Raw genomic sequence first — 57,163 nt, forward strand, 5'->3', positions numbered from 1 at the left:
CCCGGAACCCGGAACCCGGAACCCGGAACCCGGAACCCGGAACCCGGAACCCGGAACCCGGAAACCTGAAACCTGAAACCTGAAACCTGAAACCTGAAACCCAGATGCATCCCCGGGCCTCCTGCGTTAGACTACGTATCTTTCTATCCCGATCAAGAGATAAATCTGTGCCATGAGATCCTACCTGTTCACTTCCGAGTCGGTGTCCGAGGGCCACCCGGACAAGATGGCCGACCAGATTTCCGACGCCATCCTCGATGCCATCCTGACGCAGGATCCGCATGCCAGAGTGGCCTGCGAGACCTTCCTCAAGACCGGGGCGGTCATCGTCGGTGGCGAGATCACCACGACCGCCTGGGTCGATCTCGAAGAGCTGATCCGCCAGGTCGTGGTCGACATCGGCTACGACTCCTCCAAAGTCGGTTTCGACGGCCACACCTGCTCGGTGATCAACATGATCGGCAAGCAGTCGCCCGACATCGCCCAGGGCGTCGACCGGGAGATTCCCGAGGACCAGGGCGCCGGCGACCAGGGCCTGATGTTCGGCTACGCCTCGAACGAAACCGAATCGCTGATGCCCGCGCCGATCTACTACGCGCACCGTCTGGTCGAGCAGCAGACCCGGCTGCGCAAGCACACGGACAATCCGCTGCCCTGGCTGCGCCCCGACGCCAAGAGCCAGGTCACGCTGCGCTACGAGGACGGCCAGCCCGTGGCCATCGACGCCGTCGTGCTTTCCACCCAGCATGACGAAGGCGTCGGCCTCGAGGAGCTGCGCGAGGGTGTGAGAAAGCACATCATCGAGCCCGTCCTTCCGGCCGACTGGCTGCACGACGACACGCGTTTCCATATCAACCCCACGGGCAAGTTCGTCATCGGCGGCCCCGTGGGCGACGCCGGCCTGACCGGCCGCAAGATCATCGTCGACACCTACGGCGGCATGGCGCGCCACGGCGGGGGCGCCTTCTCCGGCAAGGACCCGTCCAAGGTCGACCGTTCGGCCACCTACGCCGGACGCTACGTGGCCAAGAACGTCGTGGCCGCCGGGCTCGCCGACAAGTGCGAGGTTCAGGTCAGCTACGCCATCGGCGTGGCCGAGCCGACCTCCGTTTCGGTGACCACTTTCGGTACCAACAAGATCCCCGAGGAAAAGATCGAGGAATTGATTCGTCGACACTTCGATCTCAGGCCCTACGGCATCCTGAAGTCGCTCGACCTGCTCCACCCGATGTATCGCCAGACGGCCACCAACGGTCACTTCGGCCGGCAACCCCAGGAGACTTCGGCAAAGGTCATCCGCGGCGGTCACGAAACGACCGAGCACTTCACGACCTTCAGCTGGGAGCGCACTGACAAGGCCGAAGCGCTGCGCGCCGACGCCGGGATCTGAGCCCGAGCGGCGCCCTGATTGCGTGGGTCGGGGTCGCATCCCCGACGGACGGGCCCGAAACCATCGACGAATTCACTGATTGAACGAACCAAGAGGAAAGCAGCAATGAACGCCAACCCCGAAGACGTGAGAAAGGGCGTGCTCTTCGACGAGCAGCTCGCCCCGACCGACAAGGACTTCTGCATCGCCGATCCGAGCCAGGCCGAGTTCGGCCGCAAGGAAATGAAGATCGCCGAGACGGAAATGCCGGGCCTGGTGCAGACCCGTGCCGAGTACGCCGACGACCAGCCGCTCAAGGGCGCGCGCATTGCCGGCAGCCTGCACATGACCATCCAGACTGCGGTCCTCATCGAGACCCTGATCGAGCTGGGCGCGGAAGTCCGCTGGGCGTCGTGCAACATCTACTCCACGCAGGATCATGCCGCGGCCGCCATCGCCGAGCGCGGCATCCCGGTCTTCGCCTTCAAGGGCGAATCCCTGGACGAATACTGGGAATTCACCCACCGCATCTTCCAGTGGCCCGACGGCCAGACCGCCAACATGATTCTCGACGACGGCGGTGATGCCACCATGCTGCTCAACCTGGGCGCCCAGGCGGAGCAGGATCCGAGCGTGCTCGACAATCCGGGCAGCGAGGAAGAGAAGGCCCTGTTTGCCGCGATCAAGAAGCGTCTGGAATCGAACCCCGGTTGGTATTCCGAGGCTCTGTCCAACATCCAGGGCGTGACCGAGGAAACCACCACCGGCGTGAATCGTCTCTATCGCATGGAGCGCGAAGGCACGCTGAAATTCCCGGCGATCAACGTCAACGATTCGGTCACCAAGTCGAAGTTCGACAACCTCTACGGCTGCCGCGAATCGCTGGTCGACGCCATCAAGCGCGCCACCGACGTGATGGTCGCCGGCAAGACCGCCATCGTCTGCGGCTACGGCGACGTCGGCAAGGGTTCGGCGCAGTCGCTCAGAGCCCTGTCGGCCAACGTCTGGATCACCGAAGTCGATCCGATCTGCGCGCTGCAGGCCGCGATGGAAGGCTACAAGGTGGTCAACCTCGAAGACGAGGGCGTGGTCGAGGCGGCCGACATCTTCGTCACCGCCACCGGCAACTACAACGTCATCGGCCACGACCACATGCGCCGCATGAAGGACGAGGCGATCGTGTGCAACATCGGTCACTTCGACAACGAGATCGATGTGGCCAGCCTCGAGCAGTACGAGTGGGACGAGATCAAGCCGCAGGTCGATCACATTACCTTCCCGGACGGCAACAAGATCATCCTGCTCGCCCGCGGGCGCCTGGTGAACCTGGGTTGCGCCACGGGGCACCCGAGCTTCGTGATGTCGAACTCCTTCACCAACCAGACCCTGGCCCAGATCGAGCTGTTCAAGCACGGCGACCGATACGACAACCAGGTCTACGTGCTGCCCAAGCATCTCGACGAGAAGGTCGCGCGGCTGCACCTCGAGCGCATCGGTGTGCGCCTGACCGAGCTCAAGCCGGAACAGGCCGACTACATCGGCGTGCAGGTCGAAGGCCCGTACAAGCCGGAGCATTACCGGTACTGATGGACGAAAGGTTTCAGGGTTCAGGGTTCACGTTTCAGGAAGACCTGGACCGGAGCCCGCCCTGAAACCTGGTTCCTGAAACCTGAAACCTTATGAGTAAGCCGCAACTCAGCTTCGAGTTCTTTCCGCCCAAGAACGAAAAGCAGCAGGAGACCTTCGAGCGCTCGCGCGATCGTCTGGCTGCGCTCGGTCCGGAGTACATGTCGGTGACCTTCGGGGCCGGCGGCTCGACGCGCACGCGCACCTTCGAGGCCGTGCGCAACATCGCCGAGCACACCGGCGTGCCGGCGGCACCCCACATTTCCTGCATGTCCGAAGACATCGACAGCATCCGCGACCTGCTCGACGACTACCGCGACAACGGTATCGAACGGCTCGTCGTGCTCAGGGGCGATCGTCCCTCGGGCGGCGGGTCCGGCGTCTTCGACTACGCGGTCGACCTGGTTCGCTTCATTCGCGAACACTACGGCGACCGCTTCCATATCGAGGTGGCCTGTTACCCCGAACATCATCCCGAGTCGAAGACTCCGATCACGGATATCGAGCACTTCCGCGCCAAGGTCGAGGCCGGCGCCGACGGTGCGATCACGCAGTACTTCTTCAGTGCGGAGAGCTACTTCCGCTTCGTCGACGACGCGCGTTCGGCGGGTGTGGACGTGCCGATCGTGCCCGGCATCATGCCGATCACCAACTACTCGGGCCTGGCGCGCTTCTCGCGCATGTGCGGCGCGGAGATTCCGCTGTGGATTGCCAAGCGCATCGAGGCCTGGGAAGAAGCGGGCGACAAGGCCTCGCTGCGCGCGTTCGGCGAAGAGGTCGTGACGCGATTGTGCCGACAACTGCTCGACGGCGGCGCGCCGGGCATCCACTTCTACACGCTCAACCAGTCGAAGGCGCCGCTGGCCCTTTGCCGCAACCTCGGATTGGGCAAGGCCGCGGCCGGCGAACGCGATATCGCCTGAGCCGGCTACTGGTCCTCCGGCCGCACGTCCGGTGCCTCGTCCGGATTGAGCGGGAGCGCGATCTCGATCGGCCGGCAGCACACGCGGCAGTCCATCACCACGACCTGACCGCGCTCTTCGGGGTCGATGAACAGTTCGTTGGGCTCCCCGCAACAGGGGCAGGCGAAGCCGAATTCCCCGCCTTTCACCGACTCCCCGTTCACTCCGACTCGCGGTAGATGCCGATCTCGAAGCGGCCGTCCGGATGGATGGCGGCGCGGTACATGCCGGGCGTGTTGAACGGCATGCTGATGTTGCCCTTCGGGTCGATGGCGATCACGCCGCCGTCGGCGCCGGCGTCCTTGAGGGTTTCATTGATGATTCGGTCCGCGGCCTCGTCCAGGTCCAGGCCCGCCAGCCGCACCAGGGAGCAGATGCTGTGGGCGGCGACGTGCCGGATGAAGAACTCGCCGTGACCGGTGGCCGAGATAGCGCAGGCGCGATTGTCGGCGTAGGTGCCGGCGCCGATGATGGGTGAATCGCCGACCCGTCCCCAGCGCTTGTTGGCCATGCCGCCGGTCGACGTGGCCGCGGCCAGGTTGCCGTCGGCGTCGAGGGCGACCGCGCCCACCGTTGAATGCCAGCTCTCCGACAACTGCAGGCCGGCCTGCTCGTCGGCCTGGATCGCTTCGAGCTGGCGGCGCCTGAAGTCGGTGATGAACCAGGCCTCGTCCATGAACTCGAGGCCGTGGTCGCGGGCGAAGCTCATGGCGCCCTCACCGATCATCATCACGTGCGGCGAGTCATGCATGACGCGCAATGCCGCCTCGATGGGGTGGCGGATTCGTTTGATCGAAGCGACCGCACCGGCGTCGAGATTCGAGCCGTCCATGATCGAGGCGTCCATCTCCACGGTGCCGGTGTTGGTCAGCACGGCACCCCGTCCGGCGTTGAACTCGGGCGAGTCCTCGAGGACGCGGATGGCGGCGACCACCGCGTCGATTGCCGGGCGTCCCTCGGCCAGCACTTCGTGCCCGGCGTGAACGGCCTGGCGCAGTGATTGGCGGATGGCGCTTTCGCGCTCGGCGGTCATCTTCTCCGGCACGATGGTGCCGGCGCCGCCGTGGATGGCGATGGCGACCGGGGGTTCAGCCATGACGCTTCCGGCGGCCAGCAGCAGGGCCGCGAGCAGGGACAATCGAATCATCGCTTACGCTTCCGTTTCTCATGGATCGGAACCGAGTCTAGCATCGGCACTATACTGCCCGTCCGATGCTTCGAGGAGGGACAAGCGATGAGCCTCACGATCACCATGTTCTACACCGGCCTCCTGGGCCTGATGTTCCTGGCGCTCGCCTTTCGCGTCGTGCGCCTTCGCCGCAGTCTCCAGGTGGGCCTGGGCAGCGGCGGACACGAGGAACTCAACCGGGCGGTGAGGGCGCACGCCAATTTCGCCGAGTACGTGCCGCTGGCCCTGCTGCTGGTCGCGATGGTGGAGGCCGGCACCGCCGCGCCGGTCTGGGTCGTCCATCTGCTGGGGCTGGTGCTCCTCCTCGGGCGCACGATCCACGGCTTCGCCGGTCTCAACCGGCGCTCCGGATATTCGCCCGGGCGCTTCTGGGGAACCAGCCTGACCTGGCTCGTCATCGCCGTGGCCGCATTGATGGTCATCGCGACCGCCGCGGGCCGCTGGATGCTCTGAGTCCTCAGCCCCCGGGGCGGGACCAGTACAGCGCGGTGTAGATCTTGGGGTCGATAGCGAAGCCGTGGGACTGCCGCTCGGTCAGCCATTCGTCGATCCGGCCCCGACCGATCGCATGGACGACGATGTCTTCGCTGGCATCGCCGCCGCCGTCGCCCGTCTGAACCAGGTCGGTCGCGCGCACGAAGACGGCCATTTCGTCGGTCATGCCGGCCGAAGTCGGGCAGGGCATGATCTCGGCTACCTCGCCGGCGCGCCAGCCGGTCTCCTCCTCGAGTTCGCGCCGTGCGGCCTCGAGCAGCGGTTCGGACTCCCGGCCGGGCTCGTCGCCGACCAGGCCTGCCGGCAATTCCAGGGTGCGCCGGCCCAGCGGCACGCGGAACTGCTCCACCAGCAGCAACTCGTCGGCCGGCGTCCAGGCAACCAGCACGGCCACGCGGTGCCGGCGCGAGACCAGCTCCCAACCGCCACGGTCCACCAGCTGGAGGTAGCGCCCCGCGTACAATAGGGTGTCGTTTTTCGTCGTGCGGTCCATGCTTTCGGGCCCTTTTGGGGGATCACCGGAGATCGTGCCTGAACGATTGCGACCGTCGACAGTCCCATCTCCAGCGAATATTCAAATCAACAGGAAAACGGATTATGCGCATTATCGCACCGGTCTTCACCCTGGCCCTCATCGGCCTGCTCACCCAGCCGATCGCGGCCCAGTCGGCCGCCCAAAGCGAAGGCAGCACGTCAGACAGCGAAGAGACGGCTTCGACCGCTGCTGCGCAAGCGCAGGAACGGCCGGCCCCGGGGCAGCAGCTGGCTCATTGGTTCGGGAAGGCGGCCGCGGCATACGAGCGGCAGGACATCGAGGCATGGGTGGAAGCCACCGAAGAGCTTCACCGGCTGCGTCCCTATAACCAGGACTTCATGCGTCACCTCGTGGAAGGTCACGCCAGGCTGGGCAATCTGAGGCAGGCCTACGACATGATGCTCAAGATGCAGCAACAGGGCCTGTCGGAAAACTGGGACCAGATCGAGGCGGTGGAGCCGCTCAGGCAACACGAAATCTACGATCACCTCAACCGGCTCATGAGCGAAGCCGGAGAGCCCTTTGGCGATACAACCGTCTGGTCGAGGCTCGGTTCGGACTACCCCATGCCCGAGGCGATGGCCGTCGACCCCGCCAGCAATCGAGTGTTCGTGGGAACCGTGCGCGACGGGCTGATCATCACAAGCGAAGACGGGGAATCCTGGACGACCTGGGCGTCTCCCGGGGAAGTCGGCGAGTTGCAGGCCGTGTTCGACCTGGCCATCGACGCCGATCGGGATCGACTGTGGGTTGCGACGGGACGCGTTCCGCAGTTCCAGGGCCCGGAAAGGGAGGGTGATATCCGAAGTTCGCTGCTGCGATTCAACCTCGAAACCGGAGCGCTGGAGGCGGAATACCCGCTGAGTACCGGTGGCGGGCGCAACCTCCTTGGCTCACTGGCGGTTGCGCAGGACGGCACGGTTTTCGCTGCCGATACGCAGGCCCCGGTTGTTTACCGGCTGGATTCACCCGATGGGCAACTGCGACCCTTCTTCGGGCACAACAGTTTCACCAGCCTCAGGGGGCTTGCGCTGAACGAGGACGGAACGCTGCTCTACATCGCCGATTACGAGCTGGGGATCTTCGTCGTCGACGCGACCGGGGGACAGCAGGCCTGGCAACTGGGCGTTCCGGAGACGTTCAACGCTGGTGGCGTCGACGGGCTCTTCTTCTGGGACGACCACCTGATCGCCATCCAGAACGCCATCTCGCCGCAGCGCGTGGTTCGGCTCAAGCTCGGGCCCGACGGGCTCGGGGCCACCGAGGTTGCGCCGCTGGCCGCGGCCAAGAACGAATTCGACACGCCGACTTTCGGTGCAATGGACGGCAACGCGCTCTACTTCTTTGCCGCCAGCCACTGGCATCATGTCGATGCCGAAGGCAAGGCCGAGGGCGACCTCCCGGAAGTGCCCATCATGAAAATCGACGTCGACAACGCTTCGGTCAAGGTGGTGGGCGAAGAGATCATGGAACGAATCCAGCGACAACGGGAAGAGCAGCGACAGCAGCAACCCGAGTAGAACCCGGAAGACCCCGTCGGCGACGGTTGATCGGCGTGGGCTGATCGGCACGGCCCGGCGCGTTCGGCGATTCTTGCTGGTCGAGTCAGCCCGTCTCGCCCAGGCGATGCAGCCGCTCGCGAAGCGGGCGGCCGAATCCGAGTCCGTCGAGCAGGGCGTCGAGCGCATCGCCGTCAGCCCGGCGGCGCTCCAGCTCGCCGATTTCGGCCAGCTTGGGCACCTCGGTGTGCAGCCCGGTCAGGCGGCGGGCGAGGCGCGCCGCCGCTTCGTGTTGCCTGAGCTTGGTCGCCAGGGTTTTCGCGCCCCGGATTTTCAGCCAGGCGATTTCGTCGAGACGCTCGTACAGCGCGTCGAGGCTGCCGAAGTGGGCCATCAGCGCGCTGGCGGTCTTGGGGCCGACGCCGGGCACGCCGGGGATGTTGTCGACCGCATCGCCGGTCAGCGCCAGAAAGTCGGCAATCTGGTGGGGATGCACGCCGAAGTGTTCGAACACGCCGCGGCGGTCCAGTCGACGTCGTCGCGAGAAATCCCACCAGTGGTCTTCATCAATCAGTAGTTGCGCGAGGTCCTTGTCGCCGGTGACCACGCAGACCGACTGCCCCCTCGATCGGCACTGGCCCGCCAGGGTGGCGATCAGGTCGTCGGCCTCGTAGTAACTGTCGGCGCACACGGTGATGCCCAGCGCCCGGCCAAGGTCCTGGCACCAGGCGAACTGGCGCTTGAGTTCTTGCGGTGCCGGTTCCCTGTTGGCCTTGTAGTCGGGATAGATCTCGTTGCGAAACGAAGTGGTCAAAGATTCGTCGAAGGCAACCGCAACGTGCCGGGCCCGGGTCTGTTCGAGCAGCTCGCAGAGGAAGCGGGCAAATCCGTACACGGCATTGGTGGGGCGGCCTGCCGGATCGGCAAAGCGGTCGGGCATGCTGTGCCAGGCACGAAAGATGTAGACGCTGGCGTCGACGAGATAGGTCTGCCGACCACCGGCTGAGCTGGAATCCGGTGGCATCAGAATGCGGCGGTCAGTCGCTGGCGCAAGATACTGTTGCGCGGAAAATGGGCGAGCAGGAATTCCATCTGGTCGGCGAGGATGCGTCGCCCCTGCAGGTAGACGTATTCGGCGTGCGTGGGCGTGAATGGAATGGCCAGAAGCTGCATTCCCGCTTCCTCCGGCGTGCGCGAGCCCTTGTGGTTGTTGCACCGCTTGCAGGCCGTGACCACGTTGGCCCAGGTGTCGACGCCGCCCTGGGCGATCGGGTGCACGTGGTCTCTCGACAGTTCGCGATCCCGGAACTGCTCCCCGCAGTAGAGGCAGAGGTTTTCGTCACGGCGAAACAGGGCGCGGTTCGAAAGGGGCGGCGTGTAGCGATCGTAGAAGCGATGCGCGTCGGGGTGCGAGCCGTGGGTGGCGATGATGGCATTCACCGGGATCTCGGTTCGTCGCCCGCTGCTGGCATTGATGCCGCCGTGCAGGCGGTAGAGCACGCTGCCCAGTGCGTAGCAGACCTGGTCGAGTACGATGAGGCGAACCGCGGCCTGGTAGCCGATCCATTCGAGCGGCATGCCGGTGACGTCCGTTCTCAGTACTTGCTGGTCCAGGTTCAGCATATTGTGCTCTCCAGGCTTGACCGACCCAAGATGTTGGGTCGCGAAACCTGTGTTGCGCCTATATCATCCGGGTTTTGCGAGCAAATGCAACCCCGGCGAATGGCGTTGAGACCCGTAGCAAGGGCGTTTGTGCCGAATGGCGGATCGAGTGAACCCGCCGCCGTCCGGATCAGTCCAACGCGGCGTCGTTCCACTCATTCTATTGAGCCTAAAGGCGCATGATGAACAACATATTTCGCTTTTCCCTCGTCTTCATTCTGCTCCTCGCCGTCCGGAATGTGTCGGCAGCGCTGCCGGCGTCGGTCGACGGCGAGCCGCTGCCTTCTCTGGCCCCGGTGCTCGAGGAGGTCATGCCGGCGGTGGTCAACGTGCATACCCGGACCCGGGTGCAGGTGCGCACCAGTCCGTTCTTCGACGACCCGTTCTTCCGCCGTTTCTTCGACTTTCCCAGCATGCCGCGCGAGCGGGTGCAGCAAAGCCTGGGATCTGGCGTGATCGTCGACGCCGAAGACGGTTACGTGCTGACCAACAACCACGTCATCGAGGGCGCCGACGACATCGCGGTGCGGCTCGAGGACGGGCGTGAGTTCGCCGCCGAATTCGTGGGTTCCGATCGCGATACCGACCTGGCCGTCATTCGCATCGACGCCGACGACCTGGCCGAACTGCCGCTCGACGAGTCCGACCGGCTGCGGGTGGGGGATTTCGTGGTGGCCGTCGGCAACCCCTTCGGCCTCGGCCAGACAGTGACTTCCGGAATCGTTTCCGCGCTCGGCAGGAGCGGCTTGCGCGGGCTCGAGTACCAGAACTTCATCCAGACCGATGCGTCCATCAATCCCGGCAATTCCGGGGGCGCCCTGATCAACCTCAGGGGCGAGCTCGTCGGGATCAATACGGCGATCTTCACGCCCTCGGGCGGCAACGTGGGGATCGGCTTCGCCATCCCCGTGAGCACCGCCGCCCATGTCATGACGCAGCTCATCGAGTACGGCGAAGTCCGGCGCGGTTCCTTCGGGATCGAGGTTCAGGATCTCGACGAGGAACTGCGCGAAGCTCTCGGGCTGGAGACGACGCGTGGCGCGGTCATCACCCGGTTGGACGAAGGCTCGGCCCTGTTGTCGGCGGGGCTCGAGGCCGGCGACGTGATCGTCTCGGTGGACGGCCGCCCGGTCGAGAACGCCCAGGGTCTGCGCAACATCGAGAGTCTGTTGGCGGTCGGCAGCCGCGTGCGCGTTCAGTACATCCGCGATGGCGAACAGGACGCGGTTCGAATCGTCATCGAAGAGAACCTGGACGAGCGGATTTCGGGCCAGCGGCTCGACGAACGCCTGGAAGGCGCTGCCCTGGTCCGGATTCCGGAGCGAGCCCGGGCCCAAGGCGTGCTGGTCGAAAACGTGCGCCGGAATTCCTCGGCCTGGAACGCGGGCCTGCGGCCGGGCGACCTGGTCGTTGCCGTGAATCGGCAGCGGGTTCGCGACCTGGCCGGAATGCGAAGCGTCTTTCCGCTCGACGATGGCGAAGATCTTACGCTGGAGATTCGGCGGCGCGGCGGCGCCTATCGCGTGCCCTTCGACTGACTCGACAAGGCAACTGGCGCGACTTGCCCCGCTCCCGGATCGGGCGTAATGTCCAAGCTCCTGATTCCTGGAGCGGTCTGCCATGCGCTTGATCATCGGGTTCCTGTTCGGTTGCGTTCTCTTGTCTTCTGCCCCGGCGGTCGAGAAGGTTGCTTCGACCGCCGGTCTGGTCACGGCCATGCGCGCCGCAGAGCTTGGCGATGCCTTTCCCGTCGAGGGAAGGTTGTTCGGCGACTCCGTCTCCGGCACCGTGCATTTGCAGCGAATCGAGTTGCGGGCGCCGGGTGCGACCGTTCGCGTCATCGCCGAGGGTCGTGCGAGTCCGCTGGACTATCCCCGTCGCCAGGTCTTTTCGGGCCGGGTGGTCGATCGGCCGAGCGTTCGGGTTGGCCTGCTCTTCGATCCCGTCGGGCTTCGCGTCAGCGGGGCGGTCATCGGGCCGGACGGCATCCGGTCGCTGGGCCTGTCCGGTGACGACGGATTGCGCATTACCGCGACTGAACCGGCGGCGACCCTGCCGGCCGGCGTGGCGCTGGAGGCTAGTTGCGGCAATGTCGGCCTGGACCAGTCCGATCGCATGCCGGTGCTTCGCAAAGACCCCATGGCGGGCCTGTTCGGGGCGTCAGCTCGGGGCAGCCTTCGCTATGGCGTGCTGGCCATCGATACCGACGCCGAGTGGCTGAATCTTCGCTTTGGCGACGACACCGTCGCCGCTGCGGAATGGCTCGAAGACTTGCTGGTGATCACCAATACGCTCTTCGAGGCCCAGCTCTCACTGCACATGCTGCAGGGCGACACCTACCTGCGCGTGGGTACCGACCCCTACAGCGAGACCGGCTCGCCTGCGAATTTCGCGCAGCTTCAGGAATTCGGCACCTACTGGGCCAACAACTTCGGCGGCGTGCAGAGAACGCATGCCGCGCTGGTGTCGGGACAGTCGAGTTCGGAGTTCTCGGCTTCGGGCATTGCCTGGGTGGATTCCTATTGCGTAAACCAGTCTTCCGGCGGCAGCTACAGCGTCAACCAGCTTTTCCAGAATGCCGGTGTGCCGGTTGCTTCGAGCGCCCGTCTATTCGCCCACGAGTTGGGCCACAACCTCGGATCGGTTCATACCCACTGCTACGACCCGCCCGTCGACCAGTGTTATGCCCAGGAGTCCGGTTGTTACTCGGGAGCGACCAGTTGTCCTTCGGGTGGGGCGGGGACGTTGATGAGCTACTGCAACGTCAACGGCTGCGGCGAGAACCAATTGCTCCTGGCACCTGAGGTCGAGGCCGTCATGAATCAGCGAGTGGATGCCAACACGCCCGCCTGCCTCGCGGAGAGCAACGGCGATTTGCTGATCTTCAGCGATCGCTTCGAGTTCTGAGAAGGAACCGGGCCGGATGCTGCCGGCTGTGTCCAGTTGGGGCTACTGCGTCGTGCCATAATCGAGGCGAGGAATCCTTGTAGCCATTTTCTCCTGATCCAGGCTTCGTGCTGATGGTCGAATCCGCCGAGTTCGTCGTCGATGCCGTCGACAGTGACCGCTGGCTGGCCCGCGGTGACTGGCGCCTGTCGCATGCATCCGAGCTCGAGCGAACCGTCATCGATGCGAGCGGCAGCGCTCGCAGCGTCGACGCGACCGGGATCGACCATATCGATGCGGCCGGAGTGCTCCTTCTTCTTCGGGCTGCGCAAGCCTTGTCGGTGGCGCCCGAGGCCATAGCGCTTCGCGATGAACATCGCCCGCTGTTTTCCGTGATCGTCGATGCCCTCGCGGACGAGGGCGAGGGCGAAGACGAGCCGCCGCCCCTGTGGCGTGAGTGGTTGGGTGGTATCGGGCGCGTCGTGGCCGGCGCCGGGAGCAACCTGCGGCTGCTGGTGGGGTTTCTGGGGTTGGCCATCAGCCGACTCCTCGGCACGCTGTTCCGCCCCGCGCAGTGGCGCGTGACGGCCACCGTCTTCCACATGCAGCAGACCGGGCTCAATGCCCTGCCGCTGACCGCCCTGCTGGCCTTCCTCGTCGGCGCCGTCGTGGCCTACCTGGGCGCCACGGTTTTGCGCGACTTCGGGGCTGAACTGTTCGTGGTCGAGTTGATCACCTACTCGTTCCTGCGCGAATTCGGCGTGCTGCTGACCGCCATACTGCTCGCCGGGCGCACCGCCAGCGCGTTCACGGCACAGATCGGCACGATGAAGTCGCGCGAGGAAATCGACGCCATGCGCACCCTGGGCCTGGATCCCGTCGTGCTGCTGGTGCTGCCGCGCTTGCTGGCGCTGCTCGTCATGCTGCCCATCCTATCCTTGCTGGCGACCATTGCCGGATTTGCCGGCGGCCTGGCGGTTTCGGTGCTGTCGCTGGGCATCGAGCCGGAGATGTTCTTCACGCGAACGCGCGAGGCCATCTCCCTGCAGCACTACCTGGTCGGCTTGCTCAAGGCGCCCCTGTTCGCCGCCACCATCGCGCTGATCGGTTGCCTGGAAGGCTTCAAGGTCGCGGGCACGGCCCAGTCCGTGGGTGAGCGCACGACTTCGGCGGTGGTGCAGAGCATCACCCTGGTGATCATCATCGATGCATTGGCCGCGGTCTTTTTCATGGAGATCGGCTGGTGAGCGCGGGGACGAGCGAACATGAGGTGGCGGTGCGCGTGCGCGGCCTGGTCAACCGTTTCGGCACACAGACAGTTCACAACGGGCTCGACCTCGACGTGCGGCGCGGCGAGATCCTGGGCGTTGTCGGCGGGTCCGGCAGCGGCAAGTCGGTTCTGATGCGCGCCATCCTGGGGCTGCGGCCACCGCAGGCGGGCTCGATCGAGGTGCTGGGCCGAAGCGTGAGCGGTCAGGGTGAGTCGCTGCAGACGCTGCGGCGGCGCACCGGCGTTCTGTTCCAGGACGGCGCCCTGTTCTCGTCGCTGACGGTGCGCGAGAACGTCGAGGTGCCGATTCGCACCCACTACCGCGACATAGGAAGTCCGTTGCGCTGCGAGCTGGCCCGCCTGAAGATCCGGTTGACCGGGCTGAAGGTGTCGGCCGGCGGGAAGTATCCCTCGGAGTTGTCCGGCGGCATGCGCAAGCGAGCCGGCCTGGCGCGCGCCCTGGCGCTGGACCCGGAGCTTCTCTTTCTCGACGAGCCGACAGCCGGCCTCGATCCCATCGGCGCGGCGGCCTTCGACGAGCTGCTGCGCACCCTGGCGGACGCGCTCGGATTGACCGTGTTCCTGATCACCCACGATCTTGATACGCTTTATGCCATCTGCGACCGAGTCGCCGTCATCGGCGACGGGCGGGTGCTGGTCAGCGGCCCGCTCGAGGAGGTCGAGGCTTTCGATCACCCCTGGGTGCGGGATTACTTCAACGGGCCGCGCGCCAGGCAGGCGAAGGCCGCGCAGGGGCGAAGGGAGCGATAGACATGGAACCTCGGGCCAATCACGTACTGATCGGTGCCTTCACGCTCGCCGGAGCGATCCTGCTCGTGCTCGGCGGGCTGTGGTCGTCGCAGTGGGCCAGCGAAGAAGCCTGGCAGGAACTCGAGGTGCATTTCCTGCAGCCGGTCAGCGGGCTCAACGTGGGCTCGGGCGTCCAGTACAACGGCATCAGCATGGGCAGCGTTCGCGACCTGCAACTCTCGCCCGAGGATCCCGGGCGCGTCATCGCGGTCATCCGCCTCGACGCGCAGGCACCCCTGCGCGAGGACACCACCGCCCGCCTGTCGGTCTCGGGCCTGACCGGCGTTTCGACCATCCAGTTGCGCGGCGGCAGCTCCGACAGTCCGTCGCTCCAGGCCGGGCCCGGCCGCGAACGGCCCGTGATCATCGCCGAGGAGTCCGGGCTGCAGCGGCTCATCGAAACCTCCGAGGACATCGCGAGTACGGCCAGCCAGGTCATGCTTCGCCTGCTGGAATTCCTCAGCGACGAGAACGCCGACCGCGTCGCCACCACGCTCGACAACATCGATCGATTCACGCAGGCCCTCACCGGCGAGAGCGACCGGCTCGGCGAAATCGTTCAGAACCTCCACCGCGGCAGCGAGGAACTGGTGCCGCTGATTCGCGAACTGCGGGGTGCGGTCGGCGACATTTCCCGAACGCTGCAGCGCCTGGAGCCGGCGCTGCTCGAGACGTTTCCCGATGCCGCCGATGAACTGCGCCAGGCCATGTCGCGCCTTGCGCAGTCGTCCGAACGCATCGACCGCATGATCGCTCGCAACGAGGCCGCCGTGGCCGGATTCGGAGACCAGGTCATCACGCCGCTGGGGCCGGCCGTTCAGGACCTGCGCCAGCTGATCGAAGCCTTGTCGGCGCTGACCGACAAGTTCGAACGCAACCCGGCCGGTTTCCTGCTCGGTGACGAGCGCCCGGAGGAGTACGAACCGCAATGAAATCGACAGCCCTCAAGGCCGCGATCCTGCTCGCTGCCGCGACCCTGCTTTCAGCCTGCGTGCTCGGCGGCAGTGACACGCGGTATCGCCTGATTGCCCCGCAGCTCGAGTCGGACGCCGAGACCGGCGCCGACGAGCCCGACCGCACGCTTGCCGTCGCCCGCCCGCACGCCGATCGCGCGCGCGACTCCACGCGCATCCTGGTGCGGCGGGATCGCGTCCTGATGCCCTGGTCCGGGGCCGCCTGGATCGACCGGGCGCCGGATCTCGTGCAGGACCTGCTGGTCGCCCATCTCGACGGTCGCGTGGCGACGGTGGGTCGCTACGGCAGCCTGCCCGCGGAATATCGCCTGGATCTGGTGCTAAGGCGCTTCGAGCTGGTGGAGGGGGACGGTGGACTGGAGGCGGATATCGCCGTCGTCGCACGTCTGTTCGACAGCGGCGGCGGTTTGCTGTCGTCCAGGCGCGTGACCAGCCGAAAGCCCGCGGGCGGCGCGAATATCGACGCTGCGGTGTCGGCCATGGAGGCGGGCATGGAAGCGGTTTTCAACGAACTCGCGGGCTGGCTCGACGAGTGCCTGGTCGATGCCCGACCAGATCGAGCCGCTTCGGCCGATCCGGCTCAGTGAAGGTCCCTTTTCGCCCCTTCGCCCGAAGCCAGCGCGCCGCCGCGCCCCATCAGGTCGAGCAGCGGTTGCAGGCGTTCCCGGAGTGCTTCGAGGTGCGGCGTGACCTGGTCTTCCCGACCCTGATCCAGCAGGCGTAGGGCCTGCTCGATGCCCGGAACCGACGTGCTGGGCGCGCCGACCGCCGAGACGGGCGTCGCCTCGCCGGACAGTCCCTCTTCCAGGATCTGTGCGCCGTCACGACCGTTCATGGGCGGCGGCGTCTGCACGATGAACCCGGCCTTCACGGCGAGCGCCTCGTCTTCGGGGCACAGGCCGAGCTCCTCGAGATCCGGCATGAAACGTCTCTGCAGCTTTTCCGCGCCCTCGGCGTCGGTGGCGGCCAGCAGGAAGGAGAAGGTCTCCGGTTCGGTGCGGAAGGCGGTGTCCTCGCGGCGGATGCGGCGCTTGAGCGTATCGCCGATGCGCTGGAGGGCGCGCTCGGCGTGGGGTTCGCCCATTTCCTCGAGCAAGGCGGTCAGGCCGTCGAGGCGCAGGTGCATGAGCACCAGGGGTTGCTGGTGGCGATGGGCGAAGCTCATCGCCTGCATCAGGCGCTCTTCGCAGTAGCGGCGATTGCCCAGCCCCGTTTCCGGGTCGACGTGGTGTTCTTCCTCGAGCAGGCGCAGGCGCTTGGCGGACTGGCTGGTTTGCGAGTATGCACTGGCTCGCGCCAGCAGTTCGCTGGCCTGGAACGGCTTGGAGATGAAGTCGGTGGCGCCCAGCATCAGGGCATGCTTGCGGCGAGTCTCGCCGTCTTCCTCGCCCGTGATCAACACGACCGGCAGGTCGACCAGATGCGGCTGGTCGGCCTGTCGGACCTGCTGGAGCAGGTCGAAACCGCTCTTGCCGTCCATGTGCAGGTCGCTGAACAAGGCCTCGATGCTGGCGTCGTCCTGCAGCAGCTCCCAGGCCGCCTCGGCGGATTCGGCCAGCAGCAGGTCGAAGTCCTGCCCCAGGATGCGCGTGGCACAGGCCCGCATCAGGCGGCTGTCGTCGACGAACAGGATGCGGGGACGGGAAGAATTGCTACGGGTCACGGCGTTCATGTCCGTTTCGTTGCAATTCCCGGGCCACAATCGCCGGCAATTTGCCGTGGATCATCTCGGTGAGCCCGGCGCAGCGAATTCCGGGGCTCTGCGGGGCCATCGCCCGGTCGGCGGAAGTGACAAACACGGTCAGTTGACGGCACGTTGCGGCACAGTCGCGGCGTCTTGACTCGCCGGGCCCCGCGCCAGAGACTGGTTGCCATGGGATGGATCGGTCGCAAGTTCGACAATCTGGGCAGCGCCGTGGCCGGCGCCGGCGGGGGCATGGGCCTGTCGCAGGCACCTGCCTTCACCCAGGCCTACCTGCAGCGGCTCGGCGGCCACCTCGACGAAGCGCGGCGGACGCTGCAGCTGGTGGAGCAGGGCGTGCTGGTGCCGGAACTGACCGCCGCCGAGCGCGAGCAGGCGGCCGTGGGCTTCGCCGACCGCGTTGCCGAACTCGAAGCCACCTACGCATCGATCGCCGACGCTTCGCCCCTGATGCAGCCCATCCTGATGATGCGCCACGGCGACTCGGAGATCGCCCGGCGCGCCTGGGAGGCGTTCACGCCGGCGGTGCCGATCGACGCGCCCTCCCTGATCTGGACCGGTATCGGTGTGGTCGCCGCCCTGCTGGTCTACGAACTGTTCAAGTCGCCGGCGGCCGTGGTCAAGCGGCGTCGCCGGCGGCACACCGGCTGATTGCCGCCGGCGGGGCCCGGCGGCTGCGATATCCTAGGCGTCTTTCCCCATCGAAAACCGGAGTCGACATGTTCTGCGTTTCTCCCGAACAGGCCATCCCCGTTCAGTCCCTGGATGCCGAAGAGCTCGAATCCTGGAAAGCCCGGGCCGAAGCGGGCGAGCGTGACTGGATCGAGGCCAGCGGGTTCCAGGCCGCGCCCGGAAGCCTGCTTCTGGTGCCGGACGGCAAGGGCGGCGTCGGGCGGGTCCTGGTTGGTCGGGAGCCCGGCGATCGCCTGTGGGCGCTCGCGCACCTGCCCGCCTTGCTGCCCGAGGGTGACTATCGCCTGGCCAACGAATGGCCCCGGGACGAGCGCGAGCGAGCCGCCATCGGTTGGGGGCTGGGTTGCTACCGATTCGATCGTTACAAGCAGGTGGAAAAGCCTGCCGCGCGCCTGGCGCTGGACCAGGAGACCGAGCGGCGCATTCGGACCCTGGTCGAGTCGTCCGCCTTCGTGCGCGACCTGGTCAATACGCCGGCTATCGATCTCGGCCCGCAAGAGCTCGCCGAGACGGCGCGCTCGCTGGCGTCCGAACACGACGCCGACTTCCGGGTCTTCGAGGGCGAGGAGCTGGAGCGTGAGTTCCCCGCGATCCACGTCGTCGGCCAGGCGGCCAGCCGCGGTCCGCGGCTGATCCGCATGCAGTGGGGCCGCGAGGACGCGCCGCGCCTGGCGCTGGTCGGGAAGGGCGTGATCTTCGATTCCGGCGGACTCAACATCAAGCCGGGCGCGGGCATGCTGTTGATGAAAAAGGACATGGGTGGTTCCGCCCACGCGCTCGGCCTGGCGAAGATCATCATGTCCCTTGGCCTGGACGTGAACCTGCGCGTCTATATCCCGGCGGTGGAGAACGCCATTTCGGGCAACGCCTACCGGCCGTCGGACATCATCCGCACCCGAAAGGGCACGACCGTGGAGATCGGCAACACCGACGCCGAGGGGCGTGTCGTGCTCTCCGACGCCCTGACCCTGGCTTCCGAAGAAGGCGCCGAGCGGATCATCGATTTCGCCACGCTCACCGGCGCCGCCCGCATTGCGCTCGGGGAAGACCTGCCGCCTTTCTACGGGCGCGACTTGAAGGCCGCCCGCGCCATTCAGGATCTCAGCTTCGAAGCCGAGGACCCGCTCTGGCACATGCCGCTGTTCGAGCCGTATCGCCGGCAGATCGAGCCGGCGATCGCCGACATCTCCAATACGGGCACCTCGAAGTTCGCGGGCAGCGTCACCGCCGCGCTGTTCCTCGATCACTTCGTCGGCGAGGGCATCGACTGGTTCCACTTCGACATCTATGCCTGGAACCTGTCGGATCGCCCCGGTCGCCCGGCTGGCGGCGAGGCGCAGGGGCTCCGGAGCATGTGGCAGTGGCTCGAGGGAAGCTACGGCACAAGGGCCTGATCCCGACTTGCACCTGCCGGCGTTCCGGGTAATGATCGGGTTGCGCCGATGTTGGGGGCACCGCGGCGCCATCTGGTAGTGCAGGGAGCAGCCAGTGTCCGGCAAGATCGACCGGTCCGAGGAGAAGAAGGCGGACGAGGAAGTGCAAGGCGGCGGCTGCGCCGTCGAGCAGTTTCACGGCGAGTTGAAGCAGATCGCCCGGCGCGAACTCAACCGGCATCGGCGTTCGGGCACTTTCGACACGGTCGCCCTGGTCAACGAGGCCTACCTGCGTGTGCACGAAGCCGATCGCCGCTGGCAGAGCCGCGGTCACTTTCTGGCCAGCATGACCACGATCATGCGCAATGTGCTCGTCGACCATGCTCGTGAGAAGTCCGCGCAGCGACGGGGCGGAAACTGGCTGCGGGTCACCACCGGTGCGCTCGATGCCGTGACCGATGGCGGGGAGCCCGTTGACATTCTCCAACTCGACCAGGCGATGCGACAGCTCGGTGCCCTGTCCGAGCGTCTCGAGCGCGTGGTCGAGCTCAAGGTGTTCGGCGGGATGACCATCCAGGAGATCGCCGCCGTGCTCGAGATATCTCCGGCAACCGTATCGCGCGAGCTCCGCCTGGCCTCGGCCTGGCTGCGGCGGGCCATGGCCGAGACGCCGTGACCCCCGAGCAGTGGGCCGAAGTGCGTCGTCTCTTCGAGACGCTTTGCGATCTTCCCCGCGAAGAGGCGCAACGGCGTCTGGTCGAGGCCGATGCCCCCGAGGCGGTTCGCAGACAGGTAGCCGAGTTGCTGACTTTCGACGACAGCTCCGAGCTGGATCGTCTGGCCAGGGGGGTCAGCCACCTGTCGCAGGGCATGGCGGACGAAGATCTTCGCGGCGAGCGCCTGGGCGCCTGGCGGCTGCTGTCGCCGCTGGGCGAAGGCGGCATGGGAGAGGTCTACCTGGCCGAGCGCGCCGATGGCCGCTACGAAGCAAGGGTGGCCATCAAGTTTCTTGCCCTTTCCGGGCGTCGCGCCCGGCAGTTGTTCGAGCGCGAGCGCACCATCCTCGCGCGCCTGCAACATCCGGCCATCGCGCACCTGATCGACGCCGGCGAACATCCGCGCCTGGGTGCCTGGCTTGCCATGGCCTATGTCGACGGCGAGTCGCTGGGTGAGCTTGCGATTGCCGGTTCCCTGGCAATGGAGCAGGCGCTTTCCTGCATGGTCGAGGCGGCGCGTGCGGTGGCTTTTGCCCACCGCAACCTGGTTCTGCACCGGGATCTCAAACCCGAGCACCTGATGCGCGATCGTGACGGTCAGCTGAAGGTTCTCGATTTCGGCGTGGCCACGCTGTTGCAGGACGCCGCCGGTCAGGCCGAGCAGACGGGTCGGGCCAGCTTCACGCCGCGCTACGCCGCGCCGGAACAGATCCTGGGCCAGGCCACGACCACGCGAACCGACATCTACGCGCTCGGCCTGGTTCTGCATGAATTGCTCTGCGGCGGATCAGGGGCCTTCGGGGAAGAGCCCGAGCGGTTGACCGAACGCAAGCTGGCCGGCCGCCGCGAACGCATCGGGCATGTCGCAGGGCTGGGCCGCCGGCAGTGGCGCGACCTCGATGCCGTCATCGCCCGGTGTCTTGCCGTCAGCCCGGAACATCGCTACAGCAGTGCTGACGAACTGGCCGACGACCTGGCCGCGGTACTCGCTGACCGTCCCGTTCTCGCAAGGCGAGGCGGCTGGCTGGAAGTGTCGCAGCGCTGGCTGACCCGGCACCGACTGGCCGGCGCGATGATGGTGATCGCGCTGCTCGCCGTAGCCGGCGGCAGCGCGTTCTCGGCCTGGTTTGCGCTCCAGGCGCGGGCCGAACGCAACGCCGCCGTTGCCGAAGCCGCGAAAGCCAGGCAGATCACCGATTTTCTCGAGAGCATTTTCCAGACTGCCGCGCCGGGCGTCCGGCAGGGGCCAGATACCACTGTCCGTGAGTTGCTCGAGCGCGGTCGCGAGCGGATTGGCGATGAACTGGCCCGGCAGCCCGAGATCGCCGGTCATCTGGAGCGGGCCATTGCCAGCAGCTACATGTTCCTCGGCCTGCACGACGAAGCACTGCAGGTCCTCGACGAAGTGCTGCCGGGCGAGCCGCAAGAGAGCGTGGCCAGGCGCAGGCTGCTGGCGGCGCGGGTTCACCTGCTCAAGGGCCAGTATCAGGATGCGATCGACCGCCTCGATGCCGCCGCAGGTGGGTTGAGCGATCCGCTCGATCGCGCCACCGCGATGAAGGAGCGGGCAACGGCCGAGATCAATCTCGACCGGGGCGAGGCAGCGCGGCGTTCCGCGCTGGCGGTGCTCCGACTGGCTGACGATAGCGAGCAGGGCACCAAGCTGAAGCTGAGCGCGCAGAACCTGCTCGGTGTGATCGCCTACAACGCGGGTGACTATCTGCGCGCCCGGGAGGCGTTCGAAGCGTTCTATCGGCTGCGCATCCAGCGCGACGGTGCACTCAGCGATGGCGCCGCACTGGCCCTGCACAACCTCGGGGGTGTTGCCTGGATGCAGGGCGACCTGCACGCCGCCCTCGATTACTACCGGCAATCCCTCGACATCATGGAACGGTATTTCGGCGTCGACAATCAGGCGGTGGCGATGGTGCTGCGCTCGCTGGGCGGTACCTATCGGCGCCTGGGCGATCCGGCTCCCGCAGAGGCGGCACTTCGCCGCTCGCTGGCCGCCTATGAGCAGTTCGGAGGCCGGGAGCGCCACTTCTGGCGCGATGCCCTGCTGCAGCTTGGGGAAATCCTCGTCCTGACCGGTCGCGATGCGGAGGCCGTGGCGTTGCTCGCCGATCTGCCCGAGATCGACGTCTCCGGTCTGGCCCACGAGCAGCAGGTCGTGTGTCGACTCGAACTGCTCAAGCGGGCCCTGGGGATGAAGTCTGGCGAGTGCGGAGACGGGCTGGAGGGGTCGGCCGGGCTGCAGGCGATGTTGCATTATCTCAATGCCAGGGCCCTGCGATTGACGGGGGACCCGGGCTACCTGGACGAGGCCCAACAGGCCAGCGAGTTGCTGGCCTCGGCTACGCCTCCCGACCCGCTCTTGATGGCAGCGCTCGATTCACTTTGATAGGAAACGCGCGGCAATTCCGTAACCCCGATTGTGTTCAAGTCAATCACGATCGGAGTATTCGATATGCAATCGATGACAATTCGCCCGGTGCTTGCCGTGGTTCTGGCCGTTATGGCCGGCCCCGCCCTCGCCCTGGATTTCCTGGTCAACAGCAACCTCGATGTCGCCGAGGCGACCCCCGGCGACGGGCAGTGCAACCCCATCAATGCCGTGGGCAACACCTGCACCCTGCGAGCGGCGATCATGGAAGCCAACGCCAATCCGGGACCCCACAACATTTTCCTGCCCTCGGGAAGCTACAACCTCGACCTGACTGGAATCGACGAGGATGCGGCTGCCACCGGCGACCTCGACATTCTTGCGGATATCCGCATCGTCAACGGCACCGACAATCCTCCGCTGGTGCTGGGCAACTTCTCGGACCGGGTTTTCGACGTTCATGAGGGCGCCGGCCTGACCCTGGTCAACCTGGGTGTGGCCAACGGCATGGCCAATGCGCCTGGTAATGTCCACGGTGGCGGTATCCGGGTCAACGCCGGAGCCGAGCTGGAACTCGATCAGGTCACGGTCTCGACCAATATCGCCAACATCGGCGGCGGCATCTACAACGACGGCACGGTGCTGATTGCCGACAGCGAGTTCTTCCACAACGCCTTGCTCGACGACAATGCCAACAGTGACTTCACCGATGGTGCGGCGATCTTCAATCGCGGCGTCCTTTCGATCGAGCGCTCGACCTTCCGCAACAATGGTGTCTTCCCCGGAGGCTCCGGACTTCTCACGAACGAGTACGCCATTCATAGCCGGCAGGGAATCGTCAGCCAGCCACTGGTGTTGATCAGCAACTCGACCTTCTACGAAAACACCAACGGCATCTTCTCCGACGGCGTGAATACGGGCATCAGCTTCTCCACGCTGGTGGACAACAATGCTCGCGGTATCCGCTTCCTGCCCGACATTGATTCCCTCGGCGATCTCCAGTTCCAGATTCATCAGACCGTCGTCGTCGGCCACGACGGAGACTGCAATGGCATTCCGGACGACCAGCCGGAATACGACGTGACCGGCAACGCCAACGCCAGCTCCGACGAGACCTGCGGATTCAGCGGTATCGGCGACTTCCAGAACATCGCCAACCCATTCAACGGGACAGCGGGCGATCACGGCGGAAAGACGCCGACCTTCATGCCCCGGTCGAACGGCATCCTGGTCGATCCCGCCACCGGTGACTGCGGCCCGATGGGTGGCAACGAAGATCAGCGCGGCAAGGCCCGGCCGATCGACGGGGACAGCAGCGGCGGTGCGACCTGCGACATCGGCGCGGTCGAATTCGATCCGGGGACCGATCCCGAGCTCGGCGACGGGCTGTTCGGGGACCGTTTCGAGGAAGCCTGACGGGCGAACCGCCAGTCAGTGGTCCGGCTCGCCCTCTGGGCGGCCGGCACCATCCTCCGGCGCGTTCTCGTCGACGACGATGAAGTCGCCGATGCTGACGCGGGTGCGGGCCAGGGCGTCGAAGATCTGCTTCTCCTGTTGCACGACCTGGCGGAAGTCCCATTTCTCTTCGGCGAAGTAGTCGTCGCCGTTGCGTACATCTCCGGAGGAGTCCATCACCTGGAGGAATCCGACGAAGCCGACCCGTGATCCCGCCACGTGGCGGCGCTGTCGCTCCATGTATCGGGCGGTGCGCTCGACCGCCACGGCGTCGCCGTAGCGGGATTCGAGATCCTCGCGGATGGTCCGGCCTCGCCGGCGCTGATCTTCGCCCAGTTCGGCCCACACGGCGTCGGCCATCTCGACGAAGGCGGGGTAGTCGCGTTCGGCGGCCAGGTCGAACCAGGCCCAGGCGCGGGCCGGGTCGCGCTCGACGCCGTCGCCGCGGTAGTGGATGACGCCCAGGTTGTACTGGGCGAACTTGTCGGCCCACCAGGCGGCGCGTTCGAAGCGGTGCCGCGCGTCGAAGTAGCGCCCGTGCTCCCAGGACTCCTGCGCCTCGACGGCGAAGGAGTATCCGGGCGTGTGTTCGGCCACGCTGAAGGGGGAGCCGGCCGCTGCGCCGGCGGCGAAAAACAGGAAGAAGGAGAAGATTATTGCCCTTGCCGTCATTGCCAAACTCCTTGTTCGATGCCCCAATCAAAGATCTGCCCCAGAAGATCCTGCCATATCAACCGGCGTTGCTGCCGGCGTCGCGGCAAAAAGCAGGTGTCGGGCGGCGTGATTGGCGTTACGATAACGATTCCCGAATCCGAGCGCTTTACAAGCGCATTGCAGGAGGAGAACGATGCGTTATCTGATGATTCTGATGTTGATCCTGGCCCTGGCGGCCTGCCAGTCCGAGGAGGCCAGCGAGATCGAGGAGGCCGGCGACGAAGCCGCCGAGCAGGTCGAGGAAGCCGGGGAAGCGGCCGCCGAGGCCTACGACGAAGTCAAGGAAGAGGGCGAAGAGGCCCAGGAAGAGATCGAGGAATTCGTCGAGGAGGGTCCGAGCGCCGACGAGGAGGCCATGCACGAGAAGGTCTTCGAACGCGCGCGCGAACTCGCCGAGGAAGCCCGCATGAAGGCCGAGGAAGCCCTCGAGGCCGCCGAGGAAGAAGGCGGCGAGGCCTGGGAAGAAGCCCGCGATGCGGCTCGGGAAGCGCAGGAACGTGCCGCGAGCGCCTGGGAAGAAGCCAGCGAATTCGCCGGCGAGTCCTGGGAAGGCGCGAGTGCCGAGGCCCGCGACGCCTGGCAGGAAGCCAGGGACGCCTGGGATCGCCTGGCCGAGCGGATCGACGAGGAAACCGAAGGCAGCGACGAGCAGTAGGCTTCGCTCGAAGCCCCGCCCGCGCCGCCCCGACCCGGGGCGGCGCCTGTTTTGAAACCAACCAGCAGGGTCATTTTCAACGGTGTCTGACAGCTACAGCCCCGGCGAACTGGAGCCGGCCATTCGCCGCTTCTGGAAAGAACGCCGCGCCGACCGGGCCGAATCCGGCGACGGCGAGCGTTTCTACTGCCTGAGCATGTTCCCCTACCCCTCGGGCAAGTTGCACATGGGGCACATGCGCAACTACACGATCAGCGACGTCATCTCGCGCTACCAGCGCATGCAGGGCCGGCGCGTGCTCCAGCCCATGGGTTGGGATGCCTTCGGCCTGCCGGCGGAGAACGCCGCCATGGCCAACGGCGTGCCGCCGGCGAAGTGGACCCGCGACAACATCGAGCACATGCGCGGCCAGCTCAAGCAGCTCGGCTTCGCCATCGACTGGGAACGCGAACTGGCCACCTGCGATCCCGAGTACTACCGCTGGAATCAGTGGTTCTTCCTGCGCCTGCTCGAGCGCGGCATCGCCTACAAGAAAACGGGCACCGTCAACTGGGATCCGGTCGACCAGACCGTGCTGGCCAACGAGCAGGTCATCGACGGCAAGGGCTGGCGCACCGGCGCGGCCGTCGAGAAGCGCGAGATCCCGATGTACTACCTGCGCATCACCGACTACGCCGACGAGCTGCTCGAAAGCCTCGACGAACTCGAAGGCTGGCCGGAACGCGTGCGCACGATGCAGGCCAACTGGATCGGCAAGAGCGAGGGCGCCGAGATCGCCTTCGCCTGCGGGGAAGAGACCATCAAGGTCTTCACCACCCGTCCCGACACGCTGATGGGCGCGACCTTCATGGCCGTGGCCGCCGAGCATCCGCTGGCGAAGAAGGCTGCCGAGGGCAATCCCGAGCTGGCCGAGTTCATCGCCGAGTGCCAGAAGGGCGGCGTGTCGGAGGCCGACATCGCCGTGCAGGAAAAGAAGGGCATGGACACCGGCCTCAAAGCGGTGCATCCGCTTACCGGCGACGAATTGCCGGTGTGGGTGGCCAACTACGTGCTGATGGCCTACGGCGAGGGGGCCATCATGGCCGTGCCCGGCCACGACGAGCGCGATTTCGAGTTCGCCAACAAGTATGGCCTGCCGATACGACAGGTCATCAGCCTGCCCGAAGGGCGCGAGTACGACGACCGCCAGTGGCATGACGACTATGCCGCCAGGGAAGGCCGGCTGGTCAACTCCGGTGCCTACGACGGTCTCGAGTGGTCGAAGGGATTCGACGCCATCGTCGCCGATCTCGAAAAGCAGGGTGCGGGCCGCGCGCGCACGCAGTTCCGGCTGCGCGACTGGGGCATTTCGCGCCAGCGCTACTGGGGTTGTCCGATTCCGATCATCCACTGCCCCGAGTGCGGCGACGTGCCGGTGCCCGACGAGGACCTGCCGGTCGTGCTGCCCGAAGAGCTCGTGCCGGACGGCTCGGGCAACCCGCTCAACCGCCACGCCGAGTTTCTCGAAACCGCCTGCCCGAAATGCGGTGCGGCGGCGAAGCGCGAGACCGACACCATGGACACCTTCGTCGACTCGTCCTGGTACTTCCTGCGCTACACCTCGCCGGATAATCACGAGGCCATGGTCGACGAGCGCGCCGATGCCTGGATGCCGGTCGACCAGTACATCGGCGGCATCGAGCACGCCATCCTGCACCTGCTGTACGCGCGTTTCTGGACCAAGCTGATGCGCGACGAAGGCCTGATTTCGGTCGGCGAACCATTCAGGCGCCTGCTCACCCAGGGCATGGTGCTGGCCGAAACCTACTACCGCGAGGACGGCTCGGGCCGCAAGCAGTGGTTCAACCCGGCCGACGTCGAGGTCCAGCGCGACGGCAAGGGCGGAATCTTGAGCGCCGTGCTCGCCTCCGACGGGCAGCCCGTCGAGCCCGGCGGCATCGAGAAGATGGCCAAGTCCAAGAACAACGGCGTCGACCCGCAGGCCCTGGTCGACACCTACGGCGCCGACACGGTGCGCCTGTTCTCGATGTTCGCCGCCCCGCCCGAGCAGTCGCTCGAGTGGTCCGAGGCCGGCGTCGAAGGAGCCTGGCGCTTCCTCAAGCGACTTCATGCCGGCGTGCAGGCGCACGTGGCCGCAGGCGCGGCTCCCGGAAAGCGACCCGAGGGCCTGGAAGGCGCTGCGCGCGAGCTGCGCACGCGCCTGCACGAGACCATCGGCAAGGTCGGCGACGACATGGGGCGCCGCCAGACTTTCAACACCGCGATCGCGGCGATCATGGAATTCTGCAACGAGCTGCAGCGCTTCGAGGCCGACGATGAACCCGCGCGGGCGCTCGTGCAGGAGGCCTGGGAATCGGTGGTCCGCCTGATCGCGCCGGTCACGCCGCACCTCGCCGAGTCGCTCTGGCGCGACCTCGGCCACGAAGGCTCGGTATTCGAGGCCGGCTGGCCCGAGGTCGACAAGACCGCGCTCGAGCGCGCCGCCGTCACCGTGGTCGTGCAGGTCAACGGCAAGGTCCGGGGCCGTGTCGACGTGGCGCCGGGCGCGGATCAGGACAGCGTCCAGGCCGCGGCCATGGCCGACGACAACGTCGCACGCCACGTCCAGGACAAGACCGTGCGCAAGGTCATCCTGGTTCCCGACAAGCTTCTCAACATCGTGGTCGGATGATGTCTCGCACCGCCATCATCGTCCTCGCCGCCTGGCTGATCACCGCTTGCGGTTTCCAGTTGCGCGGCGAGGCGCGCCTGCCGGCCTACATGGATCGCACCTTCGTGGCCGTGGCCGACGACAGCTCGGTGTTCGTGCGTGAACTGGGCCTGCTGCTGGAAGCCAACGGCATCACCGTCGTCGACGCGCCCGACCCGGAGTCGGCCACGCTGCGCATCGACTCGCAGAACATGTGGCGCCAGCCGCTGTCGGTGACCGGGCAGGCGCGGGTGCGCGAGTTCCTGATCGTCTTCGAGGTCGACTGGCGACTCGAGAACGCCGCCGGCGAGGTCGCGCTCGAACGCGCCACGATCCGGCTCACGCGCGATTACAGCTTCGACGAGGGCGAGATTCTGGCCGCCCAGCGCGAGGAGGAATTCCTGCGCGACGATCTCGGCCGGGCCATGGCCGAGCAGCTCATCCGCCGACTGGAGGCGCTCAGCGGGGCCGGCTCGTGAAGCTGTTCCCCGAGAAGCTGCCGCAGCGACTCCGGCAGGGCCTGGACAAGGTCTACCTGGTGGCCGGACAGGAACCCCTGCTGATCGAGGAAGCCTGCGATGCGATCCGCTCGGCTGCGCGCGAAGCCGACGTGTCCGAGCGGCTGGTGCTGGAGGCCGATGCCCGCTTCGACTGGGGCCAGCTCGGCAGCGCCACCGAAACGAATTCCCTGTTCGCAACCCAGCGTCTCGTCGAGGTCCGAATGCCCTCGGGCAAGCCCGGGCGCGAGGGCGGCGCAGTCCTGCGTGAGTGGGCGCAGGCCGCCAGCGACGACATCCTGCTGGTCAAGTGCGACGCCTGGGACATGGCCAGCGAGAAGACCGCCTGGGTGAAGGCCCTCGATTCGGCCGGCGTCTACGTCCCGTGCTGGAAGGTCAAGCCCCAGCGCCTGCCGCAGTGGATCGCCCAGCGCCTGTCCAGCCGCGGGATTCGCGCCGACCAGTCCGCCTGCCGTTTCCTGGCCGAGCGCCTGGAAGGCAACCTGCTGGCGGCCGCCCAGGAAATCGAGCGCCTGGTTCTGCTGTATCCCGGTGGCCAGGTCGGGCTGGAGGAAGTCCGCGCCGCCGTGGCCGACAGCGCGCGCTTCGACAGCTTCCGCCTGATCGAACTGGTCTTCGCCGGCCAGGCCGGCGCGGCCGTGCGCTGCATCCGCGGCTTGCGCGAGGCCGAAACCCCCATGCCCCTGATCGTCGGTGCGCTGGCGCGCGAGCTCCAGACCATCGGCAACTTCCAGATGCTGGCGCGCACGCACCCGGCCGCCCAGGCCTTCAAGATGCTGGGCATCTGGAAGAGCCGGCAGCAGCCGGTGGCCGACGCCGCCCGGCGGCTTTCGCCGGAGGTGGTGCGCCGGACGCTTGCCCAACTTTCCGATCTCGACCAGCTGTCGAAGTCCAGCGGCCGCGAGATGTTCTGGCTCAGGCTCGAGCGCCTGTGCGTGGCCCTGGCCACCAACCGTCCGGAATACTGCGCGGCATGAATCGCGCGACGGTCATTTTCGGGGGGACTTTCGACCCGGTGCACTACGGGCACCTGCGCGCCGCATCCGAGGTGTCGGAGAAGCTGGCCGCCGACGACTTCCGTCTCCTGCCCGCAGGCAATCCGCCGCACCGAGACCACACCGGGGCCGAGGCCTACCATCGCCTGGCCATGCTGGAACTGGCACTGGCGCCCTATCCGGACCTGACGGTCGACGAACGGGAGGTGCGCCGCGGCGGACCCTCCTACATGGTCGAGACCCTGGCGTCGATCCGACGGGAGGTGGGCTCCCGGCCGGTGATCCTCTGCCTGGGCCAGGATGCGGCCAATCAGCTCAGCGGCTGGCACCGTTGGCGGGAGTTGCTGGAGCTGGCGCACCTGGTGGTGATGAAACGCCCGCGCAGCCGGCCGAAATACACCGGCGAGGTGGCCGAGGTGCTCGGCGAGCGGCGTGTGCGCAGGCCCAGCCAGTTGATGGAGTCCGGGGCCGGGCGCGTCTGCTACCTGGGCGTGACCCAGCTGGCCATTTCGTCGACCGACATTCGCGGCCAGCTCGCCGACGGACGCGACCCGAGATTCCTCCTGCCCTCGACCGTGCTGGCCTACATCCGAAAGCACGGCCTCTATCACTGAGATCGCGGACTCATCGAGGTCGGCGACGCATATGGTGAACTCGGCGCGGACAAGGCGTAAAATACGCCCCGTGTTCAATCATGGATGAATCGTTGAGCGAAAAGGAACTGCTCGACCCGCAGGAACTGCGGGATCTCGCCGTCGCCGTCCTGGAGGACGCCAAGGCCCAGGACATCCAGGTCATCGATCTGTCCGAGCGCAGCAGCTTTGCCGACTACATGGTGATCGCCTCGGGCACTTCGTCCCGCCAGGTCAAGGCCATGGCCGACCGGCTGGTTCAGCGCGCCAAGGCGCGCGGCATCAAGCCGCTGGGCGTGGAAGGGGCCGAGGATGCCGAGTGGGTGCTGGTCGACCTGGCCGACGTCATCGTTCACGTCATGCAGCCCCGCACGCGCGCCTTCTACAACCTCGAGAAACTCTGGTCGGCGCCGCCGGCCACGCGCGCCCAGGCCTGAGCGCGGACGGCTTGTCGTGGAACTGGTGGTCGCCGGCGTGGGTACACGCATGCCCGCCTGGGTGGCCGAAGGCTGGCAGACCTATGCCCGTCGGATGCCGCCCCACGCGCCGCTGCGTCTCGTAGAGGTGCCCGTCGCCGGCAAGGCCGGAGCCGGACGCGAGTCCGCCCTGGAGGCCGAGCGCCTGATCGGCAAGCTGCCCGAGCGCGCCCGTATCGTCGCCCTGGAGATCACCGCCCGTCCCTGGACGACGGAGAAGCTCGCTTCCCGGCTGGAAAACTGGCAACTGGAAGGCGAGCCGGTGTGGTTCCTCATCGGCGGCGCCAACGGCCTGGACCCGCAGCTGCTGGCTCGCGCCCACGAGCGCTGGTCCCTGGGGCCGGCCACGCTGCCCCACATGCTCGTGCGCGTGCTGGTGGCCGAACAACTCTACCGGGCGCACACGATCCTGTCCGGCCATCCCTACCACCGGGCCTGAACGGATTCAGGCTTCCGGTCCTGGAGGCTTCGAAGTCGTCCCGGTCCGGGAGGCTTTGCTTCAGTTCGACGCGGTGGCGAGGCCTTCAGCAAAGCCTCCCGGACCGGGACGACGGGGCGTGCAGTCGTCATCTTCCATTGCTTGCGCAATCGCGCCCCCACGGACAATCCTGCGAACCAACGAACGAATGAACGAATGAACGAACGAACCCGCCTCATCCTCGCCTCCGCCTCGCCTCGCCGCCGCGATCTCCTGTCGCTGTTCGACCTGGCCTTCGATGTCGAGCCGGCCCATATCGACGAATCGGTTCGCGCCGGCGAAGCCGCCGAGGCCTACGTGCGTCGGGTGGCGCGGGAGAAGGCGCTGGCCATCCATGCCCGGTGCGAGGGACGGTTCGTGCTCGGTTCCGACACCGCCGTGGTGCTGGGCGACGAGAGCCTCGGCAAGCCCGGGGATGACGAGCAAGCGCGCCAAATGCTCCGTCGTCTCTCGGATCGTGAGCATCACGTGCTGTCGTCGGTCGCCCTGGTGGATCCGGATGGCGCGGTCAGTGAACGGCTGAGCGTGACCCGGGTCGAATTCGCCGAGCTGCCGGCCGCCTGGATCGATCGCTATATCGCTTCCGGCGAGCCGCACGACAAGGCCGGCGCCTACGGCATCCAGGGCGCGGCCGGCATCTGGGTGCGTTCGCTGACGGGCAGCTACACCGGCGTGGTCGGGCTGCCGCTGTTCGAAACCGGCGAGCTGCTCGGCGAGGCCGGTCTGGTCGAGCGGTAGCGCGGTTCATGCCCGGGTCTTGCGCGCTCCGCCGGCACGGAGCGGGTGATACTCTTGCCGAATACTGATTCTCCCAGGCGGACTGTGCGGCCGTGAGCGACGAAATCCTGATCAATGTATCGCCGACCGAACGGCGGGTGGCGGTGGTCGAAAGCGGCCTGCTGCAGGAGCTCTACCTGGAGCGCAGCGGCGAGTCCAGCTACGTCGGCAACATCTACATGGGCCGCATCGAGCGGGTGCTGCCGGGCATGCAGGCGGCGTTCGTCAACATCGGCCTGGAGCGAACCGCCTTCCTGCACGCCGCCGATATCCTGCCGCGCCAGCCCGAGCTGGACGAAAACGGCGAGTCGCGGCCCGTTCCCTCGATCACCGAGCTCGTCAGCCAGGGGCAGAAACTCCTGGTGCAGGTGGTCAAGGATCCCCTGGGCACCAAAGGCGCACGCCTGACGACCCAGTTGAGCATTCCTTCGCGCTACCTGGTGCTCCTTCCCGGCATCAAGAGCCTGGGTGTTTCGGTTCGTATCGAACTCGATGCCGAGCGCGAGCGCCTGCGCGGCATGCTGCGCGAGCTCACCGGCGAGGAGCCGGAGCACGGGTTCATCATTCGCACCAACGCCGAGGGAATCGAGACCGACGCCCTGGCGCGCGACCTCAAGTACCTGCGCCGCCTGTGGCCGCGCATCGAGGCGGATGCCGAACAGGCGACGGCCGGGCAGCTGGTCTACGAGGATCTCTCCCTTCCGTATCGATCGCTGAGAGATCTCATGCACGCCGGTATCGAGAAGGTGCGTATCGACGAGCAGGAGACCTTTCAGCGGGCAGTGCGCTTCGCCGGAGAATTCTTCCCCGAATGGGCCGAGCGCATCGAGTTCTACGACGGCGACGGGCCGTTGTTCGATCTCTACGGCGTTGAGACCGAGATCGAGCGGGCGCTCGACCGCAGTACACCGCTGAAGTCCGGCGGCCACCTGACCATCGACCAGACCGAGGCGATGACCACCGTCGACGTCAACACGGGTTCCTACCTGGGCTACCGAAACCTCGAGGAGACGATCTTCAAGACCAACCTCGAGGCGGCCCAGGCCATCGCCCGCCAGCTCAGGCTGCGCAATCTCGGCGGGATCATCATCATCGACTTCATCGACATGACCGAGGACGATCACAAGCGCCAGGTGCTCAGGACCCTGCAGCGGGCGCTGGCCCGCGACCATGCGCGCACGACCGTCTCGGAGATCTCGCCGCTCGGCCTGGTGGAGATGACCCGCAAGCGCACCACCGAGAGTCTCGAGCATCGCCTGTGCGAATCCTGCCCGGCCTGTGACGGCCGCGGCCGGGTCAAGAGCGTCGACACGGTCTGCTCCGAGATCTTCCGCGAGATCATGCGCGCCGTTCGGCAGTTCGAAACCGGGCAGATGCGCGTCATGGCCTGCCCGCAAGTGGTCGATCGCATGCTCGAGGAACACCATCGCTCGATTGCCGAACTGACCGAGCAGCTGGGAACGAGCATCCATTTCCAGCCCGAAGACCAATACGATCAGGAACAGTTCGACGTGGTCCTGCTTTGAGCGAGAGCCGCATGGACAAGCCGGTTTCGACGCTTCGAAAGATCGCGGTGAAGACGCGCCAGTGGCTGGCCGCCATCGCCGCGGTGCTGATCATCGCCACGGCGGTGGTGGTCGGCGTCGGCCGGCTGCTCATTCCCTATGCCGACGAAATGCGCCCCTGGCTCGAGACGCAGCTCTCCGAGCGTCTGGGCCGGCCGGTATCGATCGAGCGTGTCGAGGCGCGCTGGCCGCGCCTGACCCCGCGGATCACGCTCCACGGCGTGGTGGCCGGCGCCGAGGACCGACCGCTGATCGAGGTCGACCGGGCGCGCCTGGAATTGCATCTGCCCGACCTGCTGCGCGCCGACCGCAATCCCTTCCGGCTGGTCGTGCTCGGCCTCGACCTGGTCCTGGCCGAGGACGAGGCGGGGCGCTGGGGCCTGCGCATGGAAGAGGGCGGGCAGCTTTCCGGCGAAGGCAGCGACGGCCAGGCCCTGGTGGGCGACCTGCTGGTGCGCGACGTCAGCGTGAGAATCAGCCCGCAGACCGGGCCCCGCCTGAACCTCGTCATCAGCGAGGGAGAGATCCGGCGACGCGGTGAGGCGACCGGCCTGGTCGCGCGCGCCCACCTGGCCGCCGCACCGGATGCCGAGCTGTCGCTGGCCCTGATGGGCGAGCAGCTCGACGGGCAGCTCCGCTCGGTGACGGGGCGCGTCGACCTCAGCCGCCTGCGGCTCGAGGTACCCGGTCTCGAAAACCTGCTGCCCGGTTTCCTGCGCGTGCCGCCCGATCGCCTCGACGCCCACCTGGCCTTCGACTGGCACGCCGAGTTCGGCGGCGCGGCCGACCTGGAGCTCCAGCTCACCGGCCGCGACGGCTTCGACGCAGCCCTCGCTGTTCGGTTGGAACGTCGCAACCGCCGCATCGACGCGCGGGTGACGAGCCTGAGCAGCGGGGGAGAGCGCATTCTTCGGGATGCCGTCGTGGCGCAGCAGGGCGATCGCTGGGCGGTGTCGGTACCCGAGCTGGCGCTCGCCGACCTTCACGGCCTGCTGGGACGCTGGCTCGGCGGCTGGGAGCACTGGCCGGTGTCGGTGGCCGGCAGCGTGGCCGACCTGAACCTGCTCTACCAGCATCCCGGCTCCCTGCACCGGCTCGAGGGCTCGGTCGAGAACCTGGCCTTCGACCTGCCCGGCGATCGGGTGCGGCTGTCCGGGCTCGACCTCGGCCTGGGCGTGGCCGGTGATCGCGCCGAGCTGTCGCTTTCCGGAAGCCCCGTGATCGACTGGCCGGCGAAGATGCGCCAGCCCATTCCGATCGAGGCCATTTCCGGCCGTGTGATCGTCTCGCCGCGCGCGGTGCAGCTCGACGGGATTGTCGGCCGGCGGCCCGAAGCCGAGGCGCGCGCCGACGGCTGGGTCTGGCTGGGCGGCGGCAAGCCTTTCCTGGATTTCGTCGTCGCATCCGAGCGCATCGGCGCCGTGGACCCGCGGCCCTGGCTGCCGGCCGGACAGATCCCGCCCAAGGCCCTGACCTGGCTCGATCGCGCGTTGCTGGGTGTCTCCGGGGCGGCCGGCGGGCTCAACTATCACTTCCGCATCGGCCACAAGTTTCGCGACTGGGGACCCGGCGACTTCCAGGCCTGGGTCGATTTCCGGGGCGCGGAGATCGACTTCTGGGAGGGCTGGCCGGTGGCTCGCGACCTCCGGGGGCACGTGGACTTCGTCGGCCGCGCCATGGAAGCCCGCGTCGACAGCGGGCGGCTGGGTGCGGTGCCGGTGTCTTCCGAGCGCATCGCCATCGACGACCTGACCGAGCCCGAAGTCTCGATCTCGCTGTCAGCGCGCGGCGTTGCGGCCGGCGACGTTCACGACGTCATTTCCAGCTTTCCATTCGAGGGCTGGTCGCGTTTCGTCGATCCCGTCGAGGCCGCCGGACCCGTCTCGCTCAGGACCGATCTCCTGCTGCCCGTGCGGCGCATGTCCGATTGGCGCCTGGAGGGCCGCGTCGAACTCGAGGGCACGACCCTGAACGTGCCGCCGGCCAGGCTGCGCTTCCCCGGCCTGCGGGGCACGGTGGCATTCGATCGTGAGGGCATCGCGCAGACCCGGCTGCAGCTCGACGATTTCGATTCGGCCTGGCTGGAGATCGCCGCCGGCTTCCAGCCGCACGCCTGGATCGAGGGGCAGGGCCATCTCCCCCCGGCCGGCTTGATGCCCGACCAGGCTCCGTTCCCGCTGCTGGCCGAAGCCGTCCACGGCGCCAGCCGGTGGCAGGTGCGGCTGGACGGCCACCCGGCCGGCGGGTGGCAGCTCGAAGCGCATTCCGACTTGCAGGGCACGGCGCTCGAAATGCCGTCACCCATGAGCAAGCCGGCCGGGGATGCCTTGCCGCTGGATTTGAGCCTGCGTGCCCATGAGGATGGGTTTACCGTCAGCGGTCGCCTGGGCTCGCGTCTCAACCTGACCGCGGAGGAAGCCGGCGGTCGCTGGCGCCTGGCCGCCGGCCTGGGGCAGGCGGCTCCCGCGCTTCCTGCCGGCAGTGGATTCGAAGTGGCCGGCAGCGTATCGCGGCTTGACCTCAAGGACTGGAGCGACTTGCTGTCCAGGTTGCCCGCTGCGCCCGCAGGAGATGCGCAGGCTTCCGGCGGACGGGTGCGGCTCCAGCTCGAGCGCCTGGTCTACGGCAACCTGAGCCTGCGAGAGGTCGCGCTCGATGCGCGGCGCGCCCGGGACGAATGGCGGATGAGCCTGTCGGGCGACTCGGTCGAAGGGGAGGTGATCGTTCCGCTGCCGATCGACTCCGGTCGGGTCGTGGCCGTCGACCTGCGGCGCCTGGACCTGGCCCGGAGCCTCGCGGAGCAACCGGCCGTCGAACTGGCGCAGGCGCCGGTGCCGGGTCAGACGCGCACCCACGTGCCGACCGACTTCCCGCCGATCAGCCTGCTGGTCGAGAACCTTCACTACGGCGAGTTGACGCTCGGTCGGGTGCGCATCGAAAGCCATGCGCGCCAGGACGGCATCGAGATCGAGCAGATCGATGTAACGGGCCCGCACCTGGAACTGAGCGGCTACGGCCGCTGGATCCTGGGCGAGTCGGGTCCCGTGACCGAGTTCGAAGGCCGCCTGATCAGCACCGACCTGCCGACCCTGCTGCAGGCGCTCGGGCACGAATCGCAATTCGAGGCCGCAAGAGCACAAGTGGATCTCGACGGCCGCTGGATGGGGGCGCCGCTGGACTTCTCCCTGTCGCGCCTGAGCGGGACCATGCAGCTGTTGATGGTCGACGGCAGCATTCCCGAGGCCCAGCCCGGGGCCGGCCGCCTGGTCGGCCTGATCAGTCTCAGCGCCATGCCGCGGCGCCTGATGCTCGACTTTCGCGACGTGTTCGGCCAGGGCCTGAAGTTCGATCGCATTGAAGGTGCATTCGAGCTCGCTGGGGGCGTGGCCCGAACCGACGGCTTGAAACTGGAATCGCCGGCGGCCGACATCACCGTGCGCGGGCTGACCGACCTGGGCGCGCAGACCTACAACCAGACGGTCGTCGTCGAGCCGGGCGTGGGCGGCACCCTGCCGGTGCTCGGCGGCCTTGCAGGCGGGCCGGCCGGCGCCGCCGCGGGCCTGATCCTGCGCAGCCTGCTCGAGCGACCGCTGCAGGGGATTGCCGAAGCCCGCTACCGGGTCACCGGCCCCTGGGCCGATCCGACCGTCGAGCTCGTCGGCGCCCGTTCGGCCGAGCCGGATTACCTGCTCGAAGAAGACGATGCGTCCCCCGATGATTCGGAACCGACGCCGCAGGATCAGACGAGCTCAGACCCCCCGAACGGCCTCGAACCGCCGACACCCGATTGAAACCGCTCACACTCGACCGGATATCCCTTGCATGTATGAACAAGTGCTCGATAGTCTGCTGGCCCCGGCCGGCGTAGGCGAAAAGGAACTGGAGCTGGCGCTCGGCCGGCTCGTGTCGTCGCAGATCGATTTCGGCGAACTCTACTTCCAGCGTCGCGTCAGCGAGGGCTGGATGCTGGAGGACGGCGCGGTCAAGAGCGGCAGCTTCGATTCCGACCAGGGCGTCGGGGTGCGGGCCGTCGCCGGCGCCGGCACGGGCTTCGCCTACGCCGATTCGATGGCGCTGCCCGCATTGCTCGATGCGGCCGGAAGCGCCCGCGCCATTGCCCGCACCGGCGGCAACGGCATGGTACGCGTGGGGCAGCCGCGCATTGCCCCGGCCCGTTACGGGGCGCACGACCCGGTCGGCGGCGGCCAGTCCTCCGACCGCGTGGAGCTGCTGCGCACGATCGACGCCTACGTGCGCTCGCTCGATTCGCGCGTCAGCCAGGTCAGCGTCAATCTCGCCTCCAGCCGAGAATCCATCCTGGTGGCAGCCACCGACGGCGTGCTCGCCGGCGATGTCCGTCCGCTGGTGCGCCTGGACATCCGCGTGCTCATGGAAGCCGACGGTCGGCGCGAACAGGGTATGTCCGGCGGCGGCGGACGCTGGAGCCTGGCCTCGATCACCGATCCGGAGTTCTGGCAGGAGCACGCCCGCGAAGCCGTGCGCATCGCTGCGGTCAATCTCACTGCCGAATCCGCGCCGGCCGGCTACATGACCGTGGTGCTCGGCTCGGGCTGGCCCGGCGTCCTGCTGCACGAGGCCGTGGGGCATGGCCTGGAAGGCGACTTCAACCGCAAGGGCATTTCCGCCTTCTCCGACCGGATGGGCGAGAAGGTGGCCACCGAGGAATGCACGGTCGTCGACGACGGCACCCTCGAGAACCGGCGCGGCTCGCTGAGCATCGACGACGAGGGCACGCCCTCGGCCTGCAACACCCTGATCGAGAAGGGGCGTCTCGTCGGCTACATGCAGGACCGGCTCAACGCCCGGCTGATGGGTGTCGAGCCGACCGGCAACGGCCGGCGCGAGTCTTTCGCGCACCTGCCCATGCCGCGCATGACCAACACCTACATGCTGCCCGGCAAGCACGACCCGGGCGAGATTCTCGCCTCCGTCGACGACGGTATCTACGCGGTCGGCTTCAACGGCGGCCAGGTCGATATCACCTCGGGCAAGTTCGTGTTCGCCGCCTCCGAAGCCTATCGGGTCAAGAACGGCAAGGTGGGCGCGCCGATCAAGGGCGCCACGCTGATCGGCAACGGGCCGGACGTGCTCACCCGCGTGGGCATGGTCGGCAACGATCTCGAGCTGGATTCCGGCGTGGGGGTCTGCGGCAAGGAAGGTCAGGGCGTGCCGGTGGGCGTGGGCCAGCCGACGCTGCGAATCGACGGCCTGACCGTCGGGGGGACGGGATGAGCGCGAACCGCATGATGGAAACCGACAACACCGCCCTCCTGCACGACCCCGACCGCGAAACCGAGCTGCTGGTGGGTATCGCTCAACGCGTGCTCGACCGCGCGAAGGCGGGCGGTGCCGAGCAGGCCGAAGTCTCGGTGGGTTCCAGCCTGGGCCGTGAGGCCAGCGTGCGCCTCGGCGAGATCGAGGCGCTGGAAGAGGCGCGCGACCGCAGCGTGCAGGTCACCGTCTACGTCAAGCAGTGCACCGGAAGCGCGAGCACCGGCGACCTTCGACCCGAGGCGATCGACGAAACCGTCGACCGTGCGCTGGCGATCGCCCGCAATACCCAGCCCGACCGCGCGGCGGGGCTGGCCGAAGCCGGGCAGATGGCAACCGCGTTCCCGGACCTGGATCTGTGGCATCCCGAGGACATTCCGCTCGACGACCTGGTCGCGCGGGCGCTGACGATCGAGCAGGCCGGGCGCGATGCCGACGAGCGCATCGCCAACTCCGAGGGCGCGAGCGTCACCAGCGAGGCCAACCTGGCTGTCTATGCCAACAGCCACGGCTTCATCGGCCGCCTGCGCGGCACCGCCTATTCGCAGAGTTGCGTGCTCATCGCCCGCGACGAATCGGGCATGCAGCGAGACTTCGATTTCGACAGCCAGCGCTGCTGGTCCGACCTGGCCGCACCCGAGGCGACCGGGCGGGAAGCGGCCCGGCGAACGGCCCGGCGGCTGGGGGCGGAACGCATTCCGACCGGTCGCATGCCGGTGCTCTACACGCCGGAGGTCGCGCGCGGCCTGATCGGCCACCTGGTTGCGGCCGTCTCCGGCGGCAACCTGTACCGGCGCAGCAGCTTCCTGCTCGACGCCGTGGGCGAGCGCGTCATGCCCGAGTGGGCGTCGCTCATCGAGCGACCGCACCTGCCGCGGGCGGCGCGCTCGGCGGCCTTCGACGCCGACGGCGTGGCCACGCGCGAAACGCCGCTGGTCGAGGCCGGCGTGCTGTCGCGCTATGTGCTGGGCAGTTACTCGGCTCGCCGGCTGGGGCTGGAGACCACCGCCAATGCCGGCGGTGTCCACAATCTGGAACTGGCCGGCGCGACCCACTCCTTCGACGAGCTGCTCGCGGAAATGGGCGAGGGCGTGGTGATCACCGAATTGATGGGGCAGGGCGTGAACCTGGTCACCGGCGACTACTCGCGCGGCGCGGCCGGTTTCCAGGTCGAAGGCGGTCGCCTGGGTGCGCCGGTCGAGGAAATCACTGTCGCCGGCAACCTGCGCGAGATGCTGACGGGCCTGGTCGCGGCGGGAACCGACGTCGATCCCCGCCACAACATCCGAACCGGCTCCCTGCTGGTCGGCGAGATGACCGTCGCCGGCCAGGAAGGATAGATATTGGGTTGCAGGAGTTCAGGTTTCAGGACAGCAGCCCCCGGCGGGAGCCCGGCTCGCTGATTCCTGAAACCTGAAACCTGAAACCTGAAACCTTATTCCGCTTCGTCCTGACGAACGCCCTCGATCGAGAGAATGATCTCGACTTCCTCGGCGGCCGGGCCCAGGTCGTAGTCGATGCCGAAGGCTTCCAGCGGCAGCTCGGTGCGGCCCTGGAAACCGCGGCGGAAGCCGCCCCAGGGATCCTCGCCGGCGCCGATCTGCGTGACGTCGATTTCGACCTCGCGTGTGACGCCGCGCAGGGTGAATTCGCCCTCGAGCCGATAGCGGTCGTCACCCAGGGGGACGAAATCCGTCGACACGAAAGTCGCTTCCGGATGGTTTTCGACGTCCAGGAAATCGTCACTGCGCAAGTGCTTGTCGCGCCGCTCGTGGTTGGTGTCCACGCTGGCGGTCTGGATGGTCGCTTGCACGGCGGAGTTGGCCGGGTTTTCCGGGTCGAAGGTGAACTCGCCCTCGAAATCGTTGAAGCGGCCGTAGAGCCAGGAGTAGCCCAGGTGCGAGATCTTGAACTGGACGAAGGCGTGCATGCCGCCGGTGTCGATTTCGTACTGTTCGGCGGCCTTCACGGGGAGGGTGAGGGCCAGGGCACAAAGGCCTGCGATCAGATGGGATTTCATGGTTGATGCTCCTCGGTAGGGTTCAAAGCAACAGTTGAGGCGTTTGGCCGAATGATCAACGGGCCGTCGATAAAGAACCGTGAAGACAATTCAGTCGTCGTTCATGGCTGCCGGGTACGCTAGCTTCATGATTCGCGCGCTCTTCTCGCTGGCCTTGCTGCTGCTCGCCCCCGTCCCGGCATTCGGGGCAAGCGACAGCCTCTGGTGCGGGCAACGCATCGTCAAGGTCGGCGATCCGATCTGGCAGGTCGCTCGCAGGTGTCCCCAACCCTTCTGGCAGGAAACCTACGATCAGCCGGCGGCCGTCGACCGTCGGGGCAGGGCGTACGGCCTCGATCGCATCGAGGTCTGGACGATCAATTTCGGTCCCAACCAGTTCATGCGTCGTCTCGAATTCGTCAACGGGCGGCTTTCGCGGGTTCGCAAGCTCGGCTACGGCGTGGAATACGAGCCCGGAAGCCGGCGATGCGGCCCCTACGAACTGGGCAAGGCCGGAGAGACGATTGCCGAGGTCTTTGCCCGCTGCGGCCGCCCGGATTACAGCTACGAGATTCCCGCCGAACCGGCCTACGGATACTCGGGGCTGGCGCGGCATTCCGGCGAGCGCCGTGTCTGGACCTACGATTTCGGGCCTCGCCAGCAGGCCCGGGAGCTGCTTTTCATCGACGGCAGGCTGAGCCGCATTTCGATCCCCTGATTCAGGGGCCGGCCGCGCTTTCGACGCAACATGGTCCGCAACACTTTATCCGCCTTGCCGGAAAGCAGTAGAATCTGCGTCCTTCATTGACCCCTGATGGTGGATTCATGCGCACCAAGCTGATCGCCGGCAACTGGAAAATGCACGGCAGCAAGCCCGAGATTCGCAGCCTGATCGGTGGAATCCTGGCCCGCCTCGACGCCAATCGGTCCGCCGAGGTCATGGTGCTGCCGCCCTTTCCCTACCTGCCCCTGGTCGACTCCCTGACCGACGCCACGCCGGTAATGCTGGGCGCACAGGACCTCAGCGCCCATGCCAGCGGCGCCTACACCGGGGAAGTATCGGGCGGGATGCTGGCCGACTGGAACTGCTCGCACGTCCTCGTCGGGCATTCCGAGCGCCGGTCCCTGCATGCCGAAAGCAGCGAGCTGGTGGCGAAGAAGTTCGTCGCTGCCCAGGACGCCGGTTTGCAGCCCATCCTGTGCGTCGGCGAGACGCTGGCCGAGCGCGAAGCCGGCCGCACTCGCGAAGTGGTCGGAGCGCAGTTGGCCGCCGCGATCGAAGCCGCCGGCATCCAGGCTTTTTCACGCGCCGTTCTGGCCTATGAGCCGGTCTGGGCCATCGGAACCGGCCAGACCGCCTCGCCGGATCAGGCCCAGGAAGTTCACGCTGCAATCAGGGCGCAGCTCGCCGCAGAGGATGCTACAATAGCCGGCCGAGTCAGGATCCTGTACGGCGGCAGCGTCAAACCCGACAACGCCGCTGATCTGTTTGCCTGTGAGGATATCGACGGCGGCCTGATCGGCGGCGCATCGCTGCAGGCCGAGTCCTTCATGGGAATCTATCAGGCGGCCTGAACCCAACAGTTTCGAGAAGAGATTTTAGATGTACACGGTTCTGATCGTTTTTCATGTCCTGCTGGCCGCCGCGCTGATTGCCGTGGTGCTGGTCCAACGCGGCCCCGGTGCCACGATGGGCGCCGCTTTCGGTTCCGGCGCCTCGGGAACCGTCTTCGGTTCGCGCGGGGCGGCGGGCTTCCTGACCAAGCTCACCAGCTGGCTGGGGGTCGCTTTCTTTGCCGTCAGCCTGACCATGGCCGTGATGGTCGCGCGCTCGGGCAATATCGGCGCGCAGCAGACCGAAGACGTCGGCCTGATGGGCGAGCAGCCCGCGCCGGCCGCGACCGAGCAGCCCGTCCAGGGCCAGCAAGGCGCGGGCGAAGCCGCCGACGAGTCCCAGTCGAGCGATGAAGAGTTTCTCGAAGTGCCGGTCGAAGAGGAGACGGCCGACGACGAATCACAGGAGCCGCCGAGCGTTGATTGACGTCAACGACGGCTGATCCTGGACCATTGACAATGCCGAAGTGGTGGAATTGGTAGACACGCTGTCTTGAGGGGGCAGTGGCCTAACGGCCGTGCCGGTTCGAGTCCGGCCTTCGGCACCATCTAGCAACGCCTGCGCCCCGCCACCAGGGGCGTAGCGAGTACTGCGAAGACAATCGCTGCGACGACTTGTCGCGACAATCTACGCACTGGCAGGGTAGACGGATGCTCGCTGACTATTTTTCGATTCTGCTGTTTCTGGGCATGGCCCTGGGCATGGGTGTGGTCCTGCTGCTTGCCGGCGGCATCCTCGGTCCGCGTCGGCCCTCGAGCGAGAAGCTCTCGCCCTACGAGTGCGGTTTCGAGGCCTTCGAGGACTCGCGCATGAAGTTCGACGTGCGCTTCTATCTCGTGGCCATCCTCTTCATCATCTTCGATCTGGAAATCGCCTTCCTCTTTCCCTGGGCCGTGGCGCTCGACGCCGTCGGCGTGACCGGCCTTGTGGCGATGGGCGTGTTCCTGCTGATCCTGGTGATCGGCTTCATCTACGAATGGAAGAAGGGAGCGCTGGAATGGGAATAAGCGAAATCATGCACAACCCGGTCCCGGAGGGCCAGGTTGACGACATCCTGCGTCCCGGCGGCGACAACCCCCTCCTCGAGAAGGGCTTCGTCACCACCAGCGCGGACGCCCTGATCAACTGGGCGCGAACCGGGTCGATGTGGCCGGTTACATTCGGTCTGGCCTGTTGCGCGGTGGAAATGATGCACTCGGCCGCCTCGCGCTACGACCTCGATCGCTTCGGCATGATCTTCCGGCCCAGCCCGCGCCAGTCCGACGTCATGATCGTGGCCGGCACCCTGGTCAACAAGATGGCGCCGGCGCTCAGAAAGGTCTACGACCAGATGCCAGATCCCAAGTGGGTGATCTCGATGGGTTCGTGCTCCAACGGCGGCGGCTACTATCACTATTCCTACGCGGTGACGCGCGGCTGTGACCGCATCGTCCCCGTCGACATCTATGTGCCCGGCTGCCCGCCCACCGCCGAGGCCCTGGTCTACGGTGTGCTGCAGCTGTACAAGAAGATCCGCCGCACCAATACGATCGCACGCTCATGACCCAGTTCTCCTCAAGAAACCAGGCGCTGGCGCAATCGCTCAGCGACATCCTGGGCGAGCGCATCGCCTCGATGACCGAGCATTGCGGGCAGCTGACCGTCGAGATCCCGCGCGATCACTGGCTCGATGCTGCCTGGCTGCTGCGCGATGAGCCTGAACTCGCCTTCGAGCAGGCGCTCGACCTTTGCGGTGTCGATTACCTCGGCTACGGCGACGACGAGTGGGAGACGGCCGAAGCGACCGGCACCGGTTTCTCTCGTGCTGCCGACGAACTCGGCCCGGGCCGATTTTCTTGGGCGGAGCGCCCCGAGGCAGGCGAAATCCAGAATCGCTTCGCCGCCGTCGTCCACCTGTTGTCGCTCAAGCACAATCGGCGCCTTCGCCTCCGCTGCTACGCGCCGGACAACGAGTTTCCCGTCCTGCCCTCGCTGATCGAGGTCTGGAACTCGGTCAACTGGTATGAGCGCGAGGCTTTCGACCTCTACGGCATCGTCTTCGAGGGGCATCCCGACCTGCGCCGGATCATGACCGACTATGGATTCATCGGTCATCCTTTCCGCAAGGACTTCCCGCTGATCGGCAACGTCACCGTCCGCTATGACGAAGACAAGGGCCGCGTGGTCTACGAGCCTGTCGAAATCGAACCGCGTGTGACGGTCGCACGCGTCGTGCGCCGCGACAGCCGCTACGTCGACGAAAAGCTGGAAGGAACCGGCTCATGAGCGAGATTCGCAACTTCACCATGAACTTCGGGCCGCAGCACCCTGCCGCGCACGGCGTGTTGCGACTCATCCTCGAGCTCGACGGCGAGACCGTCGTGCGCGCCGACCCGCACGTCGGCCTGCTGCACCGCGCCACCGAAAAGCTGGCCGAATCCAAGCCGTTCAACCACTCGATCGGCTACATGGATCGCCTCGACTACGTCTCGATGATGTGCAACGAGCACGCCTACGTCATGGCCATCGAGAAGCTGCTGAATATCGAAGCGCCGGAGCGGGCCCTGTGGATCCGCACCATGTTCGACGAGATCACCCGCATCCTGAACCATCTCATGTGGATCGGTTCGAACGCGCTCGATCTCGGCGCCATGGCGGTCTTTCTCTACGCCTTCCGCGAACGAGAAAACCTGATGGACGTCTACGAGACGGTCTCGGGTACGCGCATGCACGCCACCTACTATCGGCCCGGCGGCGTCTATCGCGACCTGCCCGAAGAGATGCCCAGGGTGGCCGAGTCGCGCTGGCGCAAGGGTAAGGATCTTGAGCGCATGAACGAGTGGCGCCAGGGATCGCTGCTCGATTTCATCGAGGCTTTCACCGACGACTTCTTCGACCGCGTCGACGACTACGAAACCCTGCTGACCGACAACCGCATCTGGAAGCAGCGTACCGTCGGCATCGGTGCGGTCAGTCCGGACCGGGCCCTGCAGTTGGGCTTCACCGGCCCGATGCTGCGCGGCAGCGGCGTCGAGTGGGATCTGCGCAAGAAGCAGCCCTACGCCAAGTACCGCGAGGTCGATTTCGACATTCCGGTGGGCAGCAACGGCGACTGCTACGACCGCTACCTGGTGCGCGTCGAGGAGATGCGTCAGTCGGCGAAGATCATCAAGCAGTGCATCGCCTGGCTGCGCGAGAATCCGGGCCAGGTCATCGTGCGCAACTTCAAGGTGGCCCCGCCCAAGCGCGAAGAGATGAAAGACGACATGGAAGCGCTCATTCATCACTTCAAGCTGTTCACCGAGGGTTACTGCGTGCCCGAGGGCGAAACCTATGCCTCGGTCGAAGCGCCCAAGGGTGAGTTCGGCTGCTACATGATTTCCGACGGCGCCAACAAGCCCTTCCGCGTGCACCTGCGCGCGCCGGGCTACGCGCACCTGTCGTCTATGAACGAGATGGCCAAGGGTCATATGCTGGCCGACATCGCGGCACTGATCGCGACTCAAGACATCGTGTTTGGAGAAATCGACCGATGACCGACAAAGCTACCGTCAGTGCCGTGGCCGGCAAGGCCGAACTGCTCAGCGAGGACACGCGCCGCGAGATCGACCACTGGCGCGCCAAGTTTCCCGATGGCGTCGAGGGCCGTCGCTCGGCCATCATTCAGGCGCTGGTCGCCGCCCAGCACCAGAACGGTGGCTGGGTCAGCGTCGACTTCATGGACGCGGTGGCCGACTATCTCGACGTGCCGCCCGTCTGGGTCTACGAAGTAGCCACCTTTTATTCAATGATCGAGACCGAGCCGGTCGGTCGCCACTCGATTTCGATCTGCACCAACATCTCGTGCATGCTCTGCGGCTCGGACAAGATCGTCGAGCACGTCGAGAACAAGCTGGGAACGCGTATCGGAGAAACCACGCCCGACGGGCGCATCTTCCTCAAGCGCGAGGAAGAGTGTCTGGCCGCCTGCGTCGGCGCACCGATGATGATCGTCGACGGCCACTACCACGAGAACCTCACGCCCGAGAAGGTCGACGAGATTCTCGACGGGCTGGAGTGATTGACCATGGCTGAGCACAACATCTGCTTTACGCACCTCGACGAGGACAACTGCTGGACGCTTGAGGCTTACCGCAAGCACGGCGGCTGGCAGGCCTGGGAAAAGATCCTCAAGGACAAGACGCCCCAGGAAGACGTCATCGAGACGGTCAAGAAATCGGCCCTGCGCGGTCGCGGCGGCGCCGGCTTTCCGACCGGATTGAAGTGGTCGTTCATGCCGCGCTCCGCACCGGGGCAGAAGTACCTGGTGTGCAACTCCGACGAATCCGAGCCGGGCACCTGCCACGACCGCGACATCCTGCGCTACAACCCCCATGCGCTGCTCGAGGGCATGGCGATCGCAGCGTACTCGATGGGTGCGACGGTCGCCTACAACTACCTGCGCGGCGAGTTCCACCACGAGCCTTTCGAACGGGTGGAAGCTGCCCTGAAGGAAGCCTACGAAGCCGGCTACCTGGGTAAGGACATCCAGGGCTCCGGCATCGACATGGATATTCACAACCTGCTCGGCGCCGGCGCCTACATCTGCGGTGAAGAGACCGCCCTGATGGAGTCGGTCGAAGGCAAGAAGGGCCAGCCGCGCTTCAAGCCGCCGTTTCCGGCGAACTTCGGCGTCTACGGCCGGCCGACGACGATCAACAACACCGAAACGCTCGCTTCGGTTCCGGCGATCATGCGCAACGGCGGGGAGTGGTTCCTGGAACTGGGCAAGCCCAACAACGGCGGTTCCAAGATCTTTTCGGTCTCCGGCCACGTCAACAAGCCCGGCAACTACGAAGTGCCGCTGGGGACGCCGTTCTCGGAGTTGCTGGAGATGGCCGGCGGCATGCGCAACGGCCACAAGATCAAGGGCGTGATCCCGGGCGGGTCCTCCATGCCCGTACTGCCCGGCGACGTCATGATGGACCTCACCATGGACTACGACGCGATCCAGAAGGCCGGCTCCGGCCTGGGGTCGGGCGCGGTGATCGTCATGGACGAAACCACCGACATGGTCGCGGCCTGCAAGCGCATCGCCCGTTTCTACTACGCCGAATCCTGCGGCCAGTGCACGCCGTGCCGCGAAGGCACCGGCTGGATGCACCGCATGCTGCACCGGATCATGGTCGGTCAGGGCAGCATGGAAGACATCGACACCCTGGCCTCGGTGACGACCCAGATCGAAGGACACACCATCTGCGCCTTCGGCGAAGCCGCCGCCTGGCCGGTGCAGGGCTTCCTCAAGCACTTCCGCGAGGAGTTCGAGTACTACGTCGAGCACGGCCGTTCGATGGTTGCCGACAAAGTCGGCGAAGCCGCATGACGGCAGCGATGCTGACCCCTGAATCCTGACCCCTAACTGATCATGGCAACAGCACAAGACAACCAGACCGACACCGTCACGATCGAAGTCGACGGCCAGGAACTGACCGCCCGCAAGGGCGAGATGATCATCCAGGTCACCGACCGGGCCGGGATCGACATTCCGCGTTTCTGCTATCACAGCAAGCTGTCGATCGCGGCCAACTGCCGCATGTGCCTCGTCGACGTCGAGAAAGCGCCCAAGCCCCTGCCGGCCTGTGCCACGCCTGTGGCCGACGGCATGAAGGTGTTCACCGAATCGCGCCGGACCGTCGACGCGCAGCGCGGGGTGATGGAATTTCTGCTCATCAATCACCCGCTGGACTGCCCGATCTGCGACCAGGGCGGTGAATGCGAGCTGCAGGACCTGGCCATGGGCTACGGTCGCTCGGTCTCGCGTTTCACCGAGCGCAAGCGCGTCGTTCGCGACAAGAACGTCGGCCCGCTGATCGAGACCGACATGACGCGCTGCATTCATTGCACGCGCTGCGTGCGCTTCCTCGAGGAGATCGCCGGCACCTGCGAACTCGGCGGCATGAGCCGCGGCGAGCACATGGAGATCGGCACCTTCGTCGAGCGCAACATCAACTCCGAACTCTCGGGCAATGTCATCGACCTTTGCCCGGTCGGTGCGCTGACCAACAAGCCCTTCCGCCACACCGCACGGCCTTGGGAGATGCGCGCCCGCAAGTATGTCGGCACGCACGACTGCCTGGGCTCGCACCTTCACTACCACACGCGTGGCCCGAAGATCATGCGTGCCGTCCCGCGCGACAACGAAGCCGTCAACGAATGCTGGCTTTCCGATCGCGACCGCTACAGCCACTTCGGCCTGCGCTCCGAAGATCGTCTGACCAGCCCGCAGGTCAAAGTCGACGGCCAGTGGCGCGAGGCAAGCTGGTCGGACGCGCTTGACGCGGCGGCCCGTGCGCTCAAGGGCGCCGTGGAAACGCACGGCGGCAGCGAGCTGGGCGTGCTGGTCTCGCCGCGCGCGACCACCGAGGAGCATTACCTGGCCGCGGCAATGGCGCGATCGCTCGGCAGCGAGAACGTGGATCACCGCCTGCGCCTGCTCGATTTCACGCATCCGCAGGCCGGCCGCGCGCACCTCGACGTGCCCACGGCCAAGATCGCCGAATCCGACGCCATCCTCCTGGTCGGCAGCAACATCCGCCACGAACAGCCGATCCTCGGCCATCGCGTTCGCACCGCCTGGCGTCAGGGCGGCGCGAAGATCGCCGACATCAACAGCGTGGCCTGGGACTTCCACTTCGACCTGGCCGAGCGCATGATCGTGCCGCCGCAGGCGATGGTCGACACCTTTGCCCGCGTGGCCAAGGCCGCAGCCGATCTCACCGGCGCCGCCCTGCCCGAAGGCAAGCTGGGCGAATACATCGCCGCGCGCCAGCCCGAACACGAAGCCAAGCAGGTGGCCGGCATGCTCAAGGACGCCGCCTCCGGCGTGCTGCTGCTCGGCGACCAGGCGCTCAATCATCCCGAAGCCGGATGGCTGCGCCGCCTGGCCGAGTGGCTGGCCGAAGCCCTGGAGGTCGCCCTGGTGGTTCTGCCCGGGCCGGCCAACAGCGCCGGCGCCTGGACGGCGGGCAGCGTGCCCGGCCGGGGCGGACTCAATGCCCGCAGCATGATTTCGAAAGGGCGCCAGGCCTACCTGCTGTGGGACATCGAACCGGACTTCGACCTGGCCGACCCGGCCGCGGCGCGCCGCGCGCTCGAGGGCGCCGCTTCGGTCGTTGCCGCCACGACCTTCGACAACGCCGTACTGCGCGAAACCGCTGACGTCCTGCTGCCGCTGTCGCCGGCGCCGGAAGTCGACGGCACCTGGATCAATGCCGATGGCCACCGGGACACGCTCCAGGCCGTCGGGCGTGCACCGGAACAGTCGCGGGCGGGCTGGAAAATTCTGCGCAAGCTCGGTGAACTGGCCGGCGCGGAAGGCTTCGATTTCGCCACCCTCGACGCCGTGACCCGGCAGGCCCTGGAAAACGACAGCGCCGAGGCAGCCCACGACGAAGCGGCCGCGCCCTTCGTCGCCGAGGGCGATACGCTGTGGCGCACCGGCGAGGTGCCGATCTATTCCGGCGACAACATCCTCAGACGGGCCCCGGCACTGCAGCAGACCACGCATGCCGCTGCCACCGTCTGCGCCGTCCATCCGACCACCGCGCGGCGCCATGGCCTGGAAGACGCCGAGCGCGTGCGCGTGCGGCAGGGCGAGGCCAGCGCCGAGCTCGACCTGGTGCTCGACGAACGTGTCGCGCCGGGTGCGGTCGGCCTGCCCGTGGCGACCTGCCCGGTCTCGACCCTGGGTGCCGGCGGCGGCGAGATCAGCCTGGAGGCGCTGTCATGATGGATCAGCTCCTGACCCTGCTGTGGACCATGGCCAAGATCCTGATGATCATCCTGCCGGTGACCATCGGCGTGGCCTACTACACCTATTTCGAGCGCAAGGTGCTGGGCTACATGCATGCGCGTCGCGGTCCCAACCGGATCGGGCCGCTGGGCCTGCTGCAGCCCTTCGCCGACGTGTTCAAGATGTTGTTCAAGGAACTGATCGTTCCCACGAACGCCAGCAAGTTCCTGTTCCTTCTGGCACCGCTGCTTTCCCTCGGGCCGGCGCTGGCGGCCTGGGCGGTCGTGCCCTTCGACGACTGGCTGGTGCTGGCCGACATCGACGCCGGCCTGCTGATGATCCTGGCCCTGACGTCGATGGGCGTCTACGGCATCCTGCTCGGCGGCTGGGCCTCGAACTCCAAGTACGCCCTGCTGGGCGGCCTGCGCGCGGCCGCGCAGACGGTGTCGTACGAAATCGCCATGGGCTTCGCCCTGGTCGGCGTGATCGTGCTGGCCGGGACGCTCAACCTCACCGCCATCGTCGAGGCGCAGTCGGGCAACATCTTCACCTGGTACTGGCTGCCGCTGCTGCCGCTGTTCGTGATCTATTTCGTCTCCGGCGTGGCCGAAACAAATCGCGCACCGTTCGACGTGGCCGAAGGCGAGTCCGAGATCGTGGCCGGTTTCCACGTCGAGTATTCCGGCGCCGGCTTCGCTGTGTTCTTCCTGGCCGAGTACGCCAACATGATTCTGATCTCGGCGCTGGCCTCGCTGCTGTTCATGGGCGGCTGGCTGTCGCCTTTTGCGGGCATTCCGGTCCTCGGCGATACGATCCTGGGCGAGGGCGGGGTGCACTGGTTCCTGCTCAAGACCGTCGTTTTCTGTTTCCTGTTCCTGTGGTTCCGCGCCACCTTCCCGCGCTATCGCTATGACCAGATCATGCGCCTGGGCTGGAAGGTCTTCATCCCGATCACCATCGTGTGGATCATGGTCGCCGGCGTGTTCCGCGTGATGGGCTGGTTCGGAGGCTGATCTTATGCAATCGATAACCAGATATCTTCGTTCGCTGATGCTGCTGGAACTGTTCCGCGGCATGGCGGTGACCTGGCGTTTCGGCGTGGCCCCGAAGGCGACGCTGAACTACCCCGAGGAGAAGACGCCCAAGTCGCCGCGCTACCGCGGCCTGCACGCCCTGCGTCGCTACCCCAACGGCGAGGAACGCTGCATTGCCTGCAAACTGTGCGAAGCCGTTTGCCCGGCGCTGGCGATCACCATCGAATCGCACAACCGCGAAGACAATACGCGGCGCACGACCCGATACGACATCGACCTGTTCAAGTGCATCTACTGCGGTTTCTGCGAAGAGTCCTGCCCGGTCGACTCCATCGTGCTCACCGACATCGGCGAGTACCACATGGAGAATAAATCCGAGAAGGTCGTTGACAAGCAGCAGCTGCTGGCCATCGGCGACCGGTTCGAAGAAAGCATTGCCGCCAATCGCGCGCAAGACGCTCGCTACCGCTAAGGGTCTGACTGGTATGCCAATCATCGAAATCGTCTTCTACCTGTTCAGCACCGTGCTCGTGCTCTCTGCCCTGAGCGTGATCACGGTGGGCAACCCGATTCACGCGGTGCTGTTCCTGATCCTCAGCTTCTTTTCGGCCGCCTGCATCTGGATCCTGCTGCAGGCCGAGTTTCTCGCCATCACGCTAGTGCTCGTCTACGTGGGCGCGGTCATGGTGCTGTTCCTTTTCGTGGTCATGATGCTCGACGTCAACGTCACCTCGGTGAAGGAGGGCTTCGCCCGCTACCTGCCGGCCGGCGTGCTTGTCGCGCTCGCCATGGCAGTTCAGCTGTTCCTGGTGATCTGGACGCGCGGCATGGAAACGGTGCCGCTGCCGGCGGCCGAAGAGGAAGGCTACAGCCATACCAGCATGATCGGCGAGCTGCTCTACACCGAATACCTTTACGCCTTCGAGATTGCGGCCGTGCTGTTGCTGGTCGCGATCATCGCGGCCATTTCACTCACCCATCGCCGCCGGCCGGAAACCAAGTACCAGGACCCGAGCCGTCAGGTTCGCGTCAAGCGCGACGAGCGGCTGCGGGTCATCAAGATGAAAAGCGAAGGGGAGGACGCCTGATGCTGACCCTAGCCCACTTCATCACCCTCGGCGCGGTGCTGTTTTGCATCGGTGTGGCGGGCATCTTCCTGAACCGGAAGAACGTGCTCATCCTGCTGATGTGCATCGAGCTGATGCTGCTGTCGGTGAACATGAACTTCATCGCCTTCTCGCGTTTCCTCGACGTGCTCGACGGCCAGGTTTTCGTGTTCTTCATTCTGACCGTGGCCGCGGCGGAAGCGGCCATCGGCCTGGCGTTGCTGGTGGTGCTGTTCAGAAACCGCCGCTCGATCAGCGTAGAAGACATCAGCGACCTAAGGGGCTGATTCAGTAAAACCTTTTGTCCACAGATGAACACAGATGAACACAGATGGAAAGAAGACGAAAAAGAATGAAAAAGGCCATGGCTGATTTGACCCGGGACGGAATTGATCCTTCCCGGTTTGAGTTCAGCCCCGGCGCTCTTTTGGGTTTTATCTGTGTTGATCTGTATTCATCTGTGGGCGGTTTTGGATTCAAATGGAATGACTCGCTGTGAGTATTGAGACCGTACTTTTGTTGATCCCGCTGCTGCCGCTGTTCGGCAGCGCCGTGGCCGGCTTTCTGCGCCACCAGGTCGGTCGATCGGGCGCGCACTGGATCACCATCATGGCCGTGGCCGGTTCGGCCCTTCTGTCGGCCTGGGTGGCCTGGCAGGTGTTCTTCAACGGCCTGCCGACGCTCGACTACACGGTCTACACCTGGGCGGTGACCGACGGCATCACCTTCGAGGTCGGTTTCCTGGTCGACAGCCTCACGGCGCTGATGATGACGGTCGTGACCTTCGTGTCGCTGATGGTGCACATCTACACCATCGGCTACATGCACGACGACCCGGGCTACCAGCGCTTTTTTGCCTATATCAACCTGTTCACCTTCGCCATGCTGATGCTGGTGATGGCGAACAACTTCATGCAGCTGTTCTTCGGGTGGGAGGCCGTCGGCCTCGTTTCCTACCTGCTCATCGGCTTCTGGTTCAAGAAAGACACCGCGGTCAAGGCCAACCTCAAGGCTTTTCTGGTCAATCGTGTCGGCGACTTCGGGTTCCTGCTCGGCATCGCGGCGATCCTGGTCTACATGGGGTCGCTCAACTACGCGGAAGTCTTCGATGCCGTGCCGGCCGTGGAGGGCACGACCATCAGCCTGTTCGGTGATGCGCAGTGGTCGCTGATGACGGTCATCTGCATCTGCCTGTTCATCGGCGCCATGGGCAAGTCGGCGCAGGTGCCGCTGCACGTGTGGCTGCCCGACTCCATGGAAGGCCCCACGCCCATCTCGGCCCTGATCCACGCCGCCACCATGGTGACGGCGGGCATCTTCATGGTCGCGCGCCTGTCGCCGATCTTCGAGACTTCGGATGTCGCCCTGAGCTTCATCCTGGTCATCGGCGCGATCACCGCGCTCTTCATGGGCCTGGTCGGCATCGTCCAGAACGACATCAAGCGGGTCGTGGCCTACTCGACGCTCTCGCAGTTGGGCTACATGACCGTGGCGCTGGGCGCCTCGGCCTACTCGGTGGCCATTTTCCACCTGATGACCCACGCCTTCTTCAAGGCGCTGCTGTTCCTGGGTGCCGGCTCGGTCATCATCGCGCTGCACCACAAGCAGGACATGCGCGAGATGGGCGGCCTGGCCAAGTACATGCCGATTACCGCCGCGACCGCCTGGGTGGGCTCGCTGGCGCTCATCGGCTTCCCGTTCTTCTCGGGCTTCTTCTCCAAGGACCTGATCATCGAGGCGGTGCACTATGCCGACCGGCCCGGCGCCGGGTTCGCCTACTTCGCCGTGATGGCGGGCGTCGTGATCACGGCCCTATATACCTTCCGCATGCTCTACCTGACCTTCCACGGTTCGACGCGGATGGACGAGGAAACGCGCTCGCACGCGCACGAATCCCCGGCGGTCGTAACCATCCCGCTGATCCTGCTGGCCATCCCGTCGCTGGCGATCGGCTATTTCACCGTCGAGCCGCTGCTGTTCGGTGGCGCGCTGTCGGACTCGATCTTCGTGCGCGAGGCCAACGACGTCGTCGCCAACGAACTGGCCCACAAGTTCGATCACGGCGCCCTGGCCTTCGCGCTGCACGGCTTCGTCACGCCGGTGTTCTGGCTGGCGATGCTCGGTGTCGGCATTTCGACCTACATCTACCTATTCAATCCGGGCCTGGCCGAGACGCTCAAGCGTCGCCTGCACCTGGCCTGGACCGTTCTCGACAGGAAGTACGGCTTCGACGAGCTGTGGCAGAAGGTGCTGGCCGGAACCGGGCTGAGCATCGCCTCGGGCCTGTCGAAGGGCGGCGACCGCACCGTGATCGACGGCTGGCTGGTCAACGGCTCGGCCCGCCTGGTCGGACGCATGTCGGGCGCGCTGCGCCAGCTGCAGTCCGGATTCCTGTTCCACTACGCCTTCGTCATGGTGGTCGCGCTGGTCGCGCTCGTGGCGTCGTTCGTTCTGCTCCGGTAATGTTGAACTCACCATGTACATGACTGCTTCTACTGCGACGCACCCAGACCCTGCATCTGCAGCACTTCACTCGGTCGCGCATCCTCGACGTACTGTCCAGTACGCCTGCGGTTCGCTCGGTCGCGAATTGCCGCATCTACAGGGCCTGGATCCGTCTCGCGACGAACCAGCCATGCACATGGCGAGCTAAAGGACTGACTGATGTTGGATTGGCCACTGCTCAGCCTGCTGACCTGGATTCCGATCGCCGGCGCCGTCGTCGTCGCCGCCCTGGGTGGGCGCTCGCCGGACCTGGTGCGTCCGCTGGCACTCATCGTCGCGCTGGTGACTTTCGCGCTGTCGCTGCTGCTCTACGTCGGCTTCGACGCGACCACCGCGCAGATGCAGTTCGTCGAAAAGACGGTCTGGATCGAGGCGTTCAACGTTCACTACCACCTGGGCATCGACGGGCTGTCGCTACCGCTGATCATTCTCAACACCCTCATCTGCGTGCTCGTGGTCATCGGCGGCTGGAAAATCACCGATCGCCCCCACCAGTACATGGCGGCCTTCCTGATGCTGCACGCGCTGATGACGGGCATGTTCGCCGCCCTCGATGCGCTGCTGTTCTACGTGTTCTTCGAGGCGATGCTGGTGCCGATGTTCCTCATCATCGGTATCTGGGGCGGGCCCAACCGCATTTACGCCACGGTGAAGTTCTTCCTGTTCACCTTTTTCGGCTCGGTGTTCATGCTCATCGCGCTGATCTGGCTCTATCTCGATTCGGGCAGCTTCGCCATCGCCGACCTGCAACAGCACGAGTTCGGTCTGCTGCCGCAGATCTGGGTCTTCCTGGCCTTCCTGATCGCCTTCGCCGTCAAGGTGCCGATGTGGCCGGTGCACACCTGGCTTCCGGATGCCCACGTCGAGGCGCCCACCGGCGGGTCGGTGGTGCTGGCCGCCGTCATGCTCAAGATCGGCGGCTACGGCCTGCTCCGTTTCGCACTACCCATCACTCCCGATGCGGCAGCGCACCTGGACTGGCTGGTGATCGCCCTGTCCCTGATCGCCATCGTCTACATCGGCTTTGTCGCGCTCGCCCAGAGCGACATGAAGAAGCTGATCGCCTACAGCTCGATTTCGCACATGGGCTTCGTTACCCTGGGCGCCTTCCTGGCTTTCGCCATTGCCCGCAACACCGGTGAGCTGACCGGCGCCGGCCTGGGCCTGTCGGGCTCGATGGTGCAGATGATTTCCCACGGCTTCATCTCCGGCGCCATGTTCCTCTGCGTCGGGGTGCTCTACGACCGCGTCCACAGCCGCGAGATCTCCGCCTACGGCGGCGTGGCCAACACAATGCCCTGGTTCGCGATGTTCGCCGTGCTGTTCTTCATGGCCAACTCCGGCCTGCCGGGCACCTCCGGCTTCGTGGGCGAGTTCATGGTCATCCTGGCGGCCTTCCACGCCAGTTTCTGGTTCGCGTTCGCCGCCGCGGCCACCCTGATCCTCGGCGCGGCCTACAGCCTGTGGCTGGTCAAGCGCGTGTTCTACGGCGAAGTGGCCAACGACAACGTCGCCTCGCTCAAGGACCTGGATTCGCGCGAGTGGATCCTGCTGACGACCCTGGCGGTCTTCACGCTGGGCCTGGGCCTGTGGCCGTATCCGCTGATCGAAGTCATGGAGCCCTCGATCCAGAACCTGGTCGAGCACATCATGCAGAGCAAGATTGGATAATTCGACATGACGATCGCCGAACTGCAACTCGCCCTTCCCGAGATCTTCGTGCTCAGCATGGCCTGCGTGGTGCTGCTGGCCGACCTGTTCATTTCCGACGAGCGCCGCGGCCTGACGCACACCCTGGCCGTGATCACGCTGGTCTTCGCCGCTATTCTCAGCCTGCGCCTGATGATGGCGCCGGGGCAGGTCGAATACGCCTTCAGCGACACCTTCATCCGCGATCGCTTCGGCGACGTGCTCAAGGTGTTCTGCTACCTGATCCTGATCGGCGTGTTCGTCTACGCCAAGCACTACCTGCGCCAGTTCAACCTGTTCAAGGGCGAGTTCTACACGCTCAGCCTGTTCGCCCTGGTGGGCACCATGGTGCTGATTTCCGCCGGCTCCCTGCTGACCGTCTATCTGGGCCTCGAGCTGCTGACCCTGGCGAGCTACGCGCTGGTCGCCATCGACCGCAATTCGCTCAAGGGCTCGGAAGCGGCGATGAAGTACTTCGTCCTCGGTTCGCTGGCATCCGGCTTCCTGCTGTTCGGCATGAGCCTGATCTTCGGCGCCACCGGCAGCCTGGATCTCACCGACGTCAGTGCCGCCCTGTCGGCGGGCATGGGCGAGAGCATGCTGCTGACGGTGGGCCTGGTGTTCATCGTGATGGGCATCGCCTTCAAGCTGGGTGCCGTTCCGCTGCACATGTGGATTCCCGACGTCTATCACGGCGCGCCCCTGCCCATCACGCTGTTCCTCAGCTCGGTGCCCAAGCTGGCCGCCGTGGCCCTGGCCATCCGCCTGCTCGACAACGGCCTGATCGAACTGCACGCCGACTGGCAGGGCATGCTGATCGTGCTGGCCGCGCTGTCGATGGTCCTCGGCAACGTCGTCGCCATCGCCCAGACCAACATCAAGCGCATGCTGGGTTATTCGACCATTTCGCACATGGGTTTCGTGCTGCTCGGCATGCTGCCGGCCACGCAACAGGGCTATGCCGCGGCGATGTTCTACGCCATCGTCTACGCCATCATGTCGGCGGGCGCCTTCGCGGTTCTGATCCTGCTGTCCAACAAGGGCGCCGAGGCCGAGAACCTGGACGACCTCAAGG

At 66.2% G+C, this 57,163-nt stretch carries 54 protein-coding genes and 1 tRNA gene (1 of these 55 cut by a window edge); 47 read left to right on the top strand and 8 right to left on the bottom strand.

Annotated features, from left to right (window positions below; genetic code table 11):
- The first annotated feature begins 172 nt into the window (after positions 1–172).
- The 3 genes from metK (at position 173) to metF (ending at position 3,918) form a co-directional block, all read left to right on the top strand.
- Positions 173–1,390 (top strand): methionine adenosyltransferase, encoded by a 1,218-nt coding sequence (metK, locus tag DZC52_RS01085; protein WP_116649276.1) that lies wholly within the window; start codon positions 173–175, stop codon positions 1,388–1,390.
- A 105-nt stretch (positions 1,391–1,495) separates the two neighbouring features.
- Entirely contained in the window at positions 1,496–2,956 is a 1,461-nt protein-coding gene (ahcY, locus tag DZC52_RS01090) for an adenosylhomocysteinase (RefSeq protein WP_116649277.1), read from the top strand.
- A 92-nt stretch (positions 2,957–3,048) separates the two neighbouring features.
- On the top strand, positions 3,049–3,918 hold the full coding sequence (gene metF / locus DZC52_RS01095) for a methylenetetrahydrofolate reductase [NAD(P)H] (protein ID WP_116649278.1): 870 nt from the start codon (positions 3,049–3,051) through the stop codon (positions 3,916–3,918).
- 5 nt (positions 3,919–3,923) lie between these two features.
- Here metF and DZC52_RS01100 read toward each other — a convergent pair whose 3' ends face one another.
- Positions 3,924–4,121, bottom strand: a complete 198-nt coding sequence (locus DZC52_RS01100) for a zinc ribbon domain-containing protein (RefSeq protein ID WP_245960732.1) — start codon at positions 4,119–4,121, stop codon at positions 3,924–3,926.
- Positions 4,118–5,104: an isoaspartyl peptidase/L-asparaginase family protein gene (locus tag DZC52_RS01105; RefSeq protein ID WP_116649279.1), complete on the bottom strand. Its 987-nt coding sequence runs from the start codon at positions 5,102–5,104 to the stop codon at positions 4,118–4,120. Before DZC52_RS01105 ends, DZC52_RS01100 begins: the two co-directional genes overlap by 4 nt.
- A gap of 87 nt (positions 5,105–5,191) precedes the next feature.
- Between DZC52_RS01105 and DZC52_RS01110 the strand changes: the two genes are divergently transcribed.
- Positions 5,192–5,599: an MAPEG family protein gene (locus DZC52_RS01110; protein WP_116649280.1), complete on the top strand. Its 408-nt coding sequence runs from the start codon at positions 5,192–5,194 to the stop codon at positions 5,597–5,599.
- Positions 5,600–5,603: 4 nt separating this feature from the next.
- Here the strand turns inward: DZC52_RS01110 and DZC52_RS01115 are convergent, their stop codons facing one another.
- Positions 5,604–6,134, bottom strand: a complete 531-nt coding sequence (locus DZC52_RS01115; RefSeq protein ID WP_116649281.1) for an NUDIX hydrolase — start codon at positions 6,132–6,134, stop codon at positions 5,604–5,606.
- Between the two features lie 104 nt (positions 6,135–6,238).
- Between DZC52_RS01115 and DZC52_RS01120 the strand changes: the two genes are divergently transcribed.
- On the top strand, positions 6,239–7,696 hold the full coding sequence (locus DZC52_RS01120) for an NHL repeat-containing protein (protein WP_116649282.1): 1,458 nt from the start codon (positions 6,239–6,241) through the stop codon (positions 7,694–7,696).
- Positions 7,697–7,781: 85 nt separating this feature from the next.
- Here DZC52_RS01120 and DZC52_RS01125 read toward each other — a convergent pair whose 3' ends face one another.
- Both DZC52_RS01125 and DZC52_RS01130 read right to left on the bottom strand, forming a co-directional pair.
- Positions 7,782–8,699: a 5'-3' exonuclease gene (locus DZC52_RS01125; protein ID WP_116649283.1), complete on the bottom strand. Its 918-nt coding sequence runs from the start codon at positions 8,697–8,699 to the stop codon at positions 7,782–7,784.
- Complete coding sequence (locus DZC52_RS01130) at positions 8,699–9,298, bottom strand: HNH endonuclease (RefSeq protein WP_116649284.1); 600 nt, start codon at positions 9,296–9,298, stop codon at positions 8,699–8,701. The genes DZC52_RS01125 and DZC52_RS01130 overlap by 1 nt, the downstream gene beginning before the upstream one ends.
- 221 nt (positions 9,299–9,519) lie before the next feature.
- Between DZC52_RS01130 and DZC52_RS01135 the strand changes: the two genes are divergently transcribed.
- The 6 genes from DZC52_RS01135 to DZC52_RS01160 all read left to right on the top strand — a co-directional run bounded on the left by DZC52_RS01135 (position 9,520) and on the right by DZC52_RS01160 (position 15,864).
- Positions 9,520–10,875, top strand: coding sequence for a Do family serine endopeptidase (locus tag DZC52_RS01135; protein WP_116649328.1), 1,356 nt, complete (start codon positions 9,520–9,522; stop codon positions 10,873–10,875).
- Positions 10,876–10,957: 82 nt separating this feature from the next.
- A complete protein-coding gene (locus DZC52_RS01140; RefSeq protein ID WP_116649285.1) occupies positions 10,958–12,244 on the top strand; it encodes a M12 family metallo-peptidase in 1,287 nt (428 codons plus the stop codon).
- Between the two features lie 113 nt (positions 12,245–12,357).
- Entirely contained in the window at positions 12,358–13,470 is a 1,113-nt protein-coding gene (locus DZC52_RS01145; protein ID WP_116649329.1) for an MlaE family ABC transporter permease, read from the top strand.
- Positions 13,467–14,264 (top strand): ABC transporter ATP-binding protein, encoded by a 798-nt coding sequence (locus tag DZC52_RS01150; protein WP_245960733.1) that lies wholly within the window; start codon positions 13,467–13,469, stop codon positions 14,262–14,264. Before DZC52_RS01145 ends, DZC52_RS01150 begins: the two co-directional genes overlap by 4 nt.
- A gap of 2 nt (positions 14,265–14,266) precedes the next feature.
- Positions 14,267–15,235 (top strand): MlaD family protein, encoded by a 969-nt coding sequence (locus tag DZC52_RS01155; RefSeq protein WP_116649287.1) that lies wholly within the window; start codon positions 14,267–14,269, stop codon positions 15,233–15,235.
- Positions 15,232–15,864: an ABC-type transport auxiliary lipoprotein family protein gene (locus DZC52_RS01160; RefSeq protein WP_116649288.1), complete on the top strand. Its 633-nt coding sequence runs from the start codon at positions 15,232–15,234 to the stop codon at positions 15,862–15,864. Before DZC52_RS01155 ends, DZC52_RS01160 begins: the two co-directional genes overlap by 4 nt.
- Here the strand turns inward: DZC52_RS01160 and DZC52_RS01165 are convergent.
- A complete protein-coding gene (locus DZC52_RS01165; RefSeq protein ID WP_181918706.1) occupies positions 15,858–16,940 on the bottom strand; it encodes a GGDEF domain-containing response regulator in 1,083 nt (360 codons plus the stop codon). The two genes, DZC52_RS01160 and DZC52_RS01165, sit on opposite strands and share 7 nt — an antisense overlap.
- A gap of 210 nt (positions 16,941–17,150) precedes the next feature.
- On the opposite strand from DZC52_RS01165, the gene DZC52_RS01170 reads away from it, so the two are divergent.
- From DZC52_RS01170 to DZC52_RS01190, 5 genes are all read left to right on the top strand, one after another.
- On the top strand, positions 17,151–17,630 hold the full coding sequence (locus DZC52_RS01170; protein WP_116649290.1) for a DUF2937 family protein: 480 nt from the start codon (positions 17,151–17,153) through the stop codon (positions 17,628–17,630).
- 68 nt (positions 17,631–17,698) lie between these two features.
- Positions 17,699–19,066 carry a leucyl aminopeptidase family protein gene (locus DZC52_RS01175; protein ID WP_116649291.1) on the top strand — a complete coding sequence of 456 codons (1,368 nt, stop codon included), beginning with the start codon at positions 17,699–17,701 and terminating at the stop codon, positions 19,064–19,066.
- Positions 19,067–19,160: 94 nt separating this feature from the next.
- A complete protein-coding gene (locus tag DZC52_RS01180) occupies positions 19,161–19,721 on the top strand; it encodes an ECF-type sigma factor (protein ID WP_116649292.1) in 561 nt (186 codons plus the stop codon).
- Positions 19,718–22,162 carry a serine/threonine-protein kinase gene (locus DZC52_RS01185; RefSeq protein WP_116649293.1) on the top strand — a complete coding sequence of 815 codons (2,445 nt, stop codon included), beginning with the start codon at positions 19,718–19,720 and terminating at the stop codon, positions 22,160–22,162. Before DZC52_RS01180 ends, DZC52_RS01185 begins: the two co-directional genes overlap by 4 nt.
- A 66-nt stretch (positions 22,163–22,228) precedes the next feature.
- Positions 22,229–23,560, top strand: a complete 1,332-nt coding sequence (locus DZC52_RS01190) for a choice-of-anchor Q domain-containing protein (protein ID WP_116649294.1) — start codon at positions 22,229–22,231, stop codon at positions 23,558–23,560.
- Between the two features lie 15 nt (positions 23,561–23,575).
- On the opposite strand, the gene DZC52_RS01195 is transcribed toward DZC52_RS01190, so the two are convergent.
- Positions 23,576–24,271: an SEL1-like repeat protein gene (locus DZC52_RS01195; protein WP_116649295.1), complete on the bottom strand. Its 696-nt coding sequence runs from the start codon at positions 24,269–24,271 to the stop codon at positions 23,576–23,578.
- Positions 24,272–24,446: 175 nt separating this feature from the next.
- Here DZC52_RS01195 and DZC52_RS01200 point away from each other — a divergent pair, with 175 nt between their 5' ends.
- From DZC52_RS01200 to pmbA, 12 genes are all read left to right on the top strand, one after another.
- The gene (locus tag DZC52_RS01200; protein WP_116649296.1) at positions 24,447–24,968 is read left to right on the top strand and encodes a hypothetical protein; all 522 of its coding nucleotides are present in this window, start codon (positions 24,447–24,449) and stop codon (positions 24,966–24,968) included.
- Positions 24,969–25,050: 82 nt separating this feature from the next.
- On the top strand, positions 25,051–27,639 hold the full coding sequence (gene leuS, locus DZC52_RS01205; protein WP_116649297.1) for a leucine--tRNA ligase: 2,589 nt from the start codon (positions 25,051–25,053) through the stop codon (positions 27,637–27,639).
- Positions 27,639–28,136 (top strand): LPS-assembly lipoprotein LptE, encoded by a 498-nt coding sequence (locus DZC52_RS01210; protein WP_181918707.1) that lies wholly within the window; start codon positions 27,639–27,641, stop codon positions 28,134–28,136. Before leuS ends, DZC52_RS01210 begins: the two co-directional genes overlap by 1 nt.
- Positions 28,133–29,152: a DNA polymerase III subunit delta gene (holA, locus tag DZC52_RS01215; RefSeq protein WP_181918708.1), complete on the top strand. Its 1,020-nt coding sequence runs from the start codon at positions 28,133–28,135 to the stop codon at positions 29,150–29,152. The genes DZC52_RS01210 and holA overlap by 4 nt, the downstream gene beginning before the upstream one ends.
- A complete protein-coding gene (nadD, locus tag DZC52_RS01220) occupies positions 29,149–29,784 on the top strand; it encodes a nicotinate-nucleotide adenylyltransferase (protein WP_116649299.1) in 636 nt (211 codons plus the stop codon). Before holA ends, nadD begins: the two co-directional genes overlap by 4 nt.
- Positions 29,785–29,864: 80 nt before the next feature.
- Positions 29,865–30,239, top strand: coding sequence for a ribosome silencing factor (gene rsfS / locus DZC52_RS01225; protein WP_116649300.1), 375 nt, complete (start codon positions 29,865–29,867; stop codon positions 30,237–30,239).
- Positions 30,240–30,255: 16 nt separating this feature from the next.
- Entirely contained in the window at positions 30,256–30,717 is a 462-nt protein-coding gene (gene rlmH, locus DZC52_RS01230) for a 23S rRNA (pseudouridine(1915)-N(3))-methyltransferase RlmH (protein ID WP_181918712.1), read from the top strand.
- A 195-nt stretch (positions 30,718–30,912) separates the two neighbouring features.
- Entirely contained in the window at positions 30,913–31,494 is a 582-nt protein-coding gene (locus DZC52_RS01235; RefSeq protein WP_116649302.1) for a Maf family protein, read from the top strand.
- A gap of 92 nt (positions 31,495–31,586) precedes the next feature.
- Complete coding sequence (rng, locus tag DZC52_RS01240) at positions 31,587–33,059, top strand: ribonuclease G (RefSeq protein ID WP_116649303.1); 1,473 nt, start codon at positions 31,587–31,589, stop codon at positions 33,057–33,059.
- An 11-nt stretch (positions 33,060–33,070) separates the two neighbouring features.
- On the top strand, positions 33,071–36,889 hold the full coding sequence (locus DZC52_RS01245; protein ID WP_147307569.1) for a YhdP family protein: 3,819 nt from the start codon (positions 33,071–33,073) through the stop codon (positions 36,887–36,889).
- 31 nt (positions 36,890–36,920) lie between these two features.
- Positions 36,921–38,351, top strand: coding sequence for a metalloprotease TldD (gene tldD, locus DZC52_RS01250; protein WP_116649305.1), 1,431 nt, complete (start codon positions 36,921–36,923; stop codon positions 38,349–38,351).
- Positions 38,348–39,730: a metalloprotease PmbA gene (gene pmbA, locus DZC52_RS01255; protein ID WP_245960734.1), complete on the top strand. Its 1,383-nt coding sequence runs from the start codon at positions 38,348–38,350 to the stop codon at positions 39,728–39,730. The genes tldD and pmbA overlap by 4 nt, the downstream gene beginning before the upstream one ends.
- Before the next feature lie 95 nt (positions 39,731–39,825).
- On the opposite strand, the gene DZC52_RS01260 is transcribed toward pmbA, so the two are convergent.
- Complete coding sequence (locus DZC52_RS01260) at positions 39,826–40,410, bottom strand: YceI family protein (RefSeq protein WP_116649306.1); 585 nt, start codon at positions 40,408–40,410, stop codon at positions 39,826–39,828.
- A gap of 103 nt (positions 40,411–40,513) precedes the next feature.
- Between DZC52_RS01260 and DZC52_RS01265 the strand changes: the two genes are divergently transcribed.
- The 19 genes from DZC52_RS01265 to nuoN all read left to right on the top strand — a co-directional run.
- Positions 40,514–41,107: a DUF2845 domain-containing protein gene (locus tag DZC52_RS01265; RefSeq protein ID WP_116649307.1), complete on the top strand. Its 594-nt coding sequence runs from the start codon at positions 40,514–40,516 to the stop codon at positions 41,105–41,107.
- Positions 41,108–41,214: 107 nt separating this feature from the next.
- Entirely contained in the window at positions 41,215–41,964 is a 750-nt protein-coding gene (gene tpiA / locus DZC52_RS01270; RefSeq protein WP_116649308.1) for a triose-phosphate isomerase, read from the top strand.
- A gap of 28 nt (positions 41,965–41,992) precedes the next feature.
- Complete coding sequence (secG, locus tag DZC52_RS01275) at positions 41,993–42,430, top strand: preprotein translocase subunit SecG (protein WP_116649309.1); 438 nt, start codon at positions 41,993–41,995, stop codon at positions 42,428–42,430.
- A 34-nt stretch (positions 42,431–42,464) separates the two neighbouring features.
- A tRNA-Leu gene (locus DZC52_RS01280) sits at positions 42,465–42,551 on the top strand.
- Positions 42,552–42,654: 103 nt separating this feature from the next.
- Positions 42,655–43,011: an NADH-quinone oxidoreductase subunit A gene (locus DZC52_RS01285; protein WP_116649310.1), complete on the top strand. Its 357-nt coding sequence runs from the start codon at positions 42,655–42,657 to the stop codon at positions 43,009–43,011.
- 8 nt (positions 43,012–43,019) lie between these two features.
- Entirely contained in the window at positions 43,020–43,547 is a 528-nt protein-coding gene (locus tag DZC52_RS01290) for a NuoB/complex I 20 kDa subunit family protein (protein WP_181918711.1), read from the top strand.
- Positions 43,544–44,269 (top strand): NADH-quinone oxidoreductase subunit C, encoded by a 726-nt coding sequence (locus tag DZC52_RS01295; protein WP_116649312.1) that lies wholly within the window; start codon positions 43,544–43,546, stop codon positions 44,267–44,269. The genes DZC52_RS01290 and DZC52_RS01295 overlap by 4 nt, the downstream gene beginning before the upstream one ends.
- Entirely contained in the window at positions 44,266–45,519 is a 1,254-nt protein-coding gene (locus tag DZC52_RS01300) for an NADH-quinone oxidoreductase subunit D (RefSeq protein ID WP_116649313.1), read from the top strand. Before DZC52_RS01295 ends, DZC52_RS01300 begins: the two co-directional genes overlap by 4 nt.
- Positions 45,516–46,043 (top strand): NADH-quinone oxidoreductase subunit NuoE, encoded by a 528-nt coding sequence (locus DZC52_RS01305; protein ID WP_116649314.1) that lies wholly within the window; start codon positions 45,516–45,518, stop codon positions 46,041–46,043. Before DZC52_RS01300 ends, DZC52_RS01305 begins: the two co-directional genes overlap by 4 nt.
- A 6-nt stretch (positions 46,044–46,049) precedes the next feature.
- The gene (gene nuoF, locus DZC52_RS01310; protein ID WP_116649332.1) at positions 46,050–47,345 is read left to right on the top strand and encodes an NADH-quinone oxidoreductase subunit NuoF; all 1,296 of its coding nucleotides are present in this window, start codon (positions 46,050–46,052) and stop codon (positions 47,343–47,345) included.
- A 42-nt stretch (positions 47,346–47,387) separates the two neighbouring features.
- Positions 47,388–49,751 (top strand): NADH-quinone oxidoreductase subunit NuoG, encoded by a 2,364-nt coding sequence (gene nuoG, locus DZC52_RS01315; RefSeq protein WP_116649315.1) that lies wholly within the window; start codon positions 47,388–47,390, stop codon positions 49,749–49,751.
- On the top strand, positions 49,748–50,767 hold the full coding sequence (gene nuoH / locus DZC52_RS01320) for an NADH-quinone oxidoreductase subunit NuoH (RefSeq protein ID WP_116649316.1): 1,020 nt from the start codon (positions 49,748–49,750) through the stop codon (positions 50,765–50,767). Before nuoG ends, nuoH begins: the two co-directional genes overlap by 4 nt.
- Positions 50,768–50,771: 4 nt before the next feature.
- Entirely contained in the window at positions 50,772–51,260 is a 489-nt protein-coding gene (nuoI, locus tag DZC52_RS01325) for an NADH-quinone oxidoreductase subunit NuoI (RefSeq protein ID WP_116649317.1), read from the top strand.
- 13 nt (positions 51,261–51,273) lie between these two features.
- A complete protein-coding gene (locus DZC52_RS01330) occupies positions 51,274–51,876 on the top strand; it encodes an NADH-quinone oxidoreductase subunit J (protein WP_116649318.1) in 603 nt (200 codons plus the stop codon).
- On the top strand, positions 51,876–52,181 hold the full coding sequence (nuoK, locus tag DZC52_RS01335) for an NADH-quinone oxidoreductase subunit NuoK (protein WP_116649319.1): 306 nt from the start codon (positions 51,876–51,878) through the stop codon (positions 52,179–52,181). Before DZC52_RS01330 ends, nuoK begins: the two co-directional genes overlap by 1 nt.
- Before the next feature lie 65 nt (positions 52,182–52,246).
- Complete coding sequence (locus DZC52_RS15430; protein WP_181918709.1) at positions 52,247–52,393, top strand: hypothetical protein; 147 nt, start codon at positions 52,247–52,249, stop codon at positions 52,391–52,393.
- A 2-nt stretch (positions 52,394–52,395) separates the two neighbouring features.
- The gene (gene nuoL, locus DZC52_RS01340) at positions 52,396–54,357 is read left to right on the top strand and encodes an NADH-quinone oxidoreductase subunit L (RefSeq protein WP_116649333.1); all 1,962 of its coding nucleotides are present in this window, start codon (positions 52,396–52,398) and stop codon (positions 54,355–54,357) included.
- A gap of 198 nt (positions 54,358–54,555) precedes the next feature.
- On the top strand, positions 54,556–56,070 hold the full coding sequence (locus tag DZC52_RS01345; protein ID WP_116649320.1) for an NADH-quinone oxidoreductase subunit M: 1,515 nt from the start codon (positions 54,556–54,558) through the stop codon (positions 56,068–56,070).
- A 6-nt stretch (positions 56,071–56,076) separates the two neighbouring features.
- Positions 56,077–57,163 carry the 5' portion of an NADH-quinone oxidoreductase subunit NuoN gene (nuoN, locus tag DZC52_RS01350; protein ID WP_116649321.1) on the top strand. Its footprint extends 350 nt past the window's final position, so the window shows 1,087 of its 1,437 coding nt (coding positions 1–1,087); the start codon lies at positions 56,077–56,079; the stop codon falls past the right edge of the window.

Source organism: Wenzhouxiangella sediminis (assembly GCF_003410055.1).
In the GTDB taxonomy this organism is placed as follows: Bacteria; Pseudomonadota; Gammaproteobacteria; order Xanthomonadales; family Wenzhouxiangellaceae; genus Wenzhouxiangella; species Wenzhouxiangella sediminis.

Coding starts and splice junctions, on each gene's coding strand:
- metK (WP_116649276.1), top strand. CDS start 173: ATGAGATCCTACCTGTTCACTTCCGAGTCGGTGTCCGAGGGCCACCCG.
- ahcY (WP_116649277.1), top strand. CDS start 1,496: ATGAACGCCAACCCCGAAGACGTGAGAAAGGGCGTGCTCTTCGACGAG.
- metF (WP_116649278.1), top strand. CDS start 3,049: ATGAGTAAGCCGCAACTCAGCTTCGAGTTCTTTCCGCCCAAGAACGAA.
- DZC52_RS01105 (WP_116649279.1), bottom strand. CDS start 5,104: ATGATTCGATTGTCCCTGCTCGCGGCCCTGCTGCTGGCCGCCGGAAGC.
- DZC52_RS01110 (WP_116649280.1), top strand. CDS start 5,192: ATGAGCCTCACGATCACCATGTTCTACACCGGCCTCCTGGGCCTGATG.
- DZC52_RS01115 (WP_116649281.1), bottom strand. CDS start 6,134: ATGGACCGCACGACGAAAAACGACACCCTATTGTACGCGGGGCGCTAC.
- DZC52_RS01120 (WP_116649282.1), top strand. CDS start 6,239: ATGCGCATTATCGCACCGGTCTTCACCCTGGCCCTCATCGGCCTGCTC.
- DZC52_RS01125 (WP_116649283.1), bottom strand. CDS start 8,699: ATGCCACCGGATTCCAGCTCAGCCGGTGGTCGGCAGACCTATCTCGTC.
- DZC52_RS01130 (WP_116649284.1), bottom strand. CDS start 9,298: ATGCTGAACCTGGACCAGCAAGTACTGAGAACGGACGTCACCGGCATG.
- DZC52_RS01135 (WP_116649328.1), top strand. CDS start 9,520: ATGAACAACATATTTCGCTTTTCCCTCGTCTTCATTCTGCTCCTCGCC.
- DZC52_RS01140 (WP_116649285.1), top strand. CDS start 10,958: ATGCGCTTGATCATCGGGTTCCTGTTCGGTTGCGTTCTCTTGTCTTCT.
- DZC52_RS01145 (WP_116649329.1), top strand. CDS start 12,358: ATGGTCGAATCCGCCGAGTTCGTCGTCGATGCCGTCGACAGTGACCGC.
- DZC52_RS01155 (WP_116649287.1), top strand. CDS start 14,267: ATGGAACCTCGGGCCAATCACGTACTGATCGGTGCCTTCACGCTCGCC.
- DZC52_RS01160 (WP_116649288.1), top strand. CDS start 15,232: ATGAAATCGACAGCCCTCAAGGCCGCGATCCTGCTCGCTGCCGCGACC.
- DZC52_RS01170 (WP_116649290.1), top strand. CDS start 17,151: ATGGGATGGATCGGTCGCAAGTTCGACAATCTGGGCAGCGCCGTGGCC.
- DZC52_RS01175 (WP_116649291.1), top strand. CDS start 17,699: ATGTTCTGCGTTTCTCCCGAACAGGCCATCCCCGTTCAGTCCCTGGAT.
- DZC52_RS01190 (WP_116649294.1), top strand. CDS start 22,229: ATGCAATCGATGACAATTCGCCCGGTGCTTGCCGTGGTTCTGGCCGTT.
- DZC52_RS01195 (WP_116649295.1), bottom strand. CDS start 24,271: ATGACGGCAAGGGCAATAATCTTCTCCTTCTTCCTGTTTTTCGCCGCC.
- DZC52_RS01200 (WP_116649296.1), top strand. CDS start 24,447: ATGCGTTATCTGATGATTCTGATGTTGATCCTGGCCCTGGCGGCCTGC.
- DZC52_RS01210 (WP_181918707.1), top strand. CDS start 27,639: ATGTCTCGCACCGCCATCATCGTCCTCGCCGCCTGGCTGATCACCGCT.
- nadD (WP_116649299.1), top strand. CDS start 29,149: ATGAATCGCGCGACGGTCATTTTCGGGGGGACTTTCGACCCGGTGCAC.
- rsfS (WP_116649300.1), top strand. CDS start 29,865: ATGGATGAATCGTTGAGCGAAAAGGAACTGCTCGACCCGCAGGAACTG.
- DZC52_RS01235 (WP_116649302.1), top strand. CDS start 30,913: ATGAACGAACGAACCCGCCTCATCCTCGCCTCCGCCTCGCCTCGCCGC.
- DZC52_RS01245 (WP_147307569.1), top strand. CDS start 33,071: ATGGACAAGCCGGTTTCGACGCTTCGAAAGATCGCGGTGAAGACGCGC.
- tldD (WP_116649305.1), top strand. CDS start 36,921: ATGTATGAACAAGTGCTCGATAGTCTGCTGGCCCCGGCCGGCGTAGGC.
- pmbA (WP_245960734.1), top strand. CDS start 38,348: ATGAGCGCGAACCGCATGATGGAAACCGACAACACCGCCCTCCTGCAC.
- DZC52_RS01260 (WP_116649306.1), bottom strand. CDS start 40,410: ATGAAATCCCATCTGATCGCAGGCCTTTGTGCCCTGGCCCTCACCCTC.
- DZC52_RS01265 (WP_116649307.1), top strand. CDS start 40,514: ATGGCTGCCGGGTACGCTAGCTTCATGATTCGCGCGCTCTTCTCGCTG.
- tpiA (WP_116649308.1), top strand. CDS start 41,215: ATGCGCACCAAGCTGATCGCCGGCAACTGGAAAATGCACGGCAGCAAG.
- secG (WP_116649309.1), top strand. CDS start 41,993: ATGTACACGGTTCTGATCGTTTTTCATGTCCTGCTGGCCGCCGCGCTG.
- DZC52_RS01285 (WP_116649310.1), top strand. CDS start 42,655: ATGCTCGCTGACTATTTTTCGATTCTGCTGTTTCTGGGCATGGCCCTG.
- DZC52_RS01290 (WP_181918711.1), top strand. CDS start 43,020: ATGCACAACCCGGTCCCGGAGGGCCAGGTTGACGACATCCTGCGTCCC.
- DZC52_RS01295 (WP_116649312.1), top strand. CDS start 43,544: ATGACCCAGTTCTCCTCAAGAAACCAGGCGCTGGCGCAATCGCTCAGC.
- DZC52_RS01300 (WP_116649313.1), top strand. CDS start 44,266: ATGAGCGAGATTCGCAACTTCACCATGAACTTCGGGCCGCAGCACCCT.
- DZC52_RS01305 (WP_116649314.1), top strand. CDS start 45,516: ATGACCGACAAAGCTACCGTCAGTGCCGTGGCCGGCAAGGCCGAACTG.
- nuoF (WP_116649332.1), top strand. CDS start 46,050: ATGGCTGAGCACAACATCTGCTTTACGCACCTCGACGAGGACAACTGC.
- nuoG (WP_116649315.1), top strand. CDS start 47,388: ATGGCAACAGCACAAGACAACCAGACCGACACCGTCACGATCGAAGTC.
- nuoH (WP_116649316.1), top strand. CDS start 49,748: ATGATGGATCAGCTCCTGACCCTGCTGTGGACCATGGCCAAGATCCTG.
- nuoI (WP_116649317.1), top strand. CDS start 50,772: ATGCAATCGATAACCAGATATCTTCGTTCGCTGATGCTGCTGGAACTG.
- DZC52_RS01330 (WP_116649318.1), top strand. CDS start 51,274: ATGCCAATCATCGAAATCGTCTTCTACCTGTTCAGCACCGTGCTCGTG.
- nuoK (WP_116649319.1), top strand. CDS start 51,876: ATGCTGACCCTAGCCCACTTCATCACCCTCGGCGCGGTGCTGTTTTGC.
- DZC52_RS15430 (WP_181918709.1), top strand. CDS start 52,247: ATGAAAAAGGCCATGGCTGATTTGACCCGGGACGGAATTGATCCTTCC.